Consider the following 55,834-nt stretch of genomic DNA (forward strand, 5'->3'; position numbering starts at 1 on the left):
GGCACGCCGCACGGCGGTGAGTCGCTGCTTGACTTCATCACCCGGGTCGGCAACTGGCTGGACACCCGGCCGGTCGGCGACGGGGGCCGGATCGTCGCCGTGGCGGAGCCTTCGGTGATCCGCGCCGCGCTGGTGTACGCACTGAAGGCGCCCCCGTCGACGTACTGGAACATCGATGTCCGCCCGCTGTCCACGACCACCGTCACGGGCTGGTCGGGCCGTTGGAACCTGCGCTTCGAGGGGGCGTCGGCTCAGGCCACGCGCGCGTAGTCGGTCGTGAGGACCAGGTCCTTCGCCGGGCCGCCCACCCGCCACACCGTCCGCCAGTGGTCCGCGTCGGCGACGGTGAACTCGCCGCGGTAGAGGTCGGCCGAGCATGGGTGGGCGGTCGTGTGCCGTCCGGATGTCAGGTCGAGGTCGTGGAACGGACGTCCGTCCGCGAACCGTACGTCCGTCGTGCCGGGCTCGCGGGAGGGCAGGAACAGAAGGGTCCGTTCGGCGGGTCGGGGGACGCCCTGCCAGACGAACGTGCCGGACTCCCGGTGCAGCAGTCCGCCGTCGTCGAGCGGGCCGAACTCGGTGGTTCCGCGGAACTCTCCATGCTCTCTGTTTGCGAGATCCCGCACCGTCCGCTCGACCCGCCACTGTCCGGCCAGAAACGCCAGCACATCCGGCACTGGCCAGAACTCGCCCATTCCGTACCGCTTCCCCTCACATCCGCTACTGCGCGACCCATTGACGCGCCTGTGCCCCCTCCCTATCTTGCCGTTCGAAGTGCTGACCATAGTCCGATATTTCGAACAGCTAGAGCCGCGGAGTATCCATGTCACGCACCACCCGCTGGAGATACGGCTTCACCGCCACCGCCGCCTTTCTGATGGCGGCCGTCGCCCTGCCCGGCCCCGCGCACGCCGAGGATGTCACCGATTATGCGATCACCGTCGACCTGAGCGCCCAGGGCGCGAAGATCGACGACACGATGTACGGCGTCTTCTTCGAGGACATCAACCGGGCCGCCGACGGCGGGCTCTACGCCGAGCTCGTGCAGAACCGGTCCTTCGAGTACTCCACCGCCGACAACGGCTCGTACACGCCCCTCACCTCCTGGGCGGTCGCCGGTGCGGCCCAGGTCGTGAACGACGGTGGGCGCCTCAACGAGCGCAACCGCAACTACCTGTCGTTGGGCGCAGGTTCGGTCGTCACGAACGGCGGATACAACACCGGAATCCGCGTCGAGCAGGGTAAGAAGTACGACTTCTCCGTGTGGGCCCGCGCCGAGAGCGGCACCACGCTCGACGTCACCCTGAAGGACGCGCCGGGCGCGTTGGCGGCCACGCGGCAGGTCGCCGTCAAGGGCGGCTGGGCGAAGTACACGGTCACCTTCACCGCGACCCGCACCAGCAGCCGCGGCCGACTCACCGTCGACTCGTCGGGCGCCGCCGCGCTCGACGAGGTCTCGCTCTTCCCGCGCGACACCTACAAACACCAGCCGAACGGCCTGCGCAAGGACCTCGCCGAGAAAATCGCGGCCCTGCAGCCGGGCTTCGTCCGCTTTCCCGGCGGCTGTCTGGTCAACACCGGCTCCATGCAGGACTACAGCGAGGCCTCCGGTTGGCAGCGCAAGCGCTCGTATCAGTGGAAGGACACCGTCGGGCCGGTCGAGCGGCGGGCAACGAACGCCAACTTCTGGGGCTACAACCAGAGTTACGGACTCGGCTACTACGAATACTTCCGCTTCTCCGAGGACATCGGCGCGATGCCGCTGCCCGTCGTGCCGGCCCTCGTCACCGGCTGCGGCCAGAACCGGGCCACCGACGACGAGGCGCTGCTCCAGCGGCATATCCAGGACACCCTGGACCTCATCGAGTTCGCCAACGGTCCCGTCACGAGTGAGTGGGGCAGGAAGCGCGCCGAGATGGGCCACCCCAAGCCCTTCCACCTCACGCATCTCGCGGTCGGCAACGAGGAGAACCTGCCGAACGAGTTCTTCGCCCGCTTCCAGAAGTTCCGCGCCGCGATCGAGGCCGAGTACCCGGACATCACGGTCATCTCCAACTCCGGTCCGGACGACGCCGGCACGACCTTCGACACCGCCTGGAAGCTCAACCGCGAGGGCGACGTCGACATGGTCGACGAGCACTACTACAACAGCCCGCAGTGGTTCCTCCAGAACAACGACCGCTACGACAGCTATGACCGCGGCGGTCCCAAGGTCTTCCTCGGCGAGTACGCCTCTCAGGGCAACGCCTTCAAGAACGCCCTCTCCGAAGCCGCTTACATGACTGGGCTTGAGCGCAACGCCGACATCGTCAAGCTCGCCTCCTACGCCCCGCTGCTCGCCAACGAGGACTATGTGCAGTGGCGCCCGGACATGATCTGGTTCAACAACCACGCCTCCTGGAACTCGGCCAACTACGAGGTCCAGAAGCTGTTCATGACCAACGTCGGCGACCGTGTCGTCCCGTCCACCGCCACCGGCACCCCGAACGTCAGCGGCCCCATCACCGGCGCTGTCGGTCTGTCGACATGGGCGACCAGTGCGGCGTACGACGATGTGAAGGTGACGGCGGCGGACGGTTCGACGCTGCTCAGCGACGACTTCTCGGGTGACGCGTCGCAGTGGACGCCGGGCGGTACCGGCAGTTGGAGCATCCAGGACGGGCAGTACGTCCAGACGGACACCGCCGCCGAGAACACCCTGGTCACGGCGGGCGACCCCGCCTGGCAGGACTACGACCTGCATGTGAAGGCAACCAAGAAGTCAGGCAAGGAGGGCTTCCTCGTCGCCTTCGGCGTCAAGGACACCGGGAACTACTACTGGTGGAACCTGGGTGGCTGGAACAACACCCAGTCCGCCGTCGAGAAGGCTGTGGACGGCGGCAAGGGGACGCTGATGTCCAAGGCCGGGTCGGTCGAGACGGGCCGTGCCTACGACATCGACATCAAGGTGCGGGGCCGTCAGGTGACCCTCCTCCTCGACGGCCAGGAGTGGGGCAGCTTCACCGACGACAAGCCGGCCGAGCCGTTCCGCCAGGTCGTCACCAAGGACGCGAAGACCGGTGACCTGATCGTCAAGGTCGTCAACGCCCAGTCCACGGCGGCCCGGACGGCGATCGACCTGGGCAGCGCCGAGGTCGCCCCGAAGGCCCGGGTGACCACCCTGGCCGCCGAGCCGGAGGACATGAACACCGAGACGGACACGCCGGTCACACCGGTGACGTCGACCTTTGAGGGGGTCGCCGAGAAGTTCACGTACACCTTCCCGGCGAACTCGGTCACGTTCCTGAGGATCAGACAGAGGTGACGTGACCGGGCGGCTCAGGCGACGCCGAAGTACGCCTGGGCCGCCCGCACGCCCTCGGCCAGCGCGTCGATCTCGGCCGGGGTGTTGTAGACGTAGAAGGACGCGCGGGTCGTCGCCGGGATGCCGTACCGCCGCACGATCGGGCGGGCGCAGTGGTGACCGACGCGGACGGCGACGCCCCGTTCGTCGAGGATCTGGCCGACGTCGTGTGGGTGGATGCCGTCGACCGTGAAGGAGACCGCGCCGCCGCGGTCGGTGAGGTCGCGAGGGCCGACGATGCGGACGCCGGGGATCTCGCCGAGCAGGTCCAGGGCGCGGGCGGTGAGCAGGTCCTCGTGCGCCGCCACCGCATCCATGCCGAGGGCCCGGAGATAGTCCACGGCCGCCGCGAGACCCACCGCCTGGGACGTCATCGGGACGCCCGCCTCGAAGCGCTGGGGCGGCGGCAGGAAGGTGCTGCGGTCCATCTCGACGATCTCGATCATCGAGCCGCCGGTGAGGAACGGCGGGAGATCCGCGAGGAGTTCACGGCGGCCCCACAGGACGCCGATGCCGTTCGGTCCGAGCATCTTGTGCCCGGAGAAGGCCAGGAAGTCCGCGCCCAGGTCGGTCACGTCCACCGGTCGGTGCGGCACCGACTGAGCGCCGTCGGCCACCACCAGCGCGCCGAACGCATGGGCCCGGTCGGCGAGTTCGCGCACCGGGTTGACCGTGCCGAGGACGTTGGACTGATGGCCGACGGCGACGACCTTGGTCCGTTCGTCGATCAGCTCGTCGATCCGGGTGAGGTCGAGGCGGCCCTCGTCGGTCAGCCCGAACCAGTCCAGCGTGGCGCCGGTGCGCTCGGCCAGCTGCTGCCAGGGGACGAGGTTCGCGTGATGCTCCATCTCCGTGACGACGATCCGGTCGCCGGGACCGACGCGGCCCGCGTTGCCCAGCGCGTACGCGACGAGGTTGATGCCCTCGGTCGCGTTCTTGGTGAACACGATCTCGTCCTCCGCCGCCCCGACGAACCCGGCGATCGTGCGGCGCGCGTTCTCGTACGCCTCCGTCGCCTCCCCGGCGAGCTGGTGGGCGCCGCGGTGCACGGCCGCGTTGTGCGTGAGGTAGAACTCCCGCTCCGCGTCCAGGACCTGGAGCGGTTTCTGGGTGGTGGCGCCGGAGTCCAGGTAGACGAGACGTGCGCCGCTGTCCATGGTCCGATCCAGAATCGGGAAGTCCTTGCGCAGCGCGTCCACGTCGAATGCCACGGCCACTCACCTCTCACGGTTTCTGTGATTGTTCTCCGTGAGGCACGCTAGGCATTCTCACGGAGAATCGCAACCATTAGCATGAGAGCTGTGGATCACGACGCCCCCGTCTACCTGCACCAGCTCCCGGTCCCCGGCGAGGAGCGCTATGCCTCGCTGGCCCTGGTCAACACACGCTTCACGCTCAGCCACGGTGACGTCGACCTGCTCGACGACACCGGGTCCGCGCACCTGTGGCTCGTACGCCATGAGCTGCTGCCGGACCGGGTGGCTCTGAGCGGCAGGCAGTTCGGCCGGCTCCTGGGGCTGCGGGAGGCGGTGCGGGCGCTCTTCGAGGCGTACGCCGGCCATGACCGGCCCGCCGCCGAGGACGTCGCCACGCTCAACTCCGCCCTCGCGGCGGCCCCGTCCACCCCCCGCCTGACCTGGACGTCCGACGGTCCGCACCGCGCCGACGAACCCGACGCCGGCAACCCGGCCGCCGCCGCGCTCTCCCTCCTCGCCGAGGACGCCACCGACCTGCTCACCGGCTCCGAGGCCGAGCAGCTGACGGAGTGCTCCGCGCAGGGCTGCGCCCGCTGGTTTCTGCGCTCGCACGGAGCCCGGCGCTGGTGCACGACGAAGTGCGGCAACCGGGTGCGGGCGGCGCGGGCGTATGCGGCGAAGCGGGGGAGGGCGCAGCCCTGAGCGCTCCGCCGGCTGTGTCCATATGCGGCTCCGCCGCGGGGCCGCGATGTGTCGTTGATCGTCTGCGGCGCCGTTGTGGCTGGTCGCGCAGTTCCCCGCGCCCCTTCGGGGCGCTGTCCAGCCCAGTAGTTAACTCGCTTGCGTGCTCCTGATGTTGATGTCACGATCCTCCGCATGATGATGCGAAAGGCGGACCCCGAAGTCCTCCGGTGAGCCGCGAGACGGCACGTCCCCGCTCCACCGCCGAGTGGGTTGCCCCGGCCCGCGCTCTGCGCGACGACTGGCTGCGGCACGGACTCACCACCGGCCCGTCCGACCGGGCCCGGGCCGAATCGGCCGTAATCGATCTGTACCGCCTGCTGGGCGAGCCGCCACCCCGGTTCGTCTGGGTTCCGTCGCCCGCCGCGGCGGTCCGGGTGGTACTCGACGACCGGCGCAGTTTCCCTCGCGCCATTCTTCGCGCCTCCGCCACCGACCTGCGCAAGAGCCCCGTGCCCGCCCGGCTGGCCTGCCTGGCCGCGGGCCTGCGCGAGCGCATGGACGGACGGCTGAGACGCGATCCATGGGCCAAGGGGTGGGACACCTCGCCCCGCCGGGACGGACCCGGCCTTTCACCGGAGGCGGTGCTGGCCGCAGGCGCGGACCGGGACACCGTGCTCCGGGCCTACGTAGACAGCCCGCTGACCACGAGCCTGCGCGACGCGATCCGAGCTCCCCTGCGCACCGCACTCCTGCCCACCGACGCCTTCACCCTGACCTGGCACGGCCAGCACGAGACGTACTGGATCGCGCCCTACGAGATCCGCGCCCGCCTCGGCCTCGTCCGCTACCTCGACGCCGACGCCTTCCAACTCGGCCTCTGGGCCGACCTCGCCCGGTCGACCGGCTGGTGGTGGGCCGGAGACGGTGTGTGCGTCATGGCGGAGCGGCCCACGGAGCTGCACACCGAGCGCCTCGGCGACCAGGGTGAGCGGCGGCTCCACCATGCCGACGGACCCGCCGTGCGCTTCGCCGACGGCACCCGGCTGCACGCGCTGCACGGCACGACCGTCCCCGAGTGGGTGATCACGGACCCGACCGTCGAGCGCATCCACGCCGAGCACAACGTCGAGGTGCGGCGCAGCGCCATCGAGCGCATCGGCTGGCACGCCTACGTCGAACAGGCCCGGCTGCGTCTTGTGGCCACCGCCGCCGACCCCGGCAATCCCGGCTCCGACCTGTACCTCTACGACGTACCACTGGACCTCTGGCGACGCCCCGCGCGCCTGCTGCTCACCGTCAACGGCTCCGTCGAACCCGACGGCACCCGGCGCCGCTACGGCCTCGGTGTGCCCGACCGCTTCGACGACCCGGTCGCGGCCGCCGGCTGGACCTACGGCCTGTCCGGCGAACAGTACGCGCGGCTCGTCCGCCGAACCTGACCCTGCGATCTTCCAAGGTGATGCACATGACCATGACCCTGTCCGAACTGACCGCCCGCACCGGACTCGACGTCCTCGACCACCTCGAACGGCAGGTCGCCGTCCCCGTCGTCGACGGAATACAGGCCCAGGGAGACCTCATCGTCATCCCCTACGAGCTGGTGTCCGACGCCGTCCGGGTGCACTACGACCGCTGGGACGCCGTCCCCGCCGCCGGCATCGAACTGCTCCGCAGCGCCGCCGGCGGCAACCCGCACACCCTCGTCGCCGACCCCGGCACCTGCCGCTGGACGACCTTCGTCCTGGACGACGAGGGACTCACCCTCGGCATGCTCGACACCTCGGCGGTCGCCTACCTCATCCATCCCGAACACGGGGCGACCGGCATCGCGCCCGGCCGCCATGTCGTGCGGCGGCAGCGTGAACGCGTGACCGACCGGTCGGGTGGGCGGGGGTACCGGATGATCGCCGACTGACGGGACTCGGCGGCCGATCTCAGGTCAGCGCCTCGAAATACGCCTTCTGCGCGGGGTAGTAGTCGCCGAAGTCCGGACGGGGTCCGCCCGTGCGCGCGGCGGTGAGCATGTCGAGGTAGTACTCCCAGCCGGGGCCGATCGAGCCGAGGTCCTCCGTGGAGGTGAGGTGGTGGACCAGCCGGAGCTCGGTGGTCCCGGCGGTCTGCGTCGCGGCGAGCAGCAGCTCCAGCGACCAGGAACCGGCTTCGTCCTGCGCCGACAGCGCCAGCCGACGCGGTGGCTCACAGGCCTCGATCAGGAGCGGGCTCCAGGGCGCCTCCTCCTCGAACACCATCTGCACTTCGACGGTGCGCCCGGGGGCCGCCTCGCCACGCCACGGTCCGAACCAGCCGGCCGTGCGCTCCGACTCGGTGACGCTCGCCCAGACGTCGTCGAGCGGGGCGAGGTAGGTGCGGGTGAGGATCAGGTCGAAGCCCGCCGGAGTGGGGACGAGCTGACCGGTGGGCTCGGGAGCCATGCCATGTCCTCCTGCCGGCCTGCGGTCGCTGACGGTACGAACGTATCCCGCCGGTGACGGGTCGGCCCAGGCCGATCACGGGATTGCATAAAAGTGCAGCGAAACGTATAGTCATGCCGTCCAGGAGGAGGATGTCATGGCGGTACGTGCGGCAGTGGCCGGAGCGAGCGGGTACGCGGGCGGGGAGCTGCTGCGGCTGCTCCTGACGCACCCCGAGGTCGAGACGGGCGCCCTGACCGCGAACTCCAACGCCGGTCAGCGGCTCGGCGCGCTCCAGCCGCACCTGCTGCCGCTGGCCGACCGTGTGCTCCAGGAGACCACGGCGGATGTCCTCACCGGGCATGATGTCGTCTTTCTGGCGCTGCCGCACGGACAGTCCGCCGCCGTCGCCGAGCAGCTCGGCCCGGATGTGCTCGTCGTCGACATGGGGGCCGACTTCCGGCTGAAGGACGCCGCGGACTGGGAGCGGTTCTACGGCTCCGCGCATGCCGGGACCTGGCCCTACGGCCTGCCCGAACTGCCGGGTGCCCGTGCCGCGCTGGAAGGTTCCAAGCGCATCGCGGTCCCCGGTTGCTACCCGACCGCCGTCTCACTGGCCCTCTTCCCGGCGTACACGGCGGGCCTCGCCGAGACCGAGGCCGTGATCGTCGCCGCCTCCGGCACCTCCGGCGCGGGCAAGGCGCCCAAGCCGCATCTGCTGGGCAGCGAGGTCATGGGCTCCATGTCGCCGTACGGCGTCGGCGGCGGCCATCGGCACACCCCCGAGATGATCCAGAACCTCAGCGCGGCCGCCGGCGAGCGGGTCACGGTGTCCTTCACGCCGACGCTGGCCCCGATGCCGCGCGGGATCCTTGCCACCTGCAATGCCAAGGCGCTCCCGGGCGTCACCCAGGACTCACTCCGCGCCGCCTACGAGAAGGCGTTCGCCGACGAGCCCTTCGTCCATCTGCTCCCCGAGGGGCAGTGGCCGGCGACGGCGTCCGTCTACGGTTCCAACGCCGTTCAGGTGCAGGTCGCATTCGACGAGGCAGCGGGCCGCATCATCGCGATCAGCGCCATGGACAACCTGACCAAGGGCACCGCGGGCGGTGCCGTCCAGAGCATGAACCTCGCCCTCGGGCTCGACGAGACCACCGGGCTTTCCACGATCGGAGTCGCACCGTGAGTGTCACGGCAGCAAAGGGATTCACGGCGGCCGGGATCGCCGCCGGGATCAAGGAGAACGGCAACCCGGACCTGGCCCTCGTGGTCAACAACGGGCCCCGCCTCGCCGCCGCGGGCGTCTTCACCTCCAACCGCGTCAAGGCCGCGCCGGTGCTGTGGTCCGAGCAGGTCCTGAAGGGCGGGCAGGTCTCCGCCGTCGTCCTCAACTCCGGTGGCGCCAACGCCTGTACGGGGCCGAAGGGCTTCCAGGACACGCACGCGACCGCCGAGAAGGTCGCCGACACGCTGGGTCTGAACGCCGCCGAGGTCGCGGTCGCGTCCACCGGTCTCATCGGGGTCCTGCTCCCGATGGACAAGCTGCTGCCCGGCGTCGACACCGCCGCCGAGGCGCTGAGCGAGCACGGCGGTGAGAAGGCCGCCATCGCCATCAAGACCACCGACAGCGTCCACAAGACGTCCGTCGCGACGAAGTCCGGCTGGACCGTCGGCGGCATGGCCAAGGGCGCGGGAATGCTCGCGCCGGGCCTCGCCACCATGCTGGTCGTCATCACCACGGACGCCGAACTCGACGGCGACGTACTGGACAAGGCCCTGCGCGCCGCCACTCGTACGACCTTCGACCGCGTCGACTCCGACGGCTGTATGTCCACCAACGACACCGTGCTGCTGCTCGCGTCGGGCGCCTCGGGGATCACCCCGGAGTACGACGAGTTCGCGGAGGCCGTTCGCGCCGTCTGCGACGACCTCGGTCAGCAGCTCATCCGGGACGCCGAGGGCGCCAGCAAGGACATCAAGGTCGAGGTGGTGGGCGCCGCGACCGAGGACGACGCCGTCGAGGTGGGCCGCTCCATCGCCCGCAACAACCTCCTCAAGTGCGCGATCCACGGCGAAGACCCCAACTGGGGGCGGGTGTTGTCCGCCATGGGTACGACGTCCGCGGCCTTCGAGCCCGACCGCCTGAACGTCGCCATCAACGGCGTCTGGGTGTGCAAGAACGGCGGCGTCGGAGAGGACCGGGACAAGGTCGACATGCGCTACCGCGAGGTGCACATCGTCGCCGACCTGGCCGCCGGCTCCGAGACGGCCACCATCTGGACCAACGACCTGACCGCCGACTACGTCCACGAGAACAGCGCGTACTCGTCATGAGCACTACTCGTAAGCACACCGCCCTGCCCAAGGCCCAGATCCTCATCGAGGCACTGCCCTGGCTGACCCGGCACAACGGCAAGACCGTCGTCATCAAGTTCGGCGGAAACGCCATGGTGAACGAGGACTTGAAGGCGGCCTTCGCCCAGGACGTCGTGTTCCTGCGGCAGGCCGGCCTCAAACCGGTCGTCGTGCACGGCGGCGGCCCGCAGATCAGCGCCGCACTCGACAAGCACGGCATCGTCAGCGAGTTCAAGGCGGGCCTCAGGGTCACCACCGAGGACGCCATGGACGTCGTACGGATGGTGCTGGCCGGACAGGTGCAGCGGGAGCTGGTCGGGCTGCTCAATCTGCACGGGCCGCTCGCCGTCGGTCTGACCGGCGAGGACGCGCACACCATCACCGCCACCAGGCACCGGCCCCAGATCGACGGCGAGTTCGTCGACATCGGGCGGGTGGGCGAGATCACCGAGATCGACACGGGCGCGATCGAGGCACTGCTCGCCGACGGCCGTATCCCGGTCGTCTCGTCGATCGCCCGTAGCCAGGACGACGGACATGTCTACAACGTCAATGCTGATACGGCGGCTGCGGCACTCGCTGCTGCGCTGGGTGCCGAAACCCTCATGGTCCTCACCGACGTCGAGGGCCTCTACGAGGACTGGCCGCACAGCGACGAGGTGATCAGCCGCCTCACCGCTTCCCAACTGGAGAAGCTGCTGCCGGAGTTGTCCTCCGGCATGGTGCCGAAGATGGAGGGCTGTCTGCACGCCGTACGCAACGGCGTGACCACCGCCCGCGTCATCGACGGCCGGGTCCAGCACTCGATCCTGCTGGAGATCTTCACGGACGAGGGCATCGGCACGATGGTCGTGCCGGACGAGCCGGAGGGGGATGCCGTATGACCGCCAACCAGGAACTGACCGCGCGGTGGCAGGGCGCGCTCATGGACAACTACGGCACCCCGCGGCTGCCCCTCGTGCACGGCGCGGGCGCGAAGCTGTGGGACGCCGACGGCAAGGAGTACGTCGACTTCGTCGGCGGTATCGCGGTCAACGCGCTCGGCCACGCCCACCCGGCGATCGTCGAGGCCGTGAGCCGGCAGATCGCGTCGCTGGGCCATGTCTCCAACCTGTTCATCGCCGAGCCGCCGGTCGCGCTCGCCGAACGGCTGCTTCAGCTCTTCGGCCGGGACGGCAAGGTGTTCTTCTGCAACTCCGGCGCCGAGGCGGTGGAGGGTGCGTTCAAGATCGGGCGGCTGACCGGGCGGACGCACATGGTCGCCACCGACGGCGGCTTCCACGGCCGCACCATGGGCGCCCTCGCGCTCACCGGACAGCCCGGGAAGCAGGCCCCCTTCCTGCCGCTGCCCGGCGACGTCACGCACGTTCCGTACGGCGACGCGCAGGCGCTGGCCGCCGCGGTCACCGAGGAGACGGCCCTCGTCATCATCGAGCCGATCCAGGGCGAGAACGGCGTCGTGGTGCCGCCGGCGGGCTATCTGAAGGCGGCGCGCGCGATCACCGCCGCCACCGGCAGCCTGCTGGTGCTGGACGAGGTGCAGACCGGAATCGGGCGTACCGGGCACTGGTTCGAGTACATGGCCCACGAAGGCGTGCTGCCGGACGTGATCACGCTCGCCAAGGGCCTCGGCGGCGGACTGCCGCTGGGCGCGACCGTGGCCTTCGGGCGGGCTGCCGAGCTGCTCCGGCCCGGCCAGCACGGCACGACCTTCGGCGGCAACCCGGTCGTCTGCGCGGCCGGACTCGCCGTTCTCGACACCATCGCGAACGACGGATTGCTGGAGAACGTCAAGCAGCAGAGCGAGAGGTTGCGCGACGGAATCGAGTCGCTGAACCACCCGTTGATCTCCCATGTCCGGGGTGCGGGCCTCCTGCTGGGTATCGTGCTCACCGAGCCACTCGCGCCGCAGGCGCAACAGGCGGCTCAGGACGCCGGTTTCCTGGTGAACGCGCCCGCCCCCGATGTCGTACGACTGATGCCGCCCCTCACTCTGGGCGACGACGAGGTGGACGCCTTCCTCCAGGCGCTCCCCGGGGTCCTGGACGCGGTGGCCGACGGGGACGGACGATCCGGGGAATGAGACGACGATGAGCCAGGCGCAGGATCACGAGCACCCCGCGGGGCAGGCCGTGCCGCAGACCCGCACCGCGCGTCACCGCCGGATCGTGGACATCCTCAACCGGCAACCCGTGCGGTCGCAGAGCCAGTTGGCGAAGCTGCTGGCTGACGACGGGCTGACCGTCACGCAGGCGACGCTCTCCCGGGATCTGGACGAGCTGAACGCGGTGAAGATCCGCAACACCGACGGTGACCTGATCTATGCGGTGCCGAGTGAGGGGGGTTTTCGGACGCCCCGGGCGCCGCTGGGGGGGTCGGCGAAGGAGGAGCGGATGCGGCGGCTCTCCGCGGAGCTGCTGATCTCTGCGGAGGCTTCGGCGAACCTTGTGGTGCTGCGGACTCCTCCGGGGGCCGCGCAGTTCCTGGCCTCGGCGATCGATCAGGCCGAGCTGCACGACATTCTGGGGACGATCGCCGGTGACGATACGTTGCTGCTGATCAGCCGGAATCCTACGGGGGGTCAGGCTTTGGCGGATCATCTGCTGAGGTTGGCTCAGAACGGGCACTAGGGGTTCGATGCCGGGTGCGGGCCGGTGGGGGCTGGTCGCGCAGTTCCCCGCGCCCCTTTGGGCCGGACCAGTCGCCCCGGGCGGGTTGCGCGACCCAACCCCCGTCAACCCAGCCGCGCCGCCAGCCCCCCAGTGCACCGCACCTCGTCCCCGGCCGTGACCAGCAACGCCTCCACCCCCGGCAGTGACTCCAGCCACCGCAACCCCGCCCGCGAGCCCATCGCGAACGCGGCGGTCGCCCAGCAGTCCGCCCAGGTCAGTGAAGGGGCGACGACGGTCACCGCCACCAGGTCGGTCACGGCGGACCGCCCGGTGCGTGGATCGACGATGTGGGCGCCGCGCTCGGCGGTCCCGGACGTGGCGACGGCCAACTCCTCCACCCCGGCCGCCGACACGACCGCAGCAAGCCCACCCGGCCGCAACGGATCCGCCACCCCGACCCGCCACGGCCGATGCGGCCCGGGCGTACCGAGCAGCTGGACATCGCCGCCGCCGTTCACGCTCACCCCGCTCGCCCCGACCGCCGCCAGCGACCGCGCCGCCCGTTCGACGGCCCACCCCTTGACGATCCCGGTCGGATCGAGCTGCCCCTCGTACGACGTACTGAACCAGCCCTCGCTGACCCGCTCCGCCTCGGCGGCCAGCTCCAGCACCTCCGCGACCTCCGGATCGCAGTCACCGACGCTCAGCTCACCGCTCGCCAGCCGCGACACCTGGCTGTCCTCCCGGTATGTGCTGAACACCTCGTTCACCCGGTGCAGCCCGGCGACGGCCTCCTCCAACGCCGCCTTGACCGCACCGGGGTCCCCGCCGCGGACGTCAAAAGAGAAGACGGTCCCCATGACCTCCTCCACATGACGTACCGCGGCGGGAGCTGCTGCCGACTCGGTGGGCTCGGCCACTGCCTCAGACACCGGCCTGGTCCAGCGCCGACTGAAGGGACTTCTTGTACCCGGCGCTCGTGTACGTCGCCCCGGACACCGAGTCGATGTCGGCGCTGCCCGCAGCCAGGGTCTCCTGGTTGAGCTTGGGCACCGCGTTGTTCGAGACCTGGGTGCTCCGCCCACCACTGGGCGCCTGTACCACCGAAGCCTGGATGATCTCGCCGTCGCGCAGCGTGATCCGGACCTGAACGGGCCCGTACTCCGTCTGCGAGACCTTGCCGGTGACCGTGCCGGTCCCGTTGGTGACTCCGCCGCCCGCGTCCTGCCCGCCGCCGCCACCTGCGGTGGCACTGGGGCTGGGGCTGGCACCTGCGCCGGCCTCCGCCCCGCTGCCCGACTCCTCCGCGGCGTCGTCGGCGGGCTTGACCTTGTCGAGCGCGGACTGCAGCGACTTCTTGTAGCCGGCGCTGGTGTAGGTGGCGCCGGACACGGCGTCGATGTCGGCCGTCCCGGCAGCTACCGCGGACTGGTTGAGCTTGGGTACGGCGTTGCCGGTGATCTGCGTGCTCTGGCCGCCGCTGGGCGCCTGTACCGCCTCGGCCTGGGTGATCTTCCCGCCGTTCACCGTGATCCGGACCTGCACGGGCCCGTACTGCGTATCGGCCACGTCACCGGTGACGGTCTGGGCCTGTGCGGCGCCGCCGCCCGCATCCTGCGCCGAGCCGCCCTGCGCCTCGGCCTTGTCGAGCGCCGACTGAAGCGACTTTTTGTAGCCGGCGCTGGTGTAGGTGGCGCCGGACACGGCGTCGATGTCGGCGCTTCCGGCAGCCACCGCGGCCTGGTTGAGCTTGGGCACCGCGTTGTTGGTGATCTGCGTGCTCTGGCCGCCGGTCGGTGTCTGGACCGCCTCGGACTTGGTGATCTTCCCGTCGGCCACGGTCAGCTTGACCTGCACGGGCCCGTACTGGGTGTCGGCCGCGTCGCCGGTGAACGTTCCGGAGCCGATCGCCTGGGCGCCGCCCTGGGCGGACTCCTGTGCGCCGATCGACTGCCCCGGTGCCGCACCGCCCACCGACTCGGCTCCGGAATCCGATCCCGGTTTGAGCGACAGCAACAGCACGATCCCGGACACGGTGGCGGCGCCTGCCAGCACGACACGCCGAAGGGGATGGGTCTTCCTCATCGCTCCTGAGCTCCTGATTCCCGAAGATTCCCGAAGGTCTCGAAGATTCCCGTCGTCACATCTCGAACGACTCGTGATGGATACGGCGGGCGGGGACCCCCGCGCCGCGCAATGCGTCGTACACGCCCTGTGCGAAGCCGGGCGGCCCGCACATGAACACGTCGTGCTCGTCGATGTCCGGCAGCTTCTGGCGCAACCGCTCCGCCGAGATGTCCGGGCGTTCCCCGTCGGGGGAGTTGACGGCGTACATCAGCCGGGCGCCCCGCTCGTCCGCGATGGCGGCCAGCTCGTCCCACAGGGCGAGATCATGTGTGCTGTTGGCCCGGTAGAGCAGGGTGATGTCACCGGAGGCACCGGGCAGCGTCTCGAACAGCGCCCGCATCGGGGTGATGCCGACCCCGCCGGCGACCAGCAGCACCTTGCCGCGGCTGCGGCGCTGGGCGGTCAGCGCGCCGTACGGGCCCTCGGCCCACACGCGCGTGCCGGGCGTCAGCTCCCGCAGGCGGGCGCTGTGGTCACCGATGGCCTTGACCGTGATCCGCAGCATGTCCGGCCGCGGCGCCGCCGACAGCGAGTACGGGTGCGAGCTGAACCGCATGCCCGGCGCCAGGAACCGCCAGCGGAAGAACTGGCCCGCCTCCGCGCCCATCCGGTGCAGCTTCCGGCCGCTGATCAGCACGGACACGATCCCGGGCGTCTCCTCGATGACCGCCTCGACCCGCATGCGGTGACGCATGTTGAGACGGATCGGGGTGAGGATCCGGTACCAGATCACCAGGGCCGTCACCGTGCCGTACAGCCCGTACCAGACGGTCTTCGCGAGGGGCTCGACGACGAACTCGTTGCCGGTGGTGAGCTGGTGCCAGAACGTCAGGAACACCGCCGCGTACGTCAGCAGATGGACGTGGTACCAGGTGTCGTACGGAATCCTGCGGCGGATCCCGCCGATCGAGATCAGCCCGATGAAGAACAGCAGACCGGTGCCGATGGCGGCCTTGCCCATGTCCGGCAGCTGGTTGATGGAGTCGATCGTCTGCTGGACGATGTCGCCGAGGCCCTTGCCGGCCTGAAGGGCGTAGCCCCACATGATCAGGAAGACGTGGGCGATGGTCAGACAGAGCGTGTAGCGGCCGCTCATCGCGTGCCAGCGTGTCACCCGGTCGGAGCCCACCCGGCGCTCCAGCGCGGGCACCCGGGCCATCTGGAGCACGACGAGCGCCATGAGATAGCCGGCGAGCAGGCCGGTGATACGGCCCGCGGCGAGGATCTTGGCGTTGGTGTCGCCGATGGAAGGGGTGTTGGACCACCACAACCACAGCACACCGGCCGCTCCGGCCCAGACGGCGAGCAACAGCAGGGTCGCCGGGGAGCGGCGCGGACGAATGCGGCGCATCGTCTGACGTCGGGCGGCGCGGCCGCCTGCGAGCGTGCTGGTCACGGTTCCTCCGTGCGGACGGGCTGTGGCCTTGGCCCACAGATACGTGCCGCGACGGCAGTGTGTTCAGCCGCTTACCGAGCAGGGTGCGCTCCGAGTGACATCAGTACCGCGTGATCGCCGTCGGCCCGCTCGTCGTCCCGATCGCGAGGTGCGGCGTGCGGCCGGGATCGGCCCATTGGAGGATCCGTCGCATCGCGTCCGCCGGCACCGACACACAACCGGCCGTCGCCCCGCGCCCGTTGACATGCAGGAAGATCCCGGCCCCGCGGCCGCGCACCGGCCTGCCGTAGTTGAAGTCGACGACCAGCGCGTGTGCGTACTGCGCCGTGTACGAGATCAGACGCTCCGACTGCGCGGCCCGGCAGTCGGCCGCCAGGGGCTCGGTCCAGCGGTTGTAGGAGCGTGAGTCGTTGTCCTGGCACCAGTAGGAGTTCCGGTTCACGGGACGGTACTTGTACGTCGTCCCGCGCGGCGCCGCTTTGATCCCGAAGGCGTACGGCAGCCCGTACAGCCCGGTGGGAGTGGTGTTCGTGCCCTGCTTGCGCGAGGCGCCCTCGGCGAGGCCGTTCGCGCCGAAGCGGGCCGCGGCGGAACCCGCCTTCACCCAGCGGCCGTCGCTCAGGTCCCACCAGGTGACCGTGCCCGTCGTGGCACCGGTGCGGGGCGCCACGGCCGTGATCAGCTGTGTGCCGCCGCCGGTGTCCGCCATCCGCGCGGGCAGCGGCGGGGCGCCGGTGGGCGTGGCACCGAGCATGAGGACGGACGAGGCGGCGAGGGTGGCGACGACACCGGGGTGCATGGCTCAGACGCTAGACGGCGGCAGCGGCAACGGCAGCCCGGGTAGGCCATCCAGGCTGGTTCCGATGTGTTCCTTTTTCTGGAAATAGGCGCTGAGCGAGGCGTCGTCCTCGCGCGCGAAGCGCTTGGCGTGCAGATCGCGGTCCTCGTCGTACGTCATGAGGGGCACCGCATAGCCGCAGCTGTCCCGGATGACCTCGGCGGTGACGACGATGACCGCGCGCAGCCCGTGTTGCGTCGGGTCGATGTCCGGGAAGTGGGCGAGGAACTCCGGGAAGCGGGGGTCGTCGCGGAAGACCGGCTCTCCGCGACCGTGCACGCGGACGATGTTCGGCGGGCCCTGGAAGGCGCACCACATGAGGGTGATCCGGCCGTTCTCGCGCAGGTGCGCGACGGTCTCCGCGTTGGAGCCCGCGAAGTCGAGGTAGGCGACGGTGTGTTCGTCGAGGATCACGAAGGAGCCCTTGAGGCCCTTGGGGGAGAGGTTGACCGTGCCGTCGCCGGAGAGCGGGGCGGTCGCGGTGAAGAAGAGGGGCTGCCCCTCGATGAACGTGCGGAGCCGGCCGTCTATGCGCTCATAAGTCTTTCCCATGTCTAACGATTATGCGCACAGTTAGTTCGCTTGTCTAAGGAATTGCCTGATCCGGTTGCGCCGAAGGTCGGCTGCATGGCTGCGCGGACGGCTGCCTGGACCGCGGCCGCCCCGGCCGGCGCTTGCACGGGGCGGCCACAGCGCCTGTCACGTCACTGAGTGACCGTGCAGGCGGCCAGGGAGTCCAGGCCCTGGGGCTTCTCGGCGGTGCGGCCGATGGAGATCGCGATGCGCTCGATGGCCGCGGTGCGCTTGCTCGCGAGCGGGCCCACGATGGCGTTCTGTACGAAGTTGGGGCCGCCCTGGCCGACGGTGTCGACCAGTCGCTGGTTGGCCTCGGCGATCTGCGTGTCGAGCAGGGCCAGGTTGCGGTCGACCTCGGCCTGGGCGGAGGCCGGGATCTCCGGCAGTTCGGAGGCAACGTCCGGACAGCTGATCGTGCCGACGCCGGTGTTCCCCGCGTCGTCGCCGGTGTCGCCGGCCCCCTCGGTGGCCGTGGCGCTCGGCGTGGCCCCGGCCTCGTCACCGGCTCCCGCCTCTTCGCCCGTGTCGGCCGCACCGTCGGCGCCGAGGGAGCAAGGTGCCAGCGCGTCGAGTCCCTGGGGCTTCTCGGCGGTACGGCCGATGGCGGTGGCGATGCGGTTGACCGTGGCGATGCGCTTGTCCTCGAGCGGGCCGAGGATGGCGTTCTGCACGAAGTTGGCGCCGCCCTCGCCGACGGTGTCGACGAGCCGCTGGTTGGCTTCGTCGATCTGGGTCTGGAGCAGGGCCAGGTTGCGGTCGACCTCGGCCTGGGCGGAGGCCGGGATCTCCGGCAGCTGGGACGCGACGTCCGGGCAGGTGATCGTGGCGGCGCCCGCCAGGGTCCGGGCGCTGTCGTTGCTCTTGGACGTCTCCCCGGCCAGGGCGGACTGGGCGATCACCGCGCCGGTCAGAACGACCGCGGCGGCGCCGCCGATGAACGCGACGCGTCGCTTGTTGTACTTCGGAAGAGCCCTGGACATGCGGATGCCTCACTCGGGTCGGGTGACTTGGTTGTTGTGCGGAGTTGATTGCGGACGCGGCGCCTGCGTCGGCGAGAGATACGGGAAAGCGGTTTCCCCCGTTCAAACCACCCCGGGATTGACGAATCATGCGGAGTTCTGCATACTCATGCATGCCAGAGAATGCACTGTAAGGAGAAACCCGTGACCGAGCGCGTCGTACTCGCCTACTCAGGCGGACTGGACACCTCCGTCGCCATCGGCTGGATCGCCGAGGAGACGGGCGCCGAGGTCATCGCCGTTGCGGTCGACGTCGGCCAGGGCGGCGAGGACCTGGACGTCATCCGTAAGCGCGCACTCGCCTGCGGTGCCGTCGAGGCCGAGGTCGCGGACGCCAGGGACGAGTTCGCCGAGGAGTACTGCCTCCCGGCGATCAAGGCCAACGCCCTCTACATGGACCGCTACCCGCTGGTCTCCGCCCTCTCCCGGCCGACGATCGTCAAGCACCTCGTCGCCGCCGCCCACAAGCACGGCGCCACCACGGTCGCCCACGGCTGCACCGGGAAGGGCAACGACCAGGTCCGCTTCGAGGCCGGCATCGTCGCCCTCGCCCCCGACCTCAAGTGCATCGCCCCGGTCCGCGACTACGCGATGACGCGTGACAAGGCGATCGCGTTCTGCGAGTCGAAGAACCTCCCGATCGCGACCACCAAGAAGTCCCCGTACTCCATCGACCAGAACGTCTTCGGACGCGCCGTCGAGACGGGCTTCCTGGAGGACATCTGGAACGGCCCGATCGAGGACATCTACGAGTACACCCAGAACCCGGCCACCCAGCGCGACGCCGACGAGGTGATCATCTCCTTCAAGGCGGGCGTCCCGGTCGCCGTCGACGGCAAGCCCGTCACCGTGCTCCAGGCCATCCAGCAGCTCAACGAGCGCGCCGGCGCCCAGGGCATCGGCCGGATCGACATGGTCGAGGACCGGCTCGTCGGCATCAAGTCCCGCGAGGTGTACGAGGCGCCGGGCGCGATCGCGCTGATCACCGCCCACCAGGAGCTGGAGAACGTCACCGTCGAGCGTGAACTCGCCCGCTACAAGCGGCAGGTCGAGCAGCGCTGGGGCGAGCTCGTCTACGACGGTCTCTGGTTCTCCCCGCTCAAGCGCGCCCTGGACGGCTTCATCGACGAGGCCAGCCAGCACGTCAACGGCGACATCCGGATGACCCTGCACGGTGGCCGCGCCGTCGTCACCGGCCGGCGCTCCGACACCTCGCTGTACGACTTCAACCTCGCCACGTACGACACGGGCGACACCTTCGACCAGGCCGCGGCCAAGGGCTTCATCGACATCTACAGCCTGTCGTCGAAGATCGCGTCGAAGCGGGACCAGGCGTAAGCGATAGCGTGAATGCCGCCTCCTCGCCCACGGGTGGGGAGGCGGCGGCACATCCGTATCTCGACTAGGAGCAACGCAAGTGAGCAGCAACAGCGGTGACGTACGGCTCTGGGGCGGCCGTTTCGCCGACGGTCCCGCCGAGGCCCTGGCGAAGCTGTCCGCCTCCGTCCACTTCGACTGGGTGCTCGCGCCCTACGACATCGCCGGGTCGCGTGCCCACGCGCGCGTGCTGCGCAAGGCGGGCCTGCTCACCGACGACGAGCTGACGCGGATGCTCGCCGGGCTCGACCAGCTGGAGGCGGATGTCGCGGACGGCTCGTTCGTCGGCACGATCGCCGACGAGGACGTCCACACCGCCCTGGAACGCGGCCTGTTGGAGCGCCTCGGCCCCGACCTGGGCGGCAAGCTGCGTGCGGGCCGGTCCAGGAACGACCAGGTCGCGACCCTCTTCCGGATGTATCTGCGGGACCACGCCCGGATCATCGGCGGTCTGGTCGCCGACCTCCAGGACGCGCTGATCGGCCTCGCCGAGGCCCACCCGGACGTGGCGATGCCCGGCCGCACCCACCTCCAGCACGCCCAGCCGGTGCTCTTCGCCCACCACGTCCTGGCCCACGTGCAGTCCCTGTCCCGGGACGCCGAGCGGCTGCGTCAGTGGGACGAGCGGACGGCGGTCTCCCCGTACGGCTCGGGCGCGCTGGCCGGTTCGTCCCTCGGCCTGGACCCGGAGGCGGTGGCGAAGGACCTCGGCTTCGAGCACGGCAGCGCCGCCAACTCCATCGACGGCACCGCGTCCCGTGACTTCGTCGCCGAGTTCGCCTTCATCACGGCGATGATCGGCGTGAACCTCTCCCGGATCGCCGAGGAGGTCATCATCTGGAACACGAAGGAGTTCTCCTTCGTGACCCTGCACGACGCCTTCTCCACCGGCTCGTCGATCATGCCGCAGAAGAAGAACCCGGACATCGCGGAGCTGGCGCGCGGCAAGTCCGGCCGCCTGATCGGCAACCTGACGGGCCTGATGGCGACGTTGAAGGCCCTCCCGCTCGCCTACAACCGCGACCTCCAGGAGGACAAGGAGCCGGTCTTCGACTCCTGCGACCAGCTGGAGGTCCTCCTGCCCGCCTTCACCGGCATGATGGCGACGCTCACCGTCCACCGCGAGCGCATGGCGGAACTGGCCCCGGCCGGGTTCTCCCTCGCCACCGACATCGCCGAGTGGCTGGTCAAGCAGGGCGTCCCCTTCCGCGTCGCCCACGAGGTCGCCGGCGAGTGCGTCAAGGTCGCCGAGGCCGAGAACAAGGAACTCGACGAACTGACCGACGACCAGTTCGCAAAGATCTCCGCCCACCTGACTCCTGAGGTGAGGTCGGTCCTGAACGTCCAGGGCGCCCTGGCCTCCCGCAACGGCAGGGGCGGTACGGCGCCGAGTGCGGTGGCCGTCCAGCTGGCCGAGGTCAAGTCGGATGTGGCGAAGCAGCACTCTTGGGCAACGGCTCGGCAGCAGGCCTGAGGGGCGCGGGGAACTGCGCGACAAGCCACGACGAACCCGCACCCGCCAAACCACCGCACAACTCGAGCTCTGAAGCGAAGGTCATCACGGGTTACGTTGGTCAGGAGCCGAAATGGAGCCGACCCGACGGAGCCCGCGATGCCCTTCGCAAAACTGGCAACGGCAACGACCCCCACCTGCCACATCGGCTTCGGTCTAGCCGCAATCGCCCGCCCCGGCTACATCAACCTGGGCCGAGACGAAGACCTCGGAGAGAACCGCAGCGTCGAAACGCTGCGCACCCGCACCCACGAACTCCTCGACGCCGCCTACTTCCAGGGCGTCCGCTACTTCGACGCGGCCCGCTCCTACGGCCGTTCGGAGGAGTTCCTCGCCGACTGGCTGAACGCCCGCCCCGACATCGACGACATCGTCGTGGGCAGCAAGTGGGGCTACACCTACACCGCCGGCTGGTCGGCGGACGCCGAGACGCACGAGGTCAAGGACCACGGCGTCGCGACGTACGAGCGGCAGCGCGCCGAGACCGGCACCCTGCTCGGCGACCGGCTCGACCTCTACCAGATCCACTCGGTGACCCCGGACAGCCCGGCCCTCACCGACAAGGAACTCCACGCCAGGCTCGCCGAGGCCGCCGCCGAGGGCCTGACCGTCGGCTTCTCCACCAGCGGCCCCGCCCAGGCCGACGCGATCCGGGCCGCGCTCGCCGTGACGGTCGACGGCGAGCCCCTCTTCCGCACCGTCCAGTCCACCTACAACGCCCTGGAGACTTCGGCAGGTCCGGCCCTCGCCGAGGCCCACGACGCCGGGCTCACGGTGATCGTCAAGGAGGCCATGGCCAACGGACGGCTCGCGGGACCGTATGCGCCGGACGCGCTGAAGGCCGTAGCGGAAGAAACGTCTCTGGGGTGCGATGCCGTAGCCCTCGCGCTGGTCCTGCGCCAGCCGTGGGCCGGTGTCGTCCTCTCCGGCGCCGCGACCGTCGTCCAGCTCGCGTCCAACCTGCACGCCGCCGTCGTGGATCTCGACGAGGAACAGCTGTCCCGGCTGGCCGCGCTGGTCGAGGACCCGCCCGCGTACTGGGAGCGGCGCGGGCAGCTGCCCTGGCACTGAGAAACCGCGGGGCCTCTATGCCGTGAGACGTGCATGCCCAGAATGAGACAAGAGTGTCTCACATGGGTTATTGTCGTCTCATGGCCGTCGACCGTGACCACATGCTGCGCAGCGCAGCCGCCCTGCTCACCCGGAAATCCACCGCGACCATGGACGAGGTCGCCAAGGCGGCCGGGATCAGCCGGGCCACGCTGCACCGCCACTTCGCCGGGCGCGACGCGCTCGTCCGGGCGCTGGAAGCGCTCGGTATCGCCGAGTGCGAGGCCGCGCTCGACGCGGCCCGCCTCGACGACGGCAACGCGAGTGACGCCGTACGGCGGCTCATCCGCGAGATAGAGCCCGCGGCCAAACTGCTCGCGTTCCTCTACACCGAGAACCAGCTGTTCGAGGGCGACGGGCAGAACGAGGGCTGGAACCGGATCGACGTCCGGATCGCCGCCCTGTTCCGGCGCGGCCAGGAGTCCGGCGAGTTCCGCATCGACCTCACCCCGGCCTGGCTCACCGAGGCGCTGTACGGCCTGATGGCCTCCGGCGCCTGGGCCGTCCAGGAGGGCAGGGTCGCGGCCAACGACTTCACCCACATGATCGCCGAGCTGCTGCTCGGCGGCGCGGTACGGAGAGAGGAACCATGACCAGCATCCTGCAGCCGGTGAACACGACCGAGGCGGTGAAGCGTCCCGGCCGTTGGCTCGCGCTGTCCGTCCTCGTGCTCGCCGTGCTGCTGGTGGCCGTCGACGCGACCGTCCTCGGTCTCGCGACCCCCTACATCAGCGAGGACCTGAAGCCCTCGGGCACCCAGCTCCTGTGGATAGGTGACGTCTACTCGTTCGTGATCGCCGGTCTGCTCGTCTCCATGGGCAGCCTCGGCGACCGCATCGGCCGCAAGCGGATCCTGCTCGTCGGCGCCGCGGCGTTCGGCGCGATATCCGTGCTCAACGCCTATGCGACGACACCGGAGATGATGATCGCGGCCCGGGCGCTGCTCGGTGTCGCGGGCGCGACGCTCATGCCCGCCACGCTCGCCCTGATCCGCAACCTCTTCCACGACCCGCGCGAACGCAGCCTCGCCGTCGGCATCTGGGGCGCGACCGCCTCCGCCGGTACGGCCGTCGGGCCGATCGTGGGCGGCTTCCTGCTCGAACACTTCTGGTGGGGCTCGGTCTTCCTGATCAACCTGCCCGTGATGGCGGTCCTGGTCGTCGTCGGCATCAAGATGCTGCCGGAGTCGCGCAATCCGCACCCCGGCCCGTGGGACCTGGCAAGCGTCGTGCTGTCGCTGGTCGGCATGGTCGCGATCGTGTACGCCGTGAAGGAGCTCGCCTCCCACGGCCTCACCGGGGAGACGGTCGCCGCGGGCGTGCTGGGCGCGGCCTCGCTGTACTGGTTCGTGCGCCGCCAACTCACCCTGCCGACCCCGCTGCTGGACATGCGGCTGTTCCGTAAGCGCGGCTTCAGCGGGGCGGTCCTGGCCGACCTGCTGACCATTCTCGGCCTGTCGGGGCTGGTGTTCTTCCTCTCGCAGTACCTGCAACTCGTCCAGGGCAGGGGCCCGTTCGAGGCAGGCCTGGCCGAACTGCCGGCTGCGATCGGCGCGGTGGCGGCCGGTCTGATCGCCGGCCGCGCGGCCCGGCGCTTCTCCGTGCGCGCCGTCGTCTCGGGCGGCCTCGCGGCGGTCGGCCTGGCACTGGCCGCGCTGACGGTGATCGACCAGTCCACGGGCTATCCGCTGCTGGGCGCGGCACTGCTGGTCGTAGGCATCGGCGCAGGCTTCTCGTTCACCATCACCGCGGACGTCATCCTCTCCAGCGTGCCGAAGGAACAGGCGGGCGCGGCGTCGGCGGTCTCCGAGACGGCGTACGAGCTGGGCGCGGCCCTGGGAATCGCCGTGCTCGGCTCGATCGTCACGGGCGTGTACCGGGGCTTCGCCGGTCCGGCGGGCACTCCGGAGGCGGCGCACGAATCGCTGGGCGGTGCGGTGGAGGCGGCGACGGATCTACCTGCGCAGACGTCCGAGGCGATGCTGGACGCGGCCAGGCAGTCCTTCGTGGACGGCCTCACCATTGCCGCAGGCGCGGGAGCAGCGGTCTTGCTGGCTGCGGCGGTAGCGGCATGGTTCATGCTGCGAAACCAACGGCTGGACAGCCGACCTTGAGGGGCGCGGGGAACTGCGCGATCAGCCCCCACGGACCCGCAGTCTCCCCCCATCCCCAGCCAGCCCCTACATCCGGCTTTAAGCCCGTTTTCGGCCCCGCCTGATGGTCTTGGCTCCGTACCCGACGTCGTTCACCACGGCTGAAGGAGCCAAAGACCATGACCGGACGTACCCGCAAGTTGGTAGTCACCGGCGCCGCACTGGCAATCGCCGGCCTCGCCGGAGGCGGCGTCGCCCTCGCCGCCGACGGCGACGAGCCGCCCCGCGACCAGATCAGGTTCGTCGTCGAGGAAAGCAGCAGCGTCACGAGTGACGACGACTGCCCGGAGAAGGGCAGCTCGGCGCTGTGAGCCCCACAACCCCCGAGGACAAACTCCTCGAAGAGGCCCTCTTCGAGGTCAAGAGGGTGATCGTCGGTCAGGACCGCATGGTGGAGCGGATGTTCACCGCGCTCCTGGCCCGCGGCCACTGTCTGCTGGAGGGCGTGCCTGGCGTCGCCAAGACGCTCGCCGCGAAGACGCTCGCGCATGTCGCCGGCGGACGCTTCGCCCGGCTCCAGTTCACCCCCGACCTCGTCCCGTCCGACATCACCGGCACCCGGATCTACCGTCCGTCCCGGGAGGCGTTCGACATCGAACCCGGACCGGTGATCGCCAACGTCGTCCTCGCCGACGAGATCAACCGAGCCCCCGCCAAGGTGCAGTCCGCGCTCCTGGAAGTCATGGGGGAACACCAGGTGTCCATCGGCGGCACCACGATCCCCGTCCCCGAGCCGTTCCTCGTGCTCGCCACCCAGAACCCGATCGAGTCCGAGGGCGTCTACCGCCTCCCCGAGGCCCAGCGCGACCGCTTCCTGCTCAAGGTGGACGTCGCCACGCCCAGCGAGTCCGAGGAACTCGCCATCCTCTACCGGATGAGCGTCGACCCGCCGCGCCCGCGCCGCGTCCTGACGCCCGAACAGCTGATCACCCTCCAGCGCTCGGCGGACCAGGTGTTCGTGCATCACGCGGTCGCCGAGTACGCCGTACGACTGGTCTGCGCGACCCGCGAACAGGCGGGCCCGGAGCGGAGGCTGGCGCACGGCGCGGGCCCGCGTGCCACGCTCGGCCTGGTCGCCGCCGCCCGCGCCCTGGCCCTGCTGCGGGGCCGCGGTTACGTACTCCCGGCCGACGTCGGCGACCTGGCGCACGAGGTCGTCGCGCACCGTCTGGTGCTGTCCTTCGACGCGCTCGCCGACGGCATCGAACCCGGCGCGATCGTCGACGAGGTCCTGGCGGCGGTCGAGCAGCCCCGCATCAGCCCGCGTCAGGCCGCCGAGGAGGAAGCGGCATGAGCAGCACACCGACGCTCCGCGAACTCACCCCCGAACAGGCCCTGAAACACCTGGAGTTGATCTTCACCCGTCGCCCCGACGGACTCCTCCAGGGAGACCACTCCGCCCTCCACCCCGGCCCCGGCAGCGAAGTCTCCGAGAGCCGCCCGTACGTCATCGGCGACGACGTACGCCGCATGGACTGGAACGCCACCGCCCGCACCACCGTCCCCCACGTCCGCCTCACCCTCGCCGACCGCGAACTCACCACCTGGATCGTCCTCGACGCCTCCGCCAGCATGGACTTCGGCACCGCCCGCATGGAGAAACGGGACCTCGCGGTGGGCGCGGCGGCGGCCGTCGCCTTCCTCACCGAGCGGGCCGGCAACCGGCTCGGCGCACAGATCACCGGTCCGTACGGCAGCCTGCGGATACCGCCGCGCACCGGACGCCACCACCTGCTGACGATCCTGCGCGCCGCCCTCGACCGCCCCCGGGTGAGCCCGGGCATCCCCGAACACACCCTCGCCGACGCCCTGGTCGCCCTGCGCGCGCTGCCCGCACGCGGGCTCGTCGCCGTCGTCTCCGACTTCCTGGAGACCGGCTGGGAGCAGCCGCTGCGCGTCGCGGCCCGCCGCCACCAGGTGCTCGCCGTCGAGACCGTCGATCCGCGCGAGCTGGAGCTGCCCGCCGTCGGACTGCTCACCGTCGTCGACCCGGAGACCGGGCGCAGACGCGAAATCCCCACCCACGCACGGAAGTTGCGCGAACGGTACGCCGCTGCCGCGCTGGAGCAGCGGGCCGTCATCAAGCAGTCCATACGCGGCGCGGGCGCCGCCCACCTCAGGCTTCGCACCGACCGGGACTGGGTGAAGGACGTCGTCCGGTACGTCGAGGACCAGCGGCGCCGTGCGGGAGGCGGCGCCGCATGAAGGGGGTCCGATGAGTCTGCGTTCGCCCGGATGGCTGCTGCTCCTGGTGCCGCTCGCCGGACTGATCGGCGCGTATCTGCTGGTGCAGCGCAGGCGCCGCCGCTACGCCGTCCGGTTCACCAACCTCGATCTGCTCGACAAGGTGGCGCCCCATCGGCCGGGCTGGCGGCGGCACGTCCCGGCTGCTGCCTTCTGCGCGATGCTCGGGCTGCTGATCGTCGGGTTCGCGCGTCCCACCGCAGATGTGCAGGTGCCGCGCGAGCGGGCCACGATCATGATCGCCTTCGATGTCTCCGGCTCCATGGAGGCCACCGACGTCGAGCCCACCCGCATGGAAGCGGCCAAGCGCGCCGCCGTTACTTTCGTCGACCGGCTGCCCGAGCGGTTCAACGCCGGACTGGTGCCGTTCAGCGGTACCACCACCGTCGCGGTCCCGCCGACCACCGACCGCGTGGTGCTGCGCCGGGCCATCGAACAGCTCACCCCGGGTCAGGCCACGGCGATCGGCGACGCCGTGATCGCTTCGCGAGACGCGATCCGGACACTCGACAAGGAGGCCGAGACCGAGCCGCCGCCCGCACACATCGTGCTGCTGTCCGACGGCGCCAACACCGCAGGCCGCTCGGTGGAGTCGGCAGCCGCGGAGATCGCCGCCGACCGCATCCCGGTCTCGACGATCGCGTACGGCACCGAGGACGGGGTCATCGAGTTCCCGGACGGCCGTGTCCTGCGGGTCCCCGTCGACGGCCCCGCACTGGAGGATCTCGCCGAGCGCACGGGCGGCGACTTCCACGAGGCCGCGACGGGAGAGGAGCTCCAGGACGTCTACGAGGACATCGGCAGCTCCGTCGGCCACCGCACCGAGGAACGTGAGATCTGGCAGTGGTTCGTGGCCGCCGGTCTCATCACGGCCCTGGCCGCCGCCGCGACCTCGCTGCTCTGGTTCTCCCGGCTGCCCTGACGGGACCCATTCACCGACGTTGGAGGAACGATGCCCGACCAGTCGTACACCGGCCCTCCCGGATCCCCGGGGCCCGCGGTACCGACCCGCCCACCGGGGCGTACGGATCCCAGCGGGCCGCAGACGCCGGGGGAGCAGGGGGAGATACCCGCGCCGGCCGGTCCCGGAGCCGGCCCTCACGGGGAGCGCGGTGCGCCGGGGCAGGGCCTGGCGTCGGCCGCCCCTGGTCTCGGCGGTGTGGCGGACGCCGGTGATTCGGGCGAGGGCGCGGCGGCCGCCGGTCCTGGCTCTGGCCCCGGTCCCGGTCCCGGTTCCGGCCCGGACGGCGAGGCCCAGAGTACGGGCGCGGATGCTGCCGAGCCCCGGCTCGGCCCCGACCGGGGCTCCGATGCCGGGCGTACGCGTTCCGCGCCTGACACCGTCCCCCATCTCGGCCTCGGCCACCCACGCGGCCCCGCCTTCCTTCCCGGCCGGCCGCCGGCGCCCCACGCCGTGGACGCCACCGGACAGACCCCGGCCGTCACTTACACCACTCCGCAATCGCCGCTCCCGTCCCCTCCCCGCACCACCACCCGCCGCCCCCTCACCGCCGCGATCCTCGCCGCCGTCCTCACGGGCGGGTGCGCCGGATACGTCGCCGGAGCCTTCGGAGACCGCGACCCCGCCGCCCCGGCCGTCACCGCAGCCTCCGGGGACCTGGAAGCCGTGGCCGCCCGTGTCCTGCCCAGCGTCGTCTCCGTGGTGACCGCGTCCGGGCAGGGGTCGGGGTTCGTGTTCGACGAGCGGGGGCGGATCCTCACCAACGCGCATGTGGTGGAGGGAAGTTCTCGGGTGTCCGTCGAGCTCCAGGACGGACGGAGGCTGAGCGCCGAGGTGATCGGCGACGACCCCGCGCACGACGTGGCCGTGCTGGAGCCGGAGACCGCACGGGGACTGCGGGCCGCCGAGCTGGCCACCGCCGGCCGTCCGGCCGTCGGCGACACGGTCCTCGCGATCGGCTCCCCGCTCGGCCTGAGCGGCACCGTCACCTCCGGCATCGTGAGCGCCCTGGACCGGGCCGTGACCCTGGGGGAGGGCGCCGGGCGACAGCAGCGCGCCCTCCAGACCGACGCCTCGATCAACCCCGGCAACTCCGGCGGCCCGCTGGTCGACGACGACGGACGGGTCATCGGCATCAATACGGCCATCGCGACGTTGGACCAGCAAAGGGGCGGCTCCATCGGCATCGGCTTCGCGATCCCCGTGGCCGATGCGGCGGACGCCGCGCAGACCATCATCGACGGTGGGTAGGTGGTCGTACATGAGGCTGCTCGTGGTCGAGGACGAGGAAGACCTGGTCGTCGCGCTCAAGGTCGGGCTGGTCAGGGCGGGCTACGCCGTCGATGTCGCCCCGGACGTCGACACCGCGACGGAGAAGCTCGCCGTCAACGACTACGACCTGGTCCTGCTGGACCTCAACCTGCCCGACGGGGACGGCTTCTCGGTGTGCCGGGCCATCCGCACCACCCCCGGCGGCCCCCGCATCCTGATGCTCACTGCCCGCGACCGGCTCGCCGACCGGGTGCGCGGCCTCGACGAGGGCGCCGACGACTACCTCGTCAAACCCTTCGCCCTGCCCGAACTCCTCGCCCGCATCAGGGCGTTGCTCCGCCGCGAGGACGGCGGCACCTCGGTCGTCGAGGTCGGCGAACTCCGGCTGGACACCGCCCGCTTCGAGGCGTACCGCGGTGCTCGCCAACTCCTGCTCACACCCAAGGAGTTCGGCGTCCTGCACTATCTGATGACCCGCCCCGGACGCGTCGTACCGACCGAGGAGCTGCTGGAGCACGTGTGGGACGAGCACGCCGACCCGTTCACCAACACCGTGCGCGTCACGGTCGGTTCGCTGCGCCGGAAGATCACCGGTGAGGAGGAGCCGCTCATCGAGACGGTGATACGGCAGGGCTACCGGCTGAAGGAGACGTCATGAAGCGCCCACGCCTTCCCCGCCGCCTCCGCTTCCGCCTCCCGGCCTTCACCCACACCATCCGCTTCCGCCTCACCGTCCTCTACTCCGGCCTCCTCTTCGTCCTCACCGCACTCGTCCTGGGCGGCACCTACCTGGCCGTGGAGCGCAGCGGCGAGGCGCACCCCGTCACCAACCAGTTCTCCGTCACGAAGATCAGGGACGGTCAGGAGATCGGCGAGTTCGACGCGGTGAAGGTCCAGGAGGTCGAGGCGGCCGTCAACTACGAGACGCTCGCCAACCTCCGCCGCTTCTCCCTCGGCCTGCTGGGTGGCCTCGCCGTCGCCAGCCTCGCCATCGGCTGGATCCTCTCCGGCCGCGCGCTGCGCCCCGTGCGCTCCATCTCCCGTACGGCCGCCGAGATCCAGGCCACCGACCTCTCCCAGCGCATCCGCCTGGGCGGCCCCAAGGACGAGCTGCGCGACCTCGCCGACACCGTCGACTCCATGCTCGACCGGCTCGACGAGGCGTTCCGCGCCCAGCGTCAGCTGATCGACGACGCCTCCCACGAGCTGCGCAGCCCGCTCGCCATCATCCGCGCCAATGTGGACGCCGTCCTCACGGCCGAGGAGTCCGACGAGGAGGAGCGGCGCATCGCCGCCCGCAGCGTCGACCGGGCCACCACCCGGATGACCCGTCTCGTCGAGGACCTGCTCGCCACCGCCCGCCGCAGCGCGCCCGCGCTCGCCGACGCCGATGTCGACCTGGCCACCGCGGCGTCCGAGGCCTGCGAGGACTTCGCTCCCCTCGCCGTCGAACGCGGTCTCACCCTGCACCGCCGCCTCGCCACCGGCCTGACCGTCATCGGCGACCACGACGCCCTGCGCCGCGCCGTCGGCAACCTGCTCTCCAACGCCGTACGACTCTCCCCGCCCGGCACCCTCATCACGGTCGCGGCGGGCCGCACAGCGGGCTGGCTCTGGGTGGCCGTACGCGACGAAGGCCCCGGCATCCTCGACGACGACCAGTCCCGAGTCTTCGACCGCTTCTGGCGCGCCAGGGGCAACGGCGGAGGCCGCGACCGCCACGCGGGCCTGGGCCTGGCCATAGTCCGCCAGATAGTGGAGTCACACGGCGGCCAGATCCGCCTGCACTCAAGGGTGGGGCAAGGCTCGACGTTCGTACTGTGGTTTCCCGCGCCGGGCGCCGAACACACAAACGGCGGCCCACCCGAGGAACAACCAACGTGAGCCTGCTATCGGGCCGCGGTGGTGCGCCCCTTTAGGGGCGCGGGGAACTGCGCGACCAGCCCCAACGGACCCGCAGCCAACAGGACAACCCGCAGGACTACGCTGCCTTGGCTTTCGTGGCGTACATATCGACGTACTCCTGCCCCGACAACCGCATGACCTCAGCCATCACAGAGTCGGTCACAGCACGCAGCACGTACCGGTCACGGTCCATCCCCTCGTACCGCGAAAACTCCATCGCCTCGCCGAAGCGGACAGTCACGCGGCCGGGCCGCGGAATCCCCGCACCCCCCGGCTGCAACTTGTCCGTGCCGATCGTCGCGAACGGCACGACCGGCGCACCCGTCATCAACGTCAGCCGCGCGATACCCGTACGGCCCCGGTACAGACGCCCGTCGGGCGAGCGCGTGCCCTCCGGGTAGATACCGAAGACCCTGCCCTCCTCAAGGATCCGGCGGCCGGTCATCAGTGCGGCCACACCGCCGCTCGCGCCGTCCCGGTCCACGGGGATCATGCCGACGCCGGTGAAGAACCAGGCCATCAGCCGGCCCTTGAGGCCCTTGCCGGTGACGTACTCGTCCTTGCCGATGAAGAGGACCTGGCGGTTGCAGACCAGCGGCAGCACGATCGAGTCGATGAACGTGAGGTGGTTGCCGGCCAGGATGACCGGGCCGTCGCCCGGGATGTGCTCCGCGCCCTCCACCCGTGGGCGGAACATCAGGCGCATGATCGGTCCGAGCACTGCCTTGATGAGCACGAAGCGGGACAACGGGCCCTCCGGTGTCAAGGGGATGGCGAGGAATCTGTATAAGTCTGTGCAGGTGAGGACGATACTCGCGGTCCCCGGGGTAGCGCACATCGGGATTGTCGGGTTCACCGAGGTCTTACGCACTGTTGACCCAGGTTTACCTGCGGTGGCGTCCCGTTGCGCACCGGTAATCCGCCCGGAACGATGTGACGGAGGTCGCGCCCGCCGGGGAGGAGAGCCTCAACCGTGGCAACTGAGCGTCTACCCGGAACGATGCGTCCGATGCCGACGAACCGTCAGAACTCTGTCCCCATGCGACATCAGGCGTCACCCCCGTGTTCCGACCCCGGTCTCCCGTTCGTCATGTGCACGCACTTACGATCGGCCCGCAGCGACGGGCCGATCGAGGGATGGCGCACATGGGCACGCAGGAGTCGAACGAGCAGGCACGCGGGACCGGACGACGGGCAGTGCTCGGCGCGGCGATGCTGGGCGCGGGCGGAGCGGTCCTCGGGCTGCCCGGTACGGCGAGCGCCGACGCTCGGCACGGGGGCGGCGGTGTGAAGAGCCTGCCCGTACCGACGATCATCGGTCACCGGGGTGCCAGCGGCTACCGCCCGGAGCACACCTTCGGCTCGTACCAGCTGGCCCTCGACATGGGTGCCGACGTCGTCGAGGCCGGCGACCTGGTACCCACGAGGGACGGCCACCTCGTCTGCCGCCACGAGCCCGAGATCGGCGGCACCACGGACGTCGCCGACCACCCCGAGTTCGCGAGCCGCAAGACGACCAAGCTCCTCGACGGCGTCTCCACCACCGGCTGGTTCACCGAGGACTTCACGCTCGCCGAGCTGAAGACCCTCCGCGCGAAGGAGCGCATCCCGGCCAACCGCCCGCACAACAACCTCTACAACGGCCGCTGGGAGATCCCCACCTTCGAAGAGGTGCTCCACTGGCAGGACGAGCAGACCCGCAAGCGCGGCAAGCAGGTCTGGATCTACCCCGAGACCAAGCACCCCACCTACTTCCGCAAGCTCGGCCTCGGCCTGGAGGAGCGGCTCGCCAAGGTGCTGCGCAAGCACGGCAAGGACAGGAAGAACTCGCCGGTCATCATCCAGTCCTTCGAGCCGAGCAGCATCCAGCGCCTGAACAAGCTGGTGGACAACCCGCTCGCGGTGCTGCTGGACGCGGCGAACACCCGCCCCTTCGACTTCGTCACGACGGGTGACCCGCGTACGGTCGCCGACCTCGTCAAGCCCGAGGGCCTGAAGTGGATCGCCTCCTTCGCGAACGGGATCGGTCCGACCCTGGACCTGATCATCCCGAAGGACGCGAACGGTTACCTCACCACGCCCACCACGCTGGTCAAGGACGCCCACGCGGCGGGCCTGATCCTGCACCCGTACACCATGCGCAACGAGAACCCCTTCCTGCCGGCGAACTTCCGCAAGGGCACCGACGCGGACGCCTACGGCGATGTCTTCGGCGCCTACAAGGTGTGGTTCGCGACCGGCATCGACGGCGTGTTCACCGACAACCCGGACACCGGCCTGCTGGCCCGCGAGGACTTCGTCAACGGCTGAGCCCTCCACCCCGGTTGGGGTGACATCCGGCCGTCCGGGCAACCTGCCGCCTGGGCGGCCGCGTCGTGTCGCATATGACGTACGACCTGGTTACCGCACTGCGCCCGCTGCTCGCCGCCGAGGCCTCCGCGGAGGCACATGCCGCCGGAACCGAGGCCGGCGACCTGGAGCAGGCGGTCTGGCTCCGCCTGCTGGAGCACCTGGACGCGGAGGGTCCGCCGCGCGACCCCCAGCGCTGGCTCCGCCAGGCCGTCCGCTCCGAGGTCCGCCGCTCCCGCCGTACGAACCGACACGAACGGCCGTACGACACCGAACCCGCCGACACCGCCGACCACGGCCCGGAACACCTCGCCCTCACCGCCGCCCGCCACCGCGCCCTGCGGGACGCCGTGCGCCGTCTCCCCGGCCGCTGCCCCCGCCTCCTGGAAGCCCTCTTGTCGCCGAAGGACCTCACATACCGGGAAATCGCGGGGGAGTTGGGTATCTCACAGGGCAGTCTCGGTCCGGAACGTTCCAGATGCCTGGGATGTCTGCGTCGATTGCTGACGCCGGAGGTTGCGGCCCGCGAAGCGCGGGGATAGGAACGAGGAACAACAGGCGACAGGTGAGCGGGAGGCGTGCACACATGGGCATGAGCGTGACCATCTCCGTGGCGGCCGAGCAGGATGCCGAGCAGATCTTCCGGCTCCAGTACCTCTGCTTCCAGAGCGAAGCGGCGCTGTACGGCAACTACCGCATCGACCCGCTCGTCCAGCCCCTGGACTCGGTGCGTGAGGAGGTCGCCAAGGACTGCGTCTTCGTCGCCCGCCTCGGCGACGAGGTGGTCGGCTCGGTCCGCGGCGCGCTCACCGACGACGGCGCCGCCGCCATCGGCAAGCTCTGCGTCCACCCCCGCCTCCAGGGCCACGGCATCGGCGCAAGGCTGCTGCGCGCGGCCGAATCGGCCCTCGTGGAACAGCACGGCGCCAAGAGGTTCCGCCTCCACACGGGCCACCGCAGCGAGGGCAACCTCCGGCTGTACCGCAAGGTGGGCTACCAGACGGTGGGCACGTCGAGGGGCGAGGACGGGGTACCGATGATCGTCCTGGAGAAGCCGGCGGGTTCATTCGCGGCGACTGCTTAACGAGCGCCGACACTGACGTCCCTAGGGGCGCGGGGAACTGCGCGACCAGCCACAGACGACGGAAAGCCGCCGACAATGATCAACCAGGCTGCTCGCCCCGCGCCTTCCGCAACCAGTACATGGCAGTCAACGGCAGCAGCACCGGGATGAAGAGATAACCCATCCCGTAGTCGGACCACACGGTCGCATCGGGAAACGCGGACGGATCGACCAAGGTCCACGTACCGACCGTCAACACACCCAAAAGCTCCGCCGCGCAGCACACCAACGCCGCCTTGCGAGCCCTCTCCCCACCCCGCACCAGCGAGTACGTGATGAAGCCGTACACAAGGCCCGCGACCGCGGACAGCGAGTACGCCAGCGGCGCATGGTCGAACTCCGTCGAGATCTGCACGGCAGAGCGCGACACCGCACCGACGACCATCACGCCGTAGAGCCAGACCAGCAGCATGCCGGGCCCGCTGATGAGCCGGGTCCGCTTTTCCTCCACGGCGGTCACCTCAGCCTCCCCAGATGTCATAGAGCCGCACCTCAAGAACGGCCAGCACCACACCACCGGCCGCGACGGTGATCGAACCCCACCGCGTCCGCTCCGCCAACGACATGAACCCCGCCGCCGGAATGCAGGCGAACGCACCCAGCAGATACGCGACGAAGATCGTCGTACCCTGCGCCGGCTCCTCGCCCCGCGCCAACTGCACGATCCCGATCACCAGCTGGACCAGGGCCAGCACCGACACCACGGCCATCCCGATGAAGTGCCAGTCCTTGGTCGGCTGATCTCGGTACGCCGCCCAGCCGCACCACGCGGCGAGCAGCAGCGCGGCGAGACCGGTCGCCAGCGTCAGGGCATCAAGCATGCGGCGAGCCTATTACGGGCCAAAAGGCCTGATGCGGCCGCCCCCGGCGGGCATCGTAGGGTCGAGGACATGAAGATCCGTGCACAAGCCCTCCTGTTCGACAACGACGGCACCCTCGTCTCCTCCCTCGCCTCCGTGGACCGCTGCTGGGCACGCTGGGCCGAGGAGTACGGCATCACGGAGGAGTTCGGCAGAGTCGAGCTGCACGGACGCCCGGCGGTCGAGATAGTCGCCGAACTGCTGCCCGCCGACGTCGTGCCGGAGGCCCTCGCGCGGATCGAGGCCCTGGAGGTGGAGGACGTGCCGAACGGCGGCGTGCGCCTGCTGCCCGGCACGAAGGACTTCCTCGACTCGCTGCCCGCCGAGCGCTGGGCCGTCGTCACCTCCGCCACCCGGCGGCTCGCCGAGGCCCGGCTCGACGCGGTCGGGATCCTCCCCAAGACCATGGTCACCGCCGACGACATCAGGCGCGGCAAGCCCGACCCCGAGCCCTACCTCCTCGCCGCCCGCGAACTGGGCGTCGACCCGGCCCACTGCGTGGTCTTTGAGGACGCCCCCGTGGGCCTCACGGCCGGTCGCGCCGCCGGAATGACCACCGTGGCGTTGGCCACAACCCACCAGGCCCACGAGCTCGACGCCGACCTGGTCGTGCCGGACCTCTCCGCGCTGTCGGCGCTGGTCAGCGACGGGGGAGTGGAGATCTCCGTTCGCCGCTGACGACCGTCCGCCGCTGTCCATCATGCGGACAGCGGCGCTCGGTAAGGACCGTACGTCTGGTTTACTGATCGCATGACCACGACGAGCATCCGCATCCTTGCGACCGAGGCGACCCTGACGCCCGGTGCTCGTTGTATGTGTCGCATGTGCCGAATGTGCGCCTTCTAGAGGGCCCCCGCACCACCCCCTGAGACTCGCGCCCCGAAGCGAGCCGCCGTGGCATGTCCGTACGCCCATTGCCGTACGTGACCACACTGCCCGCGCACATCTCCTCTCCCGTACCAGGGCACACCCACGCCCACGTACTCGACAGTGACGGAAACCCCAGTGATCACCACATCCGGCCTGACAAAGGTCTACCGCGGCCGCGGACGTGAGGTGACCGCCCTCGACGGCGTCGATCTCCATGTCCGCGAAGGCGAGGTGTACGGCGTCATCGGCCAGTCCGGCGCCGGCAAGTCCTCGCTCATCCGCTGCATCAACCTCCTGGAGCGCCCCACCGCCGGCACGGTCACCGTCGCCGGCCAGGACCTCACCGCGCTCGCCGGGCGCGGCCCGCGCGCCGGCAAGGAGCTGCGGCAGGCGCGCAGCCGTATCGGCATGGTCTTCCAGCACTTCAACCTGCTGTCCACCCGGACGGTGCAGGACAACGTAGAGCTACCGCTCGAAATCCTCGGCACGTCGGGGAAGGAACGTTCCCGCAAGGCGCTTGAGCTGTTGGACCTCGTGGGTCTGGCGGACAAGGCCAAGGCCTACCCCGCCCAGCTCTCCGGCGGCCAGAAGCAGCGCGTCGGCATCGCCCGAGCCCTGGCCGGCGACCCCAAGGTGCTGCTCTCCGACGAGGCCACCAGCGCCCTCGACCCCGAGACCACCCGCTCGATCCTCCAGCTGCTGCGCGACCTGAACCGGCAGCTGGGCCTGACCGTCCTGCTCATCACCCACGAGATGGACGTCGTGAAGTCGATCTGCGACTCGGCCGCGCTCATGGAGAAGGGCCGCATCGTCGAGTCCGGCACGGTCAGCGAGCTGCTCGCGACCCCCGGCTCCGAACTGGCCGCCGCGCTCTTCCCGGTGAGCGGCGAGTCCACCGACGCCGACCGCACCGTCGTCGACGTCACCTTCCACGGCGAGGCCGCCACCCAGCCCGTCATCTCCCAGCTCTCACGCACCTACAACGTCGACATCTCGATCCTCGGCGCCGCCATCGACACCGTCGGCGGCCTCCAGGTCGGCCGGATGCGCATCGAACTGCCCGGCCGCTACGAGGACAACGTCGTGCCGATCGGCTTCCTGCGCGAACAGGGCCTTCAGATCGACGTACTGGGCCAGGAGCCCGTACTGCTCACGGAAGGTGCCAAGTGATGACCTGGTCCGAGATGCAGCCCCTGCTGGAGCAGGCGTGTTGGGACACCCTCTACATGGTCGGCTGGTCCACGCTCATCGCCGTTGTCGGCGGCCTTCCGCTCGGCGTCCTGCTGGTCCTCACGGACCGGGGCGGCCTGCTCCAGAACGTCGTCGCCAACAAGGTGATCGGGCAGATCGTGAACGTCGCCCGGTCGATGCCGTTCATCATCCTGATGGTCGCGCTGATGGGCTTCACCCGCTCGATCACCGGGACGACCATCGGCCGGGAGGCCGCCATCGTGCCGCTCGCCATCGGCGCCATCCCCTTCTTCGCCCGGCTCGTCGAGACGGCTGTGCGCGAAGTGGACGGTGGGCTCGTCGAGGCCGTGCAGTCGATGGGCGGCAACACCTGGACGATCGTCCGCAAGGTCCTCGTGCCCGAGTCGCTGCCCTCGCTGATCGCCAGCACCACGACCACGATCGTCGCCCTCATCGGCTACTCCGCGATGGCCGGCACGGTCGGTGCGGGCGGCCTCGGCGACATCGCCATCCGCTACGGCTACCAGCGCTTCGAGACCGAGCTGATGTGGATCACCGTCGCGATCCTCGCCGTCGTCATCTCGCTCATCCAGTTCGCCGGCGACTACGCGGCCCGCTCTCTGCACCGTCGCGGGGGCCACTCGGGCCCGGGCCCGAAACTCCGGCTGCTGAAGGCCTCCACGGCGACGAGCAACACCGCTTGAGAAACCCTCCCCGAATCTCCCCGCCCACCCATAGCGGGGTCGCTGCACCCGTAAGGAAAGGCACTTTTCGTGCGTAACACTGCCAAGATCACCACCGCTGTCCTCGCCGCCGGAGCCCTCACCCTCGGACTCTCCGCCTGCGGCTCCGAGGACTCCTCCTCCGCCGCCTCCGACACCAGCGGACCGCTGGTCGTCGCAGCGAGCCCCACCCCGCACGCCGAGATCCTCAACTACGTCAAGGACAACCTGGCGAAGAAGGCGGGCCTCGACCTGGAGGTCAAGGAGTTCCAGGACTACATCGTGCCGAACACGGCGACCGAGGACGGCTCGGTGGATGCCAACTACTTCCAGAACCAGCCGTACCTGGACGACTTCAACAACAAGCGCGGTACCCACATCGTGCCCGTCGTCACAGTGCATCTGGAGCCGCTCGGCCTCTACTCCCACAAGGTGAAGAGCGCCGACGCCCTGAAGAGTGGTGCGACCGTTGCCATCCCGAACGACTCCGTCAACGAGGCACGCGCCCTGAAGCTGCTGGCCTCCAAGGGTGTCATCACGCTCAAGGACGGCGTCGGCAGCGAAGCGACCCCCCAGGACATCACCAAGAACCCCAAGAACCTCGAGTTCAAGGAGGTCGAGGCGGCCCAGACCGCCCGCTCCCTGGACGACGTGGACGCGGCGGTCATCAACGGCAACTACGCCATCTCCGCGGATCTGAAGCCCGCCAAGGACGCCCTCGTCCTGGAGTCCGCGACGGACAACCCGTACGGCAACTTCCTGGCCGTGAAGGAGGGCAACGAGGACGACCCGCGCGTGCAGAAGCTCGCCAAGCTCCTCACCTCCGACGAGGTCAAGAAGTTCATCGAGGACAAGTACGCCGGGTCCGTGATCCCCTCCTTCTAAGGAACGCCGCTGATGCGCAAGTCCATCATTGCCGCGACGGCCACACTGGCCCTCGGCCTGCCGCTCACTGCCTGCGGCTCCGGCTCCTCCGGTGACGACGACACCCTCGTCGTCGGCGCCACCGCCGTCCCGGCCGGCGAGGTCCTGACGTACATCAAGGACAACCTCGCCGAGAAGGCCGGCCTCGACCTGGAGATCAAGGAGTTCACCGACTACGTCCTGCCGAACACCGCGCTCCAGGAAGGCTCGCTCGACGCGAACCTCTACCAGAACGAGCCCTACCTGGACGACTTCAACGAGTCCAAGGGCACCGATCTGGTCCCGGTCGTGGATGCCTATCTGCCGCCCATGGGCGTCTACTCGAAGAAGGTCACGGACGTCACCGAGCTCGCCGACGGAGCCACCGTCGCCCTGCCGAACGACACCACCAACGAGGGCCGCGCCCTGAAGCTCCTCGCCTCCAAGGGCGTCATCACGCTCAAGGACGGCGCGGGCACGGACGCGTCCCCCGCGGACATCGCCGAGAACCCCAAGCACCTGGAGTTCAAGGAGCTGGAGCCCGCCCAGCTGCCGCGCTCGCTCGACGACGTGGGCGCCGCGGTCATCAACAACAACTACGCCCAGGACGCGGGCCTCAGCCCCACCGAGGACGCGATCCTCCTGGAGTCGGCGAAGGGCAACCCCTACGCCAACCTCCTGGCGGTGAAGCGCGGCAATGAGGACGACCCGCGGGTCGAGAAGCTCGCCAAGCTCCTCGTCTCGTCCGATGTGAAGAAGTTCATCGAGGACAAGTACCAGGGCTCGGTCCTGCCGGTGTCCTCCGGCTGACGTTTACGGCGTATCGCCACGCACGGGGTCGGCTCCTCGAACCGGAGTCGACCCCGTGGTGCGCCTCGGTGCTTTCATGCTGCATGCTGGGCAGTTCAGCAGGCCCTGTAGGTTTTCCGAAGGTTACGGAGTGGCGCATGACTAGCACCTTCCCCAACATCTCCATCAGCACGGAGCGGTTGGTGCTGCGCCCCCTCGACGAAGACGACGTGCCCGCGCTGGCCGAGATGATGAACGACGAGATGGTCACCGCCTGGACCTCGGTCCCGTACCCCTACACCCGGGCCCACGCACACGCCTGGGCCACCGAGCAGGCCCCCGCCGAGCGCGCCGACGGCCGCGGCATCGTCTTCGCGGTCACCGAGTTCCTCACCCAGCGTCTCGTCGGCACCGTGCACCTCCAGAACACCGACTGGCGAGTGCGTGCCAGTGAGATCGCGTACGTCATCGCCCCCTGGGCCCGCGGTGAGGGCTACGCTTCCGAAGCGGCCCTCGCCACCGCCCAGTGGCTGTTCAACGACCAGAAGTTCGAGCGTCTGGAACTGCGCACCGCCGCCGACAACACCGCCTCCCAGCAGGTCGCCCAGAAGATCGGGTGCATCAGCGAAGGCGTCCTGCGCAACGCCTGGATAGCCCGCAGCAGAACCGACAACGGCGACTGGGCCGACGTACGCACCGATGTGATCGTGTGGAGCCTCCTGCCGGAGGACCTCGCCGGCGTCGGCGACGGTGGGTTCACCTCGTTCGCCGACTGGAACTGAGCCACTGGCGGCCACCACCCTCGCGGGTCTCCCGACGCCACCAGGTACTCTCACGGAGCCCGGGTACGGGCCCACCCCCTGACGACCTGCGCAAACCCTCTGGAGACTGACGACGATGGCCGACCGGGTCACGGTGATCGGCTGGGACGGTTCGCCCCTGACCGCCGCGGCACGCTCGGCCCTGGGCGCCGCCACGCTGGTGGCCGGAGCCGCCCACCATCTGGCGCTTCCCGAGGTGCCGCACACCGCCGAGCGGATCCGCCTCGGCAGCGTCGCTCTCGCCGCCCGCCGTATCGCCGGGCACCGCGGCAGCGCGGTCGTGCTCGCCGACGGCGACCCGGGCTTCTTCGGTGTCGTACGGACCCTGCGCGCGCCCGAGTTCGGCCTGGAGGTCGAAGTCGTCCCCGCCGTCTCCTCCGTGGCCGCCGCCTTCGCCCGTGCCGGTATGCCCTGGGACGACGCCCACGTGGTCGTCGCACACCGCCGCACCCTGCGACGGGCGGTGAATGTGTGCCGGGCCCACACCAAGGTCGCCGTACTCACCTCACCCGGCGCCGGACCCGCCGAACTCGGCCTGCTCCTCGAGGGTGTCCACCGCACCTTCGTGATCTGCGAGGAACTGGGCACCGACCGCGAACAGGTCACGATCCTCACCTCCGACAAGGCCGCCGACCACACCTGGCGCGACCCGAACGTCGTCATCGTCCTCGGCGGTTCCGTCGGTCCCGCACGCTCCGAGGGCGGGGGCTGGATCGCCGGCCGCGACCCGGCGGCCGGCCCGCGTGGCTGGACGCAGCCCGCCGAGGCGTACGGCGGTCTGATGGGCGAAGGTGAGCTGGAACCGCTCCGCGCGGCCCAACTCGCCCGTCTCGGCCCGCGCGTCGGCGACCTCGTGTGGGACATCGGCTGCGGCAGTGGCGCCTTCTCCGTCGAGTCCGCCCGGGCCGGTGCCGCCGTCATCGCCGTGGACAGCGCGCTCGAGGCCTGCGCCCGCACCGAGTCCGCCGCCCGGCATCACGGCGTCCAGCTCCAGATCGTGCACGGCAGCGCCCCGCACGTCCTGGAGAACCTCCCCGAGCCGGACGTCGTCCGGGTCGGCGGCGGGGGAGCGGCCGTGGTCTCCGCGGTGGCCGACCGCCGCCCGCAGCGCATAGTCGCCCACGCGGCGACCCGCGACGCCGCCGAACTCGTCGGCCGCGGCCTGACGGAACACGGCTACCAGGTCGAGTGCGCCCTGCTTCAGTCCGTCGAACTCGACACGCGGGTCTGGACGGAGCGGGAACGGAGTGTCGCGTTCCTGCTCAGCGGCGTTCTGCCGGAGCGCACGGGCTGATCCCGATCTCGTCCCCGTGATCCTGTTGTCGTACCGCGCGCGGTAGGCTGGCCGATCGTTGTACCGCACTCGGTCACCCGGCGCTTCGTCGGTCAATGTCCGGAAAGCACACCCCTTTTGGGGTAGCTGTGGTACGGCAGAACCGGAGGACGCGCAACGTGGCGCAGTCCACAGCGGCCTCGTCGCGGATCACGCTGACGTGACGGGGGAACGGCCGCGATAATGCCAGTTAATGGCTTTGTCGTCATTTGTCGACGGGTCGTTCGTGCCGCTGGGCATGCACGCTCGTTCTTCACTACGGGGGCGGTCGGTGCGCCGTCCCCGGTGAGCAGGTCGTGGAAGCACTAAACCGATGGGCGAGGGGTACGCATGACCGACACCGGCCAGGTCCCGGGCGAGGGGCTGCCGGAGAACGCAGGCATGGTGGAGCAGCCGAGCGCCCCCGCGCACGGTGCGTACACCTACCTCTCCGAAGCCACCGCCGAGGACGAAGACCTGTTGCTGCTGCCGGGCGCCCAGGGCGCGTGGGGCAACGAGGTGCCGCCGCCCCTGCCGGAGCCGGTCGTCGAGACCGTCCACGAGCCGGGCCCGCACGAGACGGCCGGCCGCGACAGCGGCAACGTCGACCTCAGCGGCATCCGCCTGCCTCATCTGACGCCGCCCCCGGTCTCGGTGGCCACCCCGGCGGCCGCGGCGCCCTCGACACACCGTCGCCCGCTGCACATGGGCCCGCCGACCCCCGACCAGTCCGCCAGCCCGGTCCGCTCCCTCGCCGACCGCGGCCCGGCGGGCAGGCCCGCCCGCCAGCCCGGCCTGTCCACGACCGGCCCCGAGTACCTCGACGTCCCGCAGCTCCGCGAGACTTCCCCGCCGGGCGCGTCACCCTGGGGCGCCCCGGCGCCGGGCACCGTACAGGCCCCGGTGCACACGGAGGCATCCCCTGCGGAAACGGTTGTCCCGACGACCGAGCCTGGTGCGTACGGCGCGTACGACGTGGATGGTGCGGAAGGTGCGCACATGACGTCGGCCCCGGAGGGCGGCGAGGCACCGTACGGCGGGGAGGCCGTGCAGGTCCCCGAAGGCGCTGCCGGTTCGATGGGTGATGTGCCCGGGGCTCCGGCTCCCGAGCCCAGCGCCGGCGGACCGCAGGCCGGGGCTGAGTCGGGCTCCTACGTGGCCGAAGGCCTTCCGGTTCCGGAGGCCGGGCAGGAGCCCGAGGTTGCCGCGGTTCTGGATGCCGGACAGCTGCCCGAGGGCCCGGTGATTCCGGAGGCAGGGCCGGTGGCCGAGGCTCCGTCGGTTCCGGAAGCGGAGTCCTTGTCCGGCGTGGACGCTGCTCCGGATGCCGCTCAGGTTCTGATGACCGAGGCCGCCCCGGACGCCGGGCTTCCCGAGGCCGGGCACCCTGTGGAGGTCGACCCCGCCCAGGACGCCGGTCAGGGCCTGGTGGCGGTTCCCGCACTGGATGACACCGAGCTGGTACCCGCCGTGGAATCGGCCGTACCCGAGGTCACGCCCATCGCGGAAGACGTCGTACCCGAGACCGCCCACGCTCCAGATCAGGTGTCACCCGAGGCCCCGCACGCTCCAGATCCGGCTGCCGAGCCGGCCCAGTCCGCACCGGCGCCGCTGCCCCCCGAATCCGCTGTGCCCTTCCCCGCGGCACCGGAAGCCGCACAGCCCCTGCTGCCCGCCGACGTCGAGCCCTTCGCGCAGGATCCGCACGAGCAGTCCGTCGCCGAGGCACACCACACGCAGGGCCCGCAGCACGCGACCCCGCATGCGCCCCTCTCCGTCGTACAGCCGGAGATGCCGGACGCCGAGACGTCCGACGCGCAGGGCATGGTCGTAGCCACGCCGATCGATGACGCGGAGGTGCTTCTGCCGCCCGCGGTCGAGGATGTCGCGCCGGCCGAACCCGTCGACGAGCAGGCCCCGTTCGAGACGCCCGCCGATGTCCCCTTGGAGCCGCTGTCCGAGGAGGAGTACCTGGGCGAGTTCGTCCCGGTGGAGGGCTCGGTGCCGACGACCCCGCACCTCGCGCCGACGCCCCCGCACGCGCTCCGGTTCCCGTCGGAGGAGCACCAGGACCCGCAGGAACAGGAACCCGTGGTGGTCGTCCCCGCCCCGCGCGAGGGAGACGCCGAGCCCATGGCGGCGGAGCCCGAACTCCAACTCGTACAGCATGCGGAGGACCTGGACACCCAGGCCGCCGACCTTGAAGAAAGCACGGCCGCAGTGGCAGAAACACGAGAGTCCACCGGCCCGGCCGCGCCCGCCTACGACGACGCCGAGCGCGAGGCCGTCCTCAAGGTCATGCGTGAGCGTCGCGACATCCGCAACGGCTTCCGCAGCGACCCCATCCCGCACGAGGTCCTGCTGCGCGTCCTGGAGGCGGCGCACACCGCCCCCTCCGTGGGCCACTCGCAGCCCTGGGACTTCGTGGTCATCCGCTCGGCGGAGACCCGGCGCACGATGCACGAGCTGGCCATGCGCCAGCGCGACGCCTACGCCAAGTCGCTGCCCAAGGGCCGGGCCAAGCAGTTCAAGGAACTGAAGATCGAGGCCATCCTCGACACTCCGGTGAACATCGTCGTCACCGCGGACCCGACCCGCGGCGGCCGGCACACCCTGGGCCGTCACACCCAGCCCCAGATGGCGCCGTACTCCTCCGCGCTCGCGGTCGAGAACCTCTGGCTCGCCGCCCGCGCCGAGGGCCTCGGCGTCGGCTGGGTCAGCTTCTTCGACGAGCGCGAAATGGTCCGCGCCCTCGGCCTGCCCGAGCACCTCGAAGTCGTCGCGTACCTCTGTGTGGGCTACGTCGACGAGTTCCCGGAGGAGCCCGAGCTGATGCAGTCGGGCTGGTCCAAGCGCCGTCCGCTGTCCTGGGTCGTGCACGAGGAGACGTACGGCCGTCGCGCACTGCCCGGCGAGGACCCGCACGACCTTCTCGCCGAGACCGTCGCCCAGATCCGCCCGCTCGACGCCAAGGCGCTCGGCGAGGCCTGGGAGCGGCAGAAGCGGATGACGAAACCCCCGGGCGCGCTCGGCATGCTGGAGATCATCTCCGCGCAGCTCTCCGGTCTGTCCCGGCAGTGCCCGCCGCCGATCCCGGAGCCCGCGGCGGTCGCGATCTTCGCCGGCGACCACGGAGTGCACGCCCAGGGCGTCACCCCCTGGCCGCAGGAGGTCACCGCCCAGATGGTGGCCAACTTCCTCGGCGGCGGCGCGGTCTGCAACGCCTTCGCCGGCCAGGTGGGCGCCGAGGTCTGCGTCGTCGACGTGGGCGTCGCGACCGAACTCCCCGCCACCCCGGGTCTGCTTCCCCGCAAGGTCCGGGCGGGCACGTCCGACATGACCACCGGCCCCGCGATGACCCGCGAGGAGGCCAAGCAGGCCATCGAGGTCGGCATCGAGACGGCCCGCGACCTGGTGGCGGCCGGCAACAAGGCGCTGCTCACCGGCGAGATGGGCATCGCGAACACGACGGCGTCCGCGGCACTGATCTCGGTTTTCACGGACACGGACCCGGGCGAGGTGACGGGCCGCGGCACCGGCATCAACGACGAGACCCTCGCCCGCAAGACCGAGGTCGTCCGCCGCGCCATCGAACTCCACCAGCCGGACCCGGCCGACCCCATCGGCGTACTCGCCGCGGTCGGCGGCTTCGAACACGCGGCGATGGTGGGTCTGCTGTTGGGCGGCGCGTCCCTGCGTACGCCGGTGATCCTCGACGGCGTCAGCGCGGGTGCCGCGGCCCTTGTGGCCCGCGCGATCGCTCCCGAGGTCCTGGCCGCCTGTATCGCGGGCCACCGCAGCGCCGAGCCCGGCCACGTCGCCGCCCTGAACAAGCTGGGCCTCCGCCCCCTGGTCGACCTCGACCTCCGCCTCGGCGAGGGCACGGGCGCCCTCCTCGCGCTCCCGCTGGTGCAGAGCACGGCACGGGCGATGCACGAGGTGGCGACGTTCGACTCGGCGGGGGTAACCGAGAAGTAGGCGAGGCGGCTGTGGGCAGTCGTTCCGCTGGGGCGGAACGGGTGGGCACAGCCGCCCACCGACCCGCACATTCGGGGGTCCGGGGGCAGAGCCCCCGGTTTCGGGAAGGGGCGGGCTTGGGGAAGGAAACCCCACCCACCCAAGCCACCCACCGGACCCGCGCCTTAAAATCCGCACGTCAGGGCCGCTTCAACGCCGTAGCACGCCCGCTGAACCGCCGCCTGTTCGAGGAGCCGCACCCTCATGGCCGAACACCCCGCCTACCCCGTAGGCCTCCGCCTCACCGGCCGCCGGGTCGTCGTCCTCGGCGGCGGCCAGGTCGCCCAGCGCCGCCTCCCGGCACTCATCGCAGCGGGCGCCGACATCGTGCTCGTATCACCCGAGGCGACTCCGTCGGTGGAAGCCATGGCGGACGCAGACGAGATCACCTGGCAGCGGCGCCCGTACGAAGACGGCGACCTCGCGAACGCCTGGTACGCCCTCATCGCCACCAGCGACCACGAGGCCAACGAAAACGCCTCCGCCGAAGCGGAGCGCCACCGCGTCTGGTGCGTCCGCTCCGACGACGCCGACGCGGCCACCGCCTGGACCCCGGCGACCGGCCACAGCGAGGGCGTCACGGTCGCCGTCCTCACGACGGACGCGCGCGGCCGCGACCCCCGCCACACCGCCGCCATCCGCGACGCGGTCGTCGAGGGCCTGCGCGACGGCACGCTCGTCGCCCCGCACCACCGCACCCGCACCCCCGGCGTCGCCCTGGTCGGCGGCGGCCCCGGCGACCCGGACCTGATCACCGTCCGCGGCCGCCGCCTGCTCGCCGAGGCCGACGTGGTCATCACCGACCACCTGGGCCCGCGCGACCTGCTCGCGGAGCTGCCGTCGAGCGTCGAGGTGATCGACGCGGCGAAGCTGCCGTACGGCCGTTTCATGGCCCAGGAGGCCATCAACAACGCGCTGATCGAGCACGCCAAGCAGGGCAAGTCGGTCGTACGGCTCAAGGGCGGCGACCCCTTCGTCTACGGACGTGGCATGGAGGAGGTGCAGGCGCTGGCCGAGGCCGGCATCCCGTGCACGGTCGTGCCCGGCATCTCCAGCTCGATCTCGGTCCCGGGTGCCGCCGGCATCCCGGTCACCCACCGCGGCGTCGCCCACGAGTTCACGGTGGTCAGCGGTCACATCGCCCCCGACGACGAGCGCTCCCTGGTCGACTGGCCGTCCGTCGCCCGGCTGACCGGCACGCTGGTGATCCTCATGGGGGTCGGCACGATCGGGAAGGTCGCCGAGACGCTCATCGCCCACGGCAAGTCCCCGGACACGCCCGTCGCCCTGATCCAGGAGGGCACGACGGCAGGCCAGCGCCGGGTCGACGCGACCCTCGCGACGGCCGGCGAAGCGGTGCTCGCCCACGAGGTGAAGCCCCCGGCGGTCATCGTCATCGGCGCGGTGGTCGGCGTAGGCCCGCACACCCCCGCGTAACCCCGGGTAACAGAACCCGTCCCGAGCCGTTGGCACCGCACGTACGACAAGGCAGTATCACCCTGTGGCCGATCTCATCACCGTCGAGGATCCCGACGACCCGCGCCTGCACGACTACACGGGCCTGACCGACGTCGAGCTGCGGCGTAAGCGCGAACCCGCCGAGGGACTGTTCATCGCCGAGGGCGAGAAGGTCATCCGGCGGGCGAAGGACGCGGGCTACGAGATGCGTTCGATGCTGCTCTCCGCCAAGTGGGTCGACGTCATGCGCGATGTCATCGACGAACTCCCCGCCCCCGTCTACGCGGTCAGCCCGGAACTGGCCGAGCAGGTCACCGGTTACCACGTGCACCGGGGCGCACTGGCCTCCATGCAACGCAAGCCCCTCCCCACGGCGACCGAACTCCTCCAGACCGCGCGTCGGGTGGTGGTCATGGAGTCCGTGAACGACCACACCAACATCGGCGCGATCTTCCGCTCCGCCGCGGCCCTCGGCATGGACGCCGTCCTGCTCTCCCCGGACTGCGCGGACCCGCTCTACCGCCGCAGCGTGAAGGTCTCGATGGGCGCGGTCTTCTCCGTGCCGTACGCCCGTCTCGACACCTGGCCCAAGGGCCTGGAGTCGGTCCGCGAGGCCGGCTTCACCCTCCTCGCCCTCACCCCGGACGAGAAGGCCAAGACCCTCGACGAGGCCGCACCGCACCGGATGGACCGAGTGGCCCTGATGCTCGGCGCCGAGGGCGACGGCCTGTCCACCCAGGCCCTGGTCGCCGCCGACGAATGGGTCCGCATCCCCATGTCCCACGACGTCGACTCCCTCAACGTGGGAGCCGCGGCCGCGGTCGCCTTCTACGCGGTGGCCACGGGCCGCCCCCAGCTCTAGGACGCCGGCCGGGCACGCCTGTCTTCCGCGTTGTCGTCGATCGCCGACTCTCCATCAGGTGACCTGATCCGCCGGACCGGCCTAGGGCTCCGTGACCTGACCGCCGGACAGGCTCTGATCGGCGTTCGCCGGCGTCGACCCGAACCGCTCCGACAGCGGCGGCCCGTCCAACGGCGCGTCATCCGGTGGTACGTCCACCCGCTCGTGCTGTCGTACGACGTCCCGGTCGCCGCCGAGCCCACGCGAGGGCCCCTGGCAGCCCTGGGCCGCCGCGATACCGAGCGCCACCAGCAGGGTCACCACGACGAACACGAACAGCCGCTGCCGCAGCAGCCGTGGATTGGCGGGCCGTCGCCCGGCCCCCGTGGTCCGGGAGGGGGGACGACCGGCACCGCTGCGCGGCGCGGGTCTGCTTCCGTTTCCGTTGCCCGAGCGCGTCGAGTTCCGTGATGAGGGAGTGGTCCGTGGGGTTCCCGGCCGGGCGGCCGACGTATTGCCGCTTCGCGAGCCGTTGGCGGCGCGCGGAACACCGCCGGCGCCCCGCGACGGCGTCCCGTTCCGCGACGGCGGCGCCGTGTCCCGCCCCGTGACGGGGCCGCGCGACCCGGTGGCCCCCCGAGGCGGGGGAGGGCCCCCTTGTCCGCCCGGCGGCAGGCCCGGCTGGCCCTGGGTGCGCCGCTGGAGGCCGCGCTCGGGATAGCTGTCGGCGAGCCGCCCGGTGGGCCGGTCCGCCTCCCCGGCGCGTGGCGCGGGCGGACGTGCCTCGGCGAGACCCTGTGCCTCGCGGGCCGCGATCTCCTTCAGGCGCAGCGACAGCTGGAGCGTGCTGGGGCGCTCCTCGGGGTCCTTCGCGAGACAGGCCCGCACGAGCGGGGCGATTGCGTCGGGTACGCCGCGCAGCTGCGCCTCCTCGTGCACCACCCGGTACAGCATCACTTCGGAACTGCCGTGTCCGAAGGGCGAGTCGGCCATCGCCGCGTACGCCAGCGTCGCGCCGAGGGAGAACACGTCCGTGGCGGGCGTCACCGCGGCGCCGCGCACCTGCTCGGGGGCGAGGAAGCCGGGGGAGCCGACGGCCGTGCCGACGTGCGTGAGCGTGGAGGCGCCGGTCGCCCAGGCGATGCCGAAGTCGATGATCCGCGGCCCCTTCGGGGACAGCAGGATGTTGGACGGCTTCAGGTCCCGGTGCACCACCCCGGCCTCGTGCACGGCGACCAGCCCCTCCGACAGGGCGGCCCCGACGGCGGCGACATCTGCGGCGCCGAGCGCCCCCTCGCCGGCGACCTTGTCGTGCAGGGACGGGCCGGGCACGTACTGCGTGGCGAACCACGGCCGTTCGGCGTCGAGGTCCGCCGCGACGAGCCGGGCGGTGCACCCGCCCCGGATCCGCCGGGCCGCCGACACCTCGCGCGCGAACCGCGACCGGAACTCCTGATCCTCCGCCAGGTCCGGCCGGATGACCTTGAGCGCGACCCGCTGCCCCTTCTTGTCGGAGCCCAGGTAGACCACGCCCATCCCACCCGCGCCGAGCCGTCTGTGAAGCCTGAACGAGCCGACGACGCGCGGGTCCTCGCGCCTCAGGCGCATCATCGCCATGTTCATCCCCGCTGCCCGGTCCCTGTGACGAGCCACAGCTTACGTTTCCACGGCCGCCTGCGCGCAGAGGCCGCGCCCTCTCGGCCCGATGGATTGTCAGTGCCGGGTGGGAGACTTGAAGGGTGGTCAGGGAGCGGACGAGCAGGCCGACTTCGGGTTCGCCGAATTCCCAACGACCCGTCACAGAAGGGGGATTGAACCCGTGAAGGGTGATCGCGTGGAGATAGTCGTGGACGCCGGGGACACGACGCGCACGTACGAGGTGGTGGCAAGCAGAGCGGGCCGCCGGGTGGAGACGGCGGTACGCCGAGGTGTCGTGGAAGTGAGCGAAGTCACCCGAAGCGGGTCCGTGGTGCGGACGGCCCGTTTCATGGCGACCCGGGTCCTGGCGCTGGTCGAGCAGCCGATACCCCGGGAGGACAGCTCGGAAAAACCGTGACACGACGGGCACCCCCTCCGGGAAGACCCCGAGACCCAGGACCCCGTCTCCACCCAGGGGAGTACTCCACGGGGAATCGCTCATCCTCCGGGAGGCCCGGCAATCGGTACGAGGGCATGACGCCCCCAGCTCGCCGCGCCCCTAGATTTGAGGTCAAGCGGCGGGTGCAGCACTCGTCCCCCGAGGTCAGACACCCGCCGCTGCCAACGACAACTGAGTTCGGTCAGGAGAGGGACCATGGCCCAGACGGCACCGCGGACGATGATCCGCACACAGGGACGCAGGGCGTACAGCGCCGCGTTCCACCCCCGCCGCGAGGGTCGTCGCCACCCCTTGGTGGCAACGGCAATGGCCCTTCCCCTGGCGGTCCTGCTCCTGCTCGTCTTCGACGGCTGGGAGACAGTGGCCACACAGGCGTCGTCCGTGGGTGTGATGCTGGGGCGCTGAGCGGCGACCCCAGGCCCGGAAGAGCGGTCCGGGCGGGGACATCCATCCATGAAACCCCGTGGGGACGGGGGTGCGGCGGACGGCACAAATGCCGGCGCAGCTGGGGAGCTGCGCCGGCATTGCTGTGTTCTGCGCCTAAACCGGCGCCGCTTTCGCGGACCTGGTTGCTCGCCGTTGTGGTTCCTCAATTGGTGGTTGCGGTGCGAGGGGCGTTTGAGCCCGAGCCGCTGGGGTGCTGCGGGCACCCGAGCCGCCCAGTTCCGGGCTGCTGTGTCCGCCCAGCTGCGGGCATGCGTGCCGCCTGGGGCGGCACGGGTGGGCGCAGGCGGCACCCCGCAAGCGCCGGGCCGCGCGACCCACCCCCGGCCGACTCCAACCTGCGGCACCCCGTCCGCGCCGGGCCGCGCGACCCCGCCCCCGCCCCCGCGCCGGGCACCCTGCGAACCAGGCCAGGACACACCCACGCCCCAGCCACAGCACCGGGCCACCCGCCACCCCGCCGCCGAACCCTCCGTACCCTCGCCACCACACCCATCCGCACACCAAGGGGCCCCGTGACCGCCAACCCCCTCCTCCCCGAGCTCACCGCCAAGGCAAGGGCCGCCGCCCACGCCCGCACCCCCGCCTGCCCCTGCGGAGCCCCCGTCACCCTCGCCGACCGCCCCGACGCCACCGTCGTCCGCCATGAGGACACCGTCGCCAAGGCCCACGCCCCTGACGCCACCCCAACCGACCTCACCCCCCGCCTCGCCCTCGCCACCCACCTCCCCGACGTGCTCCTCCCACCACTCAGGCCGACGCCGGTCCAGCTGCACGGCCGCCTGGTGACGTTCTGGCCGTACGGCACCCCCGTAGACCCGGAAGACCGCGACACCGCCCCCTGGGAAGCCGCCGCCACCCTCCTCGCCCGCCTCCACAGCACCCCCGCGCCCCACGCCCTGCCCCCCATGCGCGGCCCCGCCAAAGCGGCCCGCGCCGTCGCCGGCCTCCGCGCCCTCAGCCGGCACCCGGCCGTATCCGCCGTCGTCCGCGCGTGGACCGTCCTGCCCGCCTGGGCTCGCGACGAGGCCCCCATGCCGGACACCACCACCCTCTGCCACGGCGACCTCCACCTCGGCCAACTCGTCCGCCATCCCGCCCCGGACGGCGCCTGGCGACTCATCGACGTCGACGACCTCGGCACCGGCGTCCCGGCCTGGGACCTCGCCCGCCCCGCGTCCTGGTACGCCTGCGGCTTCCTCGCACCCGACGAATGGATCCGCTTCCTGGCCGCCTACCGCGAGGCCGACGGCCCCGCCGTCCCCGCCGACGGCGACCCCTGGCCCGCTCTGGACGTCCCCGCCCGCGCCCTGACCGTCCAGACCGCCGCCCGTGCGATCACCAAGGCGGCAGCCGCGGATCGTCCTCTCGACGAGATAGAGCAGTCCCTCGTCGACGCCTGCGACCGAATGAGTTCGGCCCCACCGGAGTTGAGCCCAGACACGGCGAAGTAGTGTGCAACCGACGGCAGCCGGACAGAGTCTGTCCTGGCGAAACACGAAGCAGGACCGACCGGCGAGGAGTTGAGCCGACCATGCAGTGTCCGAAGTGCCATGCGCCCATGCACACGTACAACCGCAACGGCGTCCAGATCGAGCAGTGCAGCGGCTGCCGCGGGATCTTTCTCGACTACGGCGAGCTGGAGGCGCTGGCCCGCGTCGAGTCCCAGTGGTCCCAGCCCGCTCCGCCGCCCCCGGGCGCCCCGCAGGCGTACCCCGCCCCTCAGGCGCCCGCGTGGGGTGCCCCGCACGGCGGCGGCCACCACGGCGGCCACGGCGGTCACTACGGCCACAAGCGTCACAAGAGCTTCGGTCACATGCTGTTCTCCAGCTGACCCGACAAACACGAACCCCCGGCCGTACGAGACGGCCGGGGGCTTTCGGTGTGTGGACGATACTGGGATTGAACCAGTGACCTCTTCCGTGTCAGGGAAGCGCTCTCCCGCTGAGCTAATCGTCCTCGGGATCACAGCCCGGGGGCTGTGGATCTTGCGTGCGCGATACTGGGATTGAACCAGTGACCTCTTCCGTGTCAGGGAAGCGCTCTCCCGCTGAGCTAATCGCGCGGGGGACCCGAAGATCCAGTGGACGATACTGGGATTGAACCAGTGACCTCTTCCGTGTCAGGGAAGCGCTCTCCCGCTGAGCTAATCGTCCTTGGAGGTGGAGACGGGATTTGAACCCGTGTAGACGGCTTTGCAGGCCGTTGCCTCGCCTCTCGGCCACTCCACCAGGAGTGCGGGGGTCGGGAAGATCCCCTGTTCCATCCGAGCGGACGACGAGGTTCGAACTCGCGACCTCAACCTTGGCAAGGTTGCGCTCTACCAACTGAGCTACGTCCGCCTGTCGTTTCGGTTCGCTCGCGCGTCCCGGCGACGAGGTGAACTCTAGCGGATTCCGGGGCCAGCACAAAAACGCGTTTGTGCAGCGTGCTGCGCTGCACCTGCTCGCGGACGTGGCCGGGGCAGCCGAAGGGACATGGCCAGGTCACCCGCGGGACACCCGCCATAGACTCGACCGCGTGCCCGACCTGCCTCCTCTCGCGCGTTTCGGCGACCGCGTCGCCACCGGTCTCCTCGATGTCACCAGCGACCCCGCGGCCCTGGACTCCACCGGGTTCTGGGCCGTCTGCGCGGACTTCGAGGGCCGGCTGACCTGTGCCCGCTTCGGGGACGTACGACGGGAGCCCGTGCCCGCCCCGGTGCCGGGGCGATGGCACGGACCGGGCACCGGTGACTGGACGTCGTCCCTCGACCACGCCGCGTACACGGCGGCGGTGCGGCGCATCCGCGAGTACATCGCGGCCGGTGAGGTCTACCAGGCGAACCTCTGCCGGGTGCTCTCGGCGTCGATTCCGCCCGACGCCGACGTGGACGCGCTGACCGCCCTGCTGGCCCGCGGCAACCCGGCACCGTACGCAGGAACGATACGGCTGCCCGCCCAGGGCGTGGAAACGGCCACTGCCTCGCCCGAGCTCTTCCTGCGCCGGGACGGCCGAGTCGTGGAGTCCGGCCCGATCAAGGGCACCGGACGCACCGAGGCGGACCTCCTGGAGAAGGACTACGCCGAGAACGTGATGATCGTGGACCTGGTACGCAACGACCTCGGGCGTGTCTGCGCCACGGGCAGCGTGACCGTCCCCGATCTGTGCGCCGTCGAGAAGCACCCCGGACTGGTCCACCTCGTCTCCACCGTCCGCGGCGAGCTGCGCACCGGCGCCGGCTGGCCGGAGTTGCTCGCCGCCGCCTTCCCGCCCGGCTCGGTCACCGGGGCGCCCAAGACGAGTGCCCTGAGGATCATCGAGGCGCTGGAGACGGCGCCCAGGGGGCCGTACTGCGGCGGCATCGGCTGGGTCGACGCGGACCGCGGCACCGGCGAGCTGGCCGTCGGCATCCGCACCTTCTGGATCGACCGTGCGGAGGGTGTCCTGCGCTTCGGCACGGGTGCCGGCATCACCTGGGGTTCCGACCCGGAGGGGGAGTGGCGGGAGACCGAACTGAAGGCGTCCCGGCTGCTCGCGGTAGCGTCGGGAGCATACGAGGCCGGTGGGGACAGTGGAGCGGGACTCTGACGCGCCGATCCCGGCCGATGAGACACGTCCGGCACATTCTTGCGAGGTAGGACCAGTGAAGCTTTGGCTCGACAGCGGGCTACAGGACATCGAGGCCGCCCGCGTCTCCGTCTTCGACCACGGGCTGACCGTGGGCGACGGAATCTTCGAGACGGTGAAGGCGGCCGACGGGAAGCCGTTCGCGCTCACCCGCCACCTCGACCGGCTGACCCGCTCCGCCCGCGGCCTGGGCCTGCCCGACCCGGACCACGACGAGGTACGACGCGCCTGCGCCGCCGTCCTCGAAGCCAACCCGATGCCGCTCGGCCGGCTGCGCATCACCTACACCGGCGGTCACGGCCCCCTCGGCTCCGACCGCGGCGAGCACGGCCCGACCCTGGTGGTGGCCCTCGGTGAGACGAGCCGGCGCCCCGACTCCACGGCAACCGTCACCGTGCCGTGGACCCGCAACGAACGCGGTGCACTCACGGGCCTGAAGACGACCTCGTACGCCGAGAACGTCGTCGCCCTCGCCCGCGCCCGCCAACACGGCGCCTCCGAGGCGCTGTTCGGCAACACGGTCGGACAACTCTGCGAGGGGACCGGGTCGAACGTCTTCGTCGTCCTGGACGGCGAGATCCACACCCCGCCGCTCGCCTCCGGCTGCCTCGCGGGCATCACGCGCGCGTTGACGGTCGAGTGGACCGGGGCGAAGGAGACCGACCTGCCGCTGGACGTCCTGGAGCGGGCCGACGAGGTCTTCCTGACGTCCACACTGCGGGACGTCCAGGCCGTGCACCGGATCGACGACCGGCTCCTCCCGGGCGCGCCCGGCCCGGTGACCGCCAAGGCGATGCGGATCTTCGCCGAGCGGTCCGGGGACGACCAAGATCCGTAAGGGCCCGGAAAAACGGGCTGACTCGGGTTGGCCCGGCGGGTAGAACTCCTCTGATGACCACGACCCTGCGGCCGACCGAGCCGCTTCAGCACGCCTCCGACGGGACGCGTTCACGCCGCTACCAGGTATGCGTGAACAGCCGTCCCGTGGGCGGAATACACCTCGGCACGTCTCCCTCCTTCGGCGCCACGGTGGCCCGCATCCTGGACCTGTGCATCGAAGAGCCCGACCGGCGTCGCGGCCGGGCGACGGTGGCCGCACTCGCTGCGGAGGAGGTGGCGCGCGGCTGGGGATGCCGCCAGATCGAGGTACAGGTGCCTGCCGACGCCGAAGCGGCGCTGCGGCTCGTCGAGGCGCTCGGCTACGTCCACCGCAACCGCGGAATGGAGAAGCGGCTCGGCCTTCCGCCCGAGCTGCCGGCCGGCAGCCGGGGCCGCCCCATGACCGAGGCCGAGTTCGAGGCGTGGCTGGGGCACGAGTCGGAGGCGTACGCGCGCA

Annotated in this window: 55 protein-coding genes and 5 tRNA genes (2 of these 60 only partly in view); 42 read left to right on the forward strand and 18 right to left on the reverse strand. The window is 70.7% G+C overall.

The genetic code is table 11. The features are described 5' to 3' along the window. Positions 1-270 carry the end of a histidine phosphatase family protein gene (locus tag KCH87_RS15200; protein WP_210586596.1) on the forward strand. 324 nt of this gene lie to the left of the window's left edge, so 270 of the gene's 594 nt are visible here — the last part of the coding sequence; its start codon lies beyond the left edge, outside the window; the stop codon is at positions 268-270. Here the strand turns inward: KCH87_RS15200 and KCH87_RS15205 are convergent. Further along, positions 252-695, reverse strand: coding sequence for a DUF6314 family protein (locus KCH87_RS15205; protein ID WP_210586597.1), 444 nt, complete (start codon positions 693-695; stop codon positions 252-254). The two genes, KCH87_RS15200 and KCH87_RS15205, sit on opposite strands and share 19 nt — an antisense overlap. A 128-nt stretch (positions 696-823) precedes the next feature. Between KCH87_RS15205 and KCH87_RS15210 the strand changes: the two genes are divergently transcribed. Continuing rightward, on the forward strand, positions 824-3,304 hold the full coding sequence (locus KCH87_RS15210; RefSeq protein ID WP_210586598.1) for an alpha-L-arabinofuranosidase C-terminal domain-containing protein: 2,481 nt from the start codon (positions 824-826) through the stop codon (positions 3,302-3,304). 14 nt (positions 3,305-3,318) lie between these two features. Here KCH87_RS15210 and KCH87_RS15215 read toward each other — a convergent pair whose 3' ends face one another. Further along, positions 3,319-4,554 carry a cysteine desulfurase gene (locus KCH87_RS15215; protein WP_210586599.1) on the reverse strand — a complete coding sequence of 412 codons (1,236 nt, stop codon included), beginning with the start codon at positions 4,552-4,554 and terminating at the stop codon, positions 3,319-3,321. An 81-nt stretch (positions 4,555-4,635) separates the two neighbouring features. Between KCH87_RS15215 and KCH87_RS15220 the strand changes: the two genes are divergently transcribed. The 3 genes from KCH87_RS15220 (at position 4,636) to KCH87_RS15230 (ending at position 7,138) form a co-directional block, all read left to right on the forward strand. Further along, positions 4,636-5,241: an ABATE domain-containing protein gene (locus tag KCH87_RS15220; RefSeq protein ID WP_210586600.1), complete on the forward strand. Its 606-nt coding sequence runs from the start codon at positions 4,636-4,638 to the stop codon at positions 5,239-5,241. 209 nt (positions 5,242-5,450) lie between these two features. Then, positions 5,451-6,662: a DUF6745 domain-containing protein gene (locus KCH87_RS15225; RefSeq protein WP_210586601.1), complete on the forward strand. Its 1,212-nt coding sequence runs from the start codon at positions 5,451-5,453 to the stop codon at positions 6,660-6,662. Positions 6,663-6,688: 26 nt separating this feature from the next. Continuing rightward, positions 6,689-7,138, forward strand: a complete 450-nt coding sequence (locus KCH87_RS15230; RefSeq protein ID WP_247196213.1) for a hypothetical protein — start codon at positions 6,689-6,691, stop codon at positions 7,136-7,138. Between the two features lie 19 nt (positions 7,139-7,157). On the opposite strand, the gene KCH87_RS15235 is transcribed toward KCH87_RS15230, so the two are convergent. Beyond that, positions 7,158-7,655, reverse strand: coding sequence for an SRPBCC family protein (locus tag KCH87_RS15235; protein WP_210586602.1), 498 nt, complete (start codon positions 7,653-7,655; stop codon positions 7,158-7,160). 136 nt (positions 7,656-7,791) lie between these two features. Between KCH87_RS15235 and argC the strand changes: the two genes are divergently transcribed. The 5 genes from argC to KCH87_RS15260 are packed head-to-tail and all read left to right on the forward strand — an operon-like array spanning position 7,792 to position 12,619. Next, positions 7,792-8,820 (forward strand): N-acetyl-gamma-glutamyl-phosphate reductase, encoded by a 1,029-nt coding sequence (gene argC, locus KCH87_RS15240; protein WP_210586603.1) that lies wholly within the window; start codon positions 7,792-7,794, stop codon positions 8,818-8,820. Beyond that, positions 8,817-9,968 carry a bifunctional glutamate N-acetyltransferase/amino-acid acetyltransferase ArgJ gene (gene argJ / locus KCH87_RS15245; protein ID WP_210586604.1) on the forward strand — a complete coding sequence of 384 codons (1,152 nt, stop codon included), beginning with the start codon at positions 8,817-8,819 and terminating at the stop codon, positions 9,966-9,968. The genes argC and argJ overlap by 4 nt, the downstream gene beginning before the upstream one ends. Next, a complete protein-coding gene (gene argB / locus KCH87_RS15250) occupies positions 9,965-10,873 on the forward strand; it encodes an acetylglutamate kinase (RefSeq protein WP_210586605.1) in 909 nt (302 codons plus the stop codon). The genes argJ and argB overlap by 4 nt, the downstream gene beginning before the upstream one ends. Then, a complete protein-coding gene (locus tag KCH87_RS15255; protein WP_210586606.1) occupies positions 10,870-12,072 on the forward strand; it encodes an acetylornithine transaminase in 1,203 nt (400 codons plus the stop codon). The genes argB and KCH87_RS15255 overlap by 4 nt, the downstream gene beginning before the upstream one ends. Before the next feature lie 7 nt (positions 12,073-12,079). Next, complete coding sequence (locus KCH87_RS15260; protein ID WP_210586607.1) at positions 12,080-12,619, forward strand: arginine repressor; 540 nt, start codon at positions 12,080-12,082, stop codon at positions 12,617-12,619. A gap of 104 nt (positions 12,620-12,723) precedes the next feature. Here the strand turns inward: KCH87_RS15260 and KCH87_RS15265 are convergent, their stop codons facing one another. The 6 genes from KCH87_RS15265 to KCH87_RS15290 form a co-directional block, all read right to left on the reverse strand. Further along, on the reverse strand, positions 12,724-13,461 hold the full coding sequence (locus KCH87_RS15265; RefSeq protein WP_247196273.1) for an FAD:protein FMN transferase: 738 nt from the start codon (positions 13,459-13,461) through the stop codon (positions 12,724-12,726). A gap of 64 nt (positions 13,462-13,525) precedes the next feature. Continuing rightward, entirely contained in the window at positions 13,526-14,686 is a 1,161-nt protein-coding gene (locus KCH87_RS15270) for an FMN-binding protein (protein WP_210586608.1), read from the reverse strand. A 55-nt stretch (positions 14,687-14,741) separates the two neighbouring features. Beyond that, positions 14,742-16,124, reverse strand: coding sequence for a ferric reductase-like transmembrane domain-containing protein (locus KCH87_RS15275; protein WP_210586609.1), 1,383 nt, complete (start codon positions 16,122-16,124; stop codon positions 14,742-14,744). A 100-nt stretch (positions 16,125-16,224) separates the two neighbouring features. Next, positions 16,225-16,923, reverse strand: a complete 699-nt coding sequence (locus KCH87_RS15280) for a L,D-transpeptidase (protein ID WP_210586610.1) — start codon at positions 16,921-16,923, stop codon at positions 16,225-16,227. Between the two features lie 3 nt (positions 16,924-16,926). Beyond that, on the reverse strand, positions 16,927-17,514 hold the full coding sequence (locus KCH87_RS15285; protein WP_210586611.1) for a pyridoxamine 5'-phosphate oxidase family protein: 588 nt from the start codon (positions 17,512-17,514) through the stop codon (positions 16,927-16,929). A 152-nt stretch (positions 17,515-17,666) separates the two neighbouring features. Then, the gene (locus tag KCH87_RS15290; protein WP_210586612.1) at positions 17,667-18,518 is read right to left on the reverse strand and encodes a hypothetical protein; all 852 of its coding nucleotides are present in this window, start codon (positions 18,516-18,518) and stop codon (positions 17,667-17,669) included. A 183-nt stretch (positions 18,519-18,701) separates the two neighbouring features. Between KCH87_RS15290 and KCH87_RS15295 the strand changes: the two genes are divergently transcribed. From KCH87_RS15295 to KCH87_RS15350, 12 genes are all read left to right on the forward strand, one after another. Next, positions 18,702-19,895 (forward strand): argininosuccinate synthase, encoded by a 1,194-nt coding sequence (locus KCH87_RS15295; protein WP_210586613.1) that lies wholly within the window; start codon positions 18,702-18,704, stop codon positions 19,893-19,895. Positions 19,896-19,974: 79 nt separating this feature from the next. Next, entirely contained in the window at positions 19,975-21,408 is a 1,434-nt protein-coding gene (gene argH / locus KCH87_RS15300; protein ID WP_210586614.1) for an argininosuccinate lyase, read from the forward strand. A gap of 138 nt (positions 21,409-21,546) precedes the next feature. Then, positions 21,547-22,518 carry an aldo/keto reductase gene (locus KCH87_RS15305; RefSeq protein WP_210586615.1) on the forward strand — a complete coding sequence of 324 codons (972 nt, stop codon included), beginning with the start codon at positions 21,547-21,549 and terminating at the stop codon, positions 22,516-22,518. A gap of 80 nt (positions 22,519-22,598) precedes the next feature. Beyond that, on the forward strand, positions 22,599-23,150 hold the full coding sequence (locus KCH87_RS15310; RefSeq protein ID WP_210586616.1) for a TetR/AcrR family transcriptional regulator: 552 nt from the start codon (positions 22,599-22,601) through the stop codon (positions 23,148-23,150). Continuing rightward, positions 23,147-24,670 carry an MFS transporter gene (locus KCH87_RS15315; protein ID WP_210586617.1) on the forward strand — a complete coding sequence of 508 codons (1,524 nt, stop codon included), beginning with the start codon at positions 23,147-23,149 and terminating at the stop codon, positions 24,668-24,670. Before KCH87_RS15310 ends, KCH87_RS15315 begins: the two co-directional genes overlap by 4 nt. Before the next feature lie 158 nt (positions 24,671-24,828). Further along, positions 24,829-25,020 carry a hypothetical protein gene (locus KCH87_RS15320; RefSeq protein WP_210586618.1) on the forward strand — a complete coding sequence of 64 codons (192 nt, stop codon included), beginning with the start codon at positions 24,829-24,831 and terminating at the stop codon, positions 25,018-25,020. After that, positions 25,017-26,003 carry an AAA family ATPase gene (locus KCH87_RS15325; protein WP_308298834.1) on the forward strand — a complete coding sequence of 329 codons (987 nt, stop codon included), beginning with the start codon at positions 25,017-25,019 and terminating at the stop codon, positions 26,001-26,003. Before KCH87_RS15320 ends, KCH87_RS15325 begins: the two co-directional genes overlap by 4 nt. Next, positions 26,000-26,914 (forward strand): DUF58 domain-containing protein, encoded by a 915-nt coding sequence (locus KCH87_RS15330; protein WP_210586619.1) that lies wholly within the window; start codon positions 26,000-26,002, stop codon positions 26,912-26,914. Before KCH87_RS15325 ends, KCH87_RS15330 begins: the two co-directional genes overlap by 4 nt. Before the next feature lie 10 nt (positions 26,915-26,924). Next, positions 26,925-27,875, forward strand: coding sequence for a VWA domain-containing protein (locus tag KCH87_RS15335; protein WP_210586620.1), 951 nt, complete (start codon positions 26,925-26,927; stop codon positions 27,873-27,875). Between the two features lie 30 nt (positions 27,876-27,905). Beyond that, positions 27,906-29,165 (forward strand): trypsin-like peptidase domain-containing protein, encoded by a 1,260-nt coding sequence (locus KCH87_RS15340; RefSeq protein ID WP_210586621.1) that lies wholly within the window; start codon positions 27,906-27,908, stop codon positions 29,163-29,165. A gap of 10 nt (positions 29,166-29,175) precedes the next feature. Next, the gene (locus KCH87_RS15345) at positions 29,176-29,844 is read left to right on the forward strand and encodes a response regulator transcription factor (protein ID WP_210586622.1); all 669 of its coding nucleotides are present in this window, start codon (positions 29,176-29,178) and stop codon (positions 29,842-29,844) included. Next, positions 29,841-31,070, forward strand: a complete 1,230-nt coding sequence (locus KCH87_RS15350) for a cell wall metabolism sensor histidine kinase WalK (protein WP_210586623.1) — start codon at positions 29,841-29,843, stop codon at positions 31,068-31,070. Before KCH87_RS15345 ends, KCH87_RS15350 begins: the two co-directional genes overlap by 4 nt. A 97-nt stretch (positions 31,071-31,167) precedes the next feature. Here KCH87_RS15350 and KCH87_RS15355 read toward each other — a convergent pair whose 3' ends face one another. Further along, positions 31,168-31,839 (reverse strand): 1-acyl-sn-glycerol-3-phosphate acyltransferase, encoded by a 672-nt coding sequence (locus KCH87_RS15355; protein WP_210586624.1) that lies wholly within the window; start codon positions 31,837-31,839, stop codon positions 31,168-31,170. A gap of 398 nt (positions 31,840-32,237) precedes the next feature. Between KCH87_RS15355 and KCH87_RS15360 the strand changes: the two genes are divergently transcribed. From KCH87_RS15360 to KCH87_RS15370, 3 genes are all read left to right on the forward strand, one after another. Next, a complete protein-coding gene (locus KCH87_RS15360; RefSeq protein ID WP_210586625.1) occupies positions 32,238-33,401 on the forward strand; it encodes a glycerophosphodiester phosphodiesterase in 1,164 nt (387 codons plus the stop codon). A 74-nt stretch (positions 33,402-33,475) separates the two neighbouring features. After that, complete coding sequence (locus KCH87_RS15365; RefSeq protein ID WP_210586626.1) at positions 33,476-33,982, forward strand: sigma-70 family RNA polymerase sigma factor; 507 nt, start codon at positions 33,476-33,478, stop codon at positions 33,980-33,982. Between the two features lie 44 nt (positions 33,983-34,026). After that, positions 34,027-34,524, forward strand: a complete 498-nt coding sequence (locus KCH87_RS15370) for a GNAT family N-acetyltransferase (RefSeq protein WP_210586627.1) — start codon at positions 34,027-34,029, stop codon at positions 34,522-34,524. Between the two features lie 79 nt (positions 34,525-34,603). Here the strand turns inward: KCH87_RS15370 and KCH87_RS15375 are convergent, their stop codons facing one another. After that, positions 34,604-35,044: a hypothetical protein gene (locus KCH87_RS15375; protein ID WP_210586628.1), complete on the reverse strand. Its 441-nt coding sequence runs from the start codon at positions 35,042-35,044 to the stop codon at positions 34,604-34,606. Further along, the gene (locus KCH87_RS15380) at positions 35,025-35,384 is read right to left on the reverse strand and encodes a hypothetical protein (RefSeq protein ID WP_210586629.1); all 360 of its coding nucleotides are present in this window, start codon (positions 35,382-35,384) and stop codon (positions 35,025-35,027) included. Before KCH87_RS15380 ends, KCH87_RS15375 begins: the two co-directional genes overlap by 20 nt. Before the next feature lie 69 nt (positions 35,385-35,453). Here KCH87_RS15380 and KCH87_RS15385 point away from each other — a divergent pair, with 69 nt between their 5' ends. The 10 genes from KCH87_RS15385 (at position 35,454) to KCH87_RS15430 (ending at position 48,368) form a co-directional block, all read left to right on the forward strand. Then, on the forward strand, positions 35,454-36,101 hold the full coding sequence (locus KCH87_RS15385) for an HAD family hydrolase (protein ID WP_210586630.1): 648 nt from the start codon (positions 35,454-35,456) through the stop codon (positions 36,099-36,101). A 327-nt stretch (positions 36,102-36,428) separates the two neighbouring features. Further along, on the forward strand, positions 36,429-37,463 hold the full coding sequence (locus KCH87_RS15390; RefSeq protein WP_210586631.1) for a methionine ABC transporter ATP-binding protein: 1,035 nt from the start codon (positions 36,429-36,431) through the stop codon (positions 37,461-37,463). Further along, entirely contained in the window at positions 37,463-38,188 is a 726-nt protein-coding gene (locus KCH87_RS15395) for a methionine ABC transporter permease (RefSeq protein ID WP_210586632.1), read from the forward strand. Before KCH87_RS15390 ends, KCH87_RS15395 begins: the two co-directional genes overlap by 1 nt. A 69-nt stretch (positions 38,189-38,257) precedes the next feature. After that, a complete protein-coding gene (locus tag KCH87_RS15400; RefSeq protein ID WP_210586633.1) occupies positions 38,258-39,091 on the forward strand; it encodes a MetQ/NlpA family ABC transporter substrate-binding protein in 834 nt (277 codons plus the stop codon). Between the two features lie 12 nt (positions 39,092-39,103). Further along, positions 39,104-39,919: a MetQ/NlpA family ABC transporter substrate-binding protein gene (locus tag KCH87_RS15405; protein WP_210586634.1), complete on the forward strand. Its 816-nt coding sequence runs from the start codon at positions 39,104-39,106 to the stop codon at positions 39,917-39,919. Positions 39,920-40,056: 137 nt separating this feature from the next. Beyond that, complete coding sequence (locus tag KCH87_RS15410) at positions 40,057-40,680, forward strand: GNAT family N-acetyltransferase (RefSeq protein ID WP_210586635.1); 624 nt, start codon at positions 40,057-40,059, stop codon at positions 40,678-40,680. 115 nt (positions 40,681-40,795) lie between these two features. Beyond that, positions 40,796-42,013, forward strand: a complete 1,218-nt coding sequence (gene cbiE / locus KCH87_RS15415; RefSeq protein WP_210586636.1) for a precorrin-6y C5,15-methyltransferase (decarboxylating) subunit CbiE — start codon at positions 40,796-40,798, stop codon at positions 42,011-42,013. A gap of 369 nt (positions 42,014-42,382) precedes the next feature. Beyond that, positions 42,383-46,009 (forward strand): nicotinate-nucleotide--dimethylbenzimidazole phosphoribosyltransferase, encoded by a 3,627-nt coding sequence (gene cobT, locus KCH87_RS15420; protein ID WP_210586637.1) that lies wholly within the window; start codon positions 42,383-42,385, stop codon positions 46,007-46,009. Between the two features lie 243 nt (positions 46,010-46,252). After that, entirely contained in the window at positions 46,253-47,485 is a 1,233-nt protein-coding gene (cobA, locus tag KCH87_RS15425; RefSeq protein ID WP_210586638.1) for a uroporphyrinogen-III C-methyltransferase, read from the forward strand. A gap of 64 nt (positions 47,486-47,549) precedes the next feature. Further along, a complete protein-coding gene (locus tag KCH87_RS15430) occupies positions 47,550-48,368 on the forward strand; it encodes an RNA methyltransferase (protein WP_210586639.1) in 819 nt (272 codons plus the stop codon). An 81-nt stretch (positions 48,369-48,449) separates the two neighbouring features. On the opposite strand, the gene KCH87_RS15435 is transcribed toward KCH87_RS15430, so the two are convergent. Continuing rightward, positions 48,450-49,970, reverse strand: a complete 1,521-nt coding sequence (locus tag KCH87_RS15435; protein ID WP_210586672.1) for a serine/threonine-protein kinase — start codon at positions 49,968-49,970, stop codon at positions 48,450-48,452. Positions 49,971-50,166: 196 nt separating this feature from the next. On the opposite strand from KCH87_RS15435, the gene KCH87_RS15440 reads away from it, so the two are divergent. The 4 genes from KCH87_RS15440 to KCH87_RS15455 all read left to right on the forward strand — a co-directional run bounded on the left by KCH87_RS15440 (position 50,167) and on the right by KCH87_RS15455 (position 52,723). Continuing rightward, entirely contained in the window at positions 50,167-50,403 is a 237-nt protein-coding gene (locus tag KCH87_RS15440) for a hypothetical protein (protein WP_210586640.1), read from the forward strand. 237 nt (positions 50,404-50,640) lie between these two features. Beyond that, positions 50,641-50,850, forward strand: coding sequence for a hypothetical protein (locus tag KCH87_RS15445; RefSeq protein WP_210586641.1), 210 nt, complete (start codon positions 50,641-50,643; stop codon positions 50,848-50,850). 554 nt (positions 50,851-51,404) lie between these two features. After that, positions 51,405-52,343, forward strand: a complete 939-nt coding sequence (locus KCH87_RS15450) for an aminoglycoside phosphotransferase family protein (protein ID WP_308298836.1) — start codon at positions 51,405-51,407, stop codon at positions 52,341-52,343. Between the two features lie 80 nt (positions 52,344-52,423). Then, the gene (locus KCH87_RS15455; RefSeq protein ID WP_210586643.1) at positions 52,424-52,723 is read left to right on the forward strand and encodes a zf-TFIIB domain-containing protein; all 300 of its coding nucleotides are present in this window, start codon (positions 52,424-52,426) and stop codon (positions 52,721-52,723) included. 53 nt (positions 52,724-52,776) lie between these two features. Here KCH87_RS15455 and KCH87_RS15460 read toward each other — a convergent pair. The 5 genes from KCH87_RS15460 to KCH87_RS15480 all read right to left on the reverse strand — a co-directional run bounded on the left by KCH87_RS15460 (position 52,777) and on the right by KCH87_RS15480 (position 53,231). Further along, positions 52,777-52,848 (reverse strand) — tRNA-Val (locus tag KCH87_RS15460). Positions 52,849-52,882: 34 nt separating this feature from the next. Further along, a tRNA-Val gene (locus KCH87_RS15465) sits at positions 52,883-52,954 on the reverse strand. A 19-nt stretch (positions 52,955-52,973) separates the two neighbouring features. Then, positions 52,974-53,045 (reverse strand) — tRNA-Val (locus KCH87_RS15470). Between the two features lies 1 nt (position 53,046). Further along, positions 53,047-53,120: transfer RNA gene (locus KCH87_RS15475), tRNA-Cys, on the reverse strand. Between the two features lie 38 nt (positions 53,121-53,158). Next, positions 53,159-53,231: transfer RNA gene (locus tag KCH87_RS15480), tRNA-Gly, on the reverse strand. 178 nt (positions 53,232-53,409) lie between these two features. On the opposite strand from KCH87_RS15480, the gene KCH87_RS15485 reads away from it, so the two are divergent. The 3 genes in view from KCH87_RS15485 to KCH87_RS15495 are tightly spaced (at most 55 nt apart) and all read left to right on the forward strand, a layout consistent with a single transcriptional unit that may run on beyond the window. Continuing rightward, positions 53,410-54,459: a chorismate-binding protein gene (locus KCH87_RS15485; RefSeq protein ID WP_210586644.1), complete on the forward strand. Its 1,050-nt coding sequence runs from the start codon at positions 53,410-53,412 to the stop codon at positions 54,457-54,459. A 55-nt stretch (positions 54,460-54,514) separates the two neighbouring features. After that, on the forward strand, positions 54,515-55,336 hold the full coding sequence (locus tag KCH87_RS15490) for an aminotransferase class IV (RefSeq protein ID WP_210586645.1): 822 nt from the start codon (positions 54,515-54,517) through the stop codon (positions 55,334-55,336). Between the two features lie 53 nt (positions 55,337-55,389). Then, positions 55,390-55,834: the 5' portion of an N-acetyltransferase gene (locus KCH87_RS15495; protein WP_210586646.1), read on the forward strand. The gene runs 377 nt beyond the window's last position; 445 of the gene's 822 nt are visible here — the first part of the coding sequence; the start codon lies at positions 55,390-55,392; the stop codon falls past the right edge of the window.

The organism is Streptomyces sp. GESEQ-35 (genome assembly GCF_017948485.1).
Classification (GTDB): domain Bacteria; phylum Actinomycetota; class Actinomycetes; order Streptomycetales; family Streptomycetaceae; genus Streptomyces.

What these genes read in the sequence shown, in the direction of transcription:
- KCH87_RS15205 (WP_210586597.1), bottom strand. Translation starts at nt 695, where the DNA reads ATGGGCGAGTTCTGGCCAGTGCCGGATGTGCTGGCGTTTCTGGCCGGA.
- KCH87_RS15210 (WP_210586598.1), top strand. Translation starts at nt 824, where the DNA reads ATGTCACGCACCACCCGCTGGAGATACGGCTTCACCGCCACCGCCGCC.
- KCH87_RS15220 (WP_210586600.1), top strand. Translation starts at nt 4,636, where the DNA reads ATGAGAGCTGTGGATCACGACGCCCCCGTCTACCTGCACCAGCTCCCG.
- KCH87_RS15230 (WP_247196213.1), top strand. Translation starts at nt 6,689, where the DNA reads ATGACCATGACCCTGTCCGAACTGACCGCCCGCACCGGACTCGACGTC.
- KCH87_RS15235 (WP_210586602.1), bottom strand. Translation starts at nt 7,655, where the DNA reads ATGGCTCCCGAGCCCACCGGTCAGCTCGTCCCCACTCCGGCGGGCTTC.
- argC (WP_210586603.1), top strand. Translation starts at nt 7,792, where the DNA reads ATGGCGGTACGTGCGGCAGTGGCCGGAGCGAGCGGGTACGCGGGCGGG.
- argB (WP_210586605.1), top strand. Translation starts at nt 9,965, where the DNA reads ATGAGCACTACTCGTAAGCACACCGCCCTGCCCAAGGCCCAGATCCTC.
- KCH87_RS15255 (WP_210586606.1), top strand. Translation starts at nt 10,870, where the DNA reads ATGACCGCCAACCAGGAACTGACCGCGCGGTGGCAGGGCGCGCTCATG.
- KCH87_RS15260 (WP_210586607.1), top strand. Translation starts at nt 12,080, where the DNA reads ATGAGCCAGGCGCAGGATCACGAGCACCCCGCGGGGCAGGCCGTGCCG.
- KCH87_RS15265 (WP_247196273.1), bottom strand. Translation starts at nt 13,461, where the DNA reads ATGGGGACCGTCTTCTCTTTTGACGTCCGCGGCGGGGACCCCGGTGCG.
- KCH87_RS15270 (WP_210586608.1), bottom strand. Translation starts at nt 14,686, where the DNA reads ATGAGGAAGACCCATCCCCTTCGGCGTGTCGTGCTGGCAGGCGCCGCC.
- KCH87_RS15280 (WP_210586610.1), bottom strand. Translation starts at nt 16,923, where the DNA reads ATGCACCCCGGTGTCGTCGCCACCCTCGCCGCCTCGTCCGTCCTCATG.
- KCH87_RS15285 (WP_210586611.1), bottom strand. Translation starts at nt 17,514, where the DNA reads ATGGGAAAGACTTATGAGCGCATAGACGGCCGGCTCCGCACGTTCATC.
- KCH87_RS15290 (WP_210586612.1), bottom strand. Translation starts at nt 18,518, where the DNA reads ATGTCCAGGGCTCTTCCGAAGTACAACAAGCGACGCGTCGCGTTCATC.
- KCH87_RS15305 (WP_210586615.1), top strand. Translation starts at nt 21,547, where the DNA reads ATGCCCTTCGCAAAACTGGCAACGGCAACGACCCCCACCTGCCACATC.
- KCH87_RS15310 (WP_210586616.1), top strand. Translation starts at nt 22,599, where the DNA reads ATGGCCGTCGACCGTGACCACATGCTGCGCAGCGCAGCCGCCCTGCTC.
- KCH87_RS15315 (WP_210586617.1), top strand. Translation starts at nt 23,147, where the DNA reads ATGACCAGCATCCTGCAGCCGGTGAACACGACCGAGGCGGTGAAGCGT.
- KCH87_RS15320 (WP_210586618.1), top strand. Translation starts at nt 24,829, where the DNA reads ATGACCGGACGTACCCGCAAGTTGGTAGTCACCGGCGCCGCACTGGCA.
- KCH87_RS15330 (WP_210586619.1), top strand. Translation starts at nt 26,000, where the DNA reads ATGAGCAGCACACCGACGCTCCGCGAACTCACCCCCGAACAGGCCCTG.
- KCH87_RS15335 (WP_210586620.1), top strand. Translation starts at nt 26,925, where the DNA reads ATGAGTCTGCGTTCGCCCGGATGGCTGCTGCTCCTGGTGCCGCTCGCC.
- KCH87_RS15340 (WP_210586621.1), top strand. Translation starts at nt 27,906, where the DNA reads ATGCCCGACCAGTCGTACACCGGCCCTCCCGGATCCCCGGGGCCCGCG.
- KCH87_RS15345 (WP_210586622.1), top strand. Translation starts at nt 29,176, where the DNA reads ATGAGGCTGCTCGTGGTCGAGGACGAGGAAGACCTGGTCGTCGCGCTC.
- KCH87_RS15350 (WP_210586623.1), top strand. Translation starts at nt 29,841, where the DNA reads ATGAAGCGCCCACGCCTTCCCCGCCGCCTCCGCTTCCGCCTCCCGGCC.
- KCH87_RS15360 (WP_210586625.1), top strand. Translation starts at nt 32,238, where the DNA reads ATGGGCACGCAGGAGTCGAACGAGCAGGCACGCGGGACCGGACGACGG.
- KCH87_RS15365 (WP_210586626.1), top strand. Translation starts at nt 33,476, where the DNA reads ATGACGTACGACCTGGTTACCGCACTGCGCCCGCTGCTCGCCGCCGAG.
- KCH87_RS15370 (WP_210586627.1), top strand. Translation starts at nt 34,027, where the DNA reads ATGGGCATGAGCGTGACCATCTCCGTGGCGGCCGAGCAGGATGCCGAG.
- KCH87_RS15375 (WP_210586628.1), bottom strand. Translation starts at nt 35,044, where the DNA reads ATGACATCTGGGGAGGCTGAGGTGACCGCCGTGGAGGAAAAGCGGACC.
- KCH87_RS15380 (WP_210586629.1), bottom strand. Translation starts at nt 35,384, where the DNA reads ATGCTTGATGCCCTGACGCTGGCGACCGGTCTCGCCGCGCTGCTGCTC.
- KCH87_RS15385 (WP_210586630.1), top strand. Translation starts at nt 35,454, where the DNA reads ATGAAGATCCGTGCACAAGCCCTCCTGTTCGACAACGACGGCACCCTC.
- KCH87_RS15395 (WP_210586632.1), top strand. Translation starts at nt 37,463, where the DNA reads ATGACCTGGTCCGAGATGCAGCCCCTGCTGGAGCAGGCGTGTTGGGAC.
- KCH87_RS15405 (WP_210586634.1), top strand. Translation starts at nt 39,104, where the DNA reads ATGCGCAAGTCCATCATTGCCGCGACGGCCACACTGGCCCTCGGCCTG.
- KCH87_RS15410 (WP_210586635.1), top strand. Translation starts at nt 40,057, where the DNA reads ATGACTAGCACCTTCCCCAACATCTCCATCAGCACGGAGCGGTTGGTG.
- cbiE (WP_210586636.1), top strand. Translation starts at nt 40,796, where the DNA reads ATGGCCGACCGGGTCACGGTGATCGGCTGGGACGGTTCGCCCCTGACC.
- cobT (WP_210586637.1), top strand. Translation starts at nt 42,383, where the DNA reads ATGACCGACACCGGCCAGGTCCCGGGCGAGGGGCTGCCGGAGAACGCA.
- cobA (WP_210586638.1), top strand. Translation starts at nt 46,253, where the DNA reads ATGGCCGAACACCCCGCCTACCCCGTAGGCCTCCGCCTCACCGGCCGC.
- KCH87_RS15435 (WP_210586672.1), bottom strand. Translation starts at nt 49,970, where the DNA reads ATGAACATGGCGATGATGCGCCTGAGGCGCGAGGACCCGCGCGTCGTC.
- KCH87_RS15445 (WP_210586641.1), top strand. Translation starts at nt 50,641, where the DNA reads ATGGCCCAGACGGCACCGCGGACGATGATCCGCACACAGGGACGCAGG.
- KCH87_RS15455 (WP_210586643.1), top strand. Translation starts at nt 52,424, where the DNA reads ATGCAGTGTCCGAAGTGCCATGCGCCCATGCACACGTACAACCGCAAC.